The 56,511-nt window shown below is 58.5% G+C and carries 52 protein-coding genes (1 of these 52 only partly in view); 30 read left to right on the top strand and 22 right to left on the bottom strand.

Annotated elements, in window-relative coordinates; all coding sequences use genetic code 11:
• Positions 1-481, bottom strand: partial view of an ATP-dependent chaperone ClpB gene (gene clpB, locus EPD60_RS14310; RefSeq protein ID WP_131450204.1) — the 5' end (the start) only. Its footprint begins 2,141 nt before the window's first position; the window shows 481 of its 2,622 coding nt (coding positions 1-481); its start codon is at positions 479-481; its stop codon lies beyond the left edge, outside the window.
• 79 nt (positions 482-560) lie between these two features.
• Here clpB and EPD60_RS14315 point away from each other — a divergent pair, with 79 nt between their 5' ends.
• On the top strand, positions 561-1,610 hold the full coding sequence (locus EPD60_RS14315; protein ID WP_131450205.1) for a serine hydrolase domain-containing protein: 1,050 nt from the start codon (positions 561-563) through the stop codon (positions 1,608-1,610).
• 158 nt (positions 1,611-1,768) lie between these two features.
• On the opposite strand, the gene EPD60_RS14320 is transcribed toward EPD60_RS14315, so the two are convergent.
• Together EPD60_RS14320 and EPD60_RS14325 are read right to left on the bottom strand one after the other, a co-directional pair.
• A complete protein-coding gene (locus EPD60_RS14320; RefSeq protein ID WP_131450206.1) occupies positions 1,769-3,676 on the bottom strand; it encodes a DUF3857 domain-containing transglutaminase family protein in 1,908 nt (635 codons plus the stop codon).
• Positions 3,673-5,673, bottom strand: coding sequence for a transglutaminase family protein (locus EPD60_RS14325; protein ID WP_131450207.1), 2,001 nt, complete (start codon positions 5,671-5,673; stop codon positions 3,673-3,675). The genes EPD60_RS14320 and EPD60_RS14325 overlap by 4 nt, the downstream gene beginning before the upstream one ends.
• A 126-nt stretch (positions 5,674-5,799) precedes the next feature.
• Here EPD60_RS14325 and queG point away from each other — a divergent pair, with 126 nt between their 5' ends.
• Positions 5,800-6,735: a tRNA epoxyqueuosine(34) reductase QueG gene (gene queG, locus EPD60_RS14330; protein WP_131450208.1), complete on the top strand. Its 936-nt coding sequence runs from the start codon at positions 5,800-5,802 to the stop codon at positions 6,733-6,735.
• Between the two features lie 64 nt (positions 6,736-6,799).
• On the opposite strand, the gene EPD60_RS14335 is transcribed toward queG, so the two are convergent.
• From EPD60_RS14335 to sppA, 5 genes are all read right to left on the bottom strand, one after another.
• Entirely contained in the window at positions 6,800-8,254 is a 1,455-nt protein-coding gene (locus EPD60_RS14335) for an outer membrane beta-barrel protein (protein ID WP_165871556.1), read from the bottom strand.
• On the bottom strand, positions 8,241-8,801 hold the full coding sequence (locus EPD60_RS14340) for an RNA polymerase sigma factor (RefSeq protein WP_131450210.1): 561 nt from the start codon (positions 8,799-8,801) through the stop codon (positions 8,241-8,243). Before EPD60_RS14340 ends, EPD60_RS14335 begins: the two co-directional genes overlap by 14 nt.
• Positions 8,802-8,865: 64 nt before the next feature.
• Positions 8,866-9,336: an SRPBCC family protein gene (locus EPD60_RS14345; RefSeq protein ID WP_165871557.1), complete on the bottom strand. Its 471-nt coding sequence runs from the start codon at positions 9,334-9,336 to the stop codon at positions 8,866-8,868.
• A gap of 302 nt (positions 9,337-9,638) precedes the next feature.
• Positions 9,639-10,748: an ABC transporter permease gene (locus tag EPD60_RS14350; protein ID WP_131450212.1), complete on the bottom strand. Its 1,110-nt coding sequence runs from the start codon at positions 10,746-10,748 to the stop codon at positions 9,639-9,641.
• Positions 10,749-10,904: 156 nt separating this feature from the next.
• Complete coding sequence (gene sppA / locus EPD60_RS14355; RefSeq protein ID WP_131450213.1) at positions 10,905-12,653, bottom strand: signal peptide peptidase SppA; 1,749 nt, start codon at positions 12,651-12,653, stop codon at positions 10,905-10,907.
• A 46-nt stretch (positions 12,654-12,699) separates the two neighbouring features.
• Here sppA and folK point away from each other — a divergent pair, with 46 nt between their 5' ends.
• The 4 genes from folK to EPD60_RS14375 all read left to right on the top strand — a co-directional run bounded on the left by folK (position 12,700) and on the right by EPD60_RS14375 (position 16,412).
• On the top strand, positions 12,700-13,200 hold the full coding sequence (gene folK / locus EPD60_RS14360) for a 2-amino-4-hydroxy-6-hydroxymethyldihydropteridine diphosphokinase (RefSeq protein WP_131450214.1): 501 nt from the start codon (positions 12,700-12,702) through the stop codon (positions 13,198-13,200).
• A 48-nt stretch (positions 13,201-13,248) separates the two neighbouring features.
• Positions 13,249-13,881 carry a deoxynucleoside kinase gene (locus EPD60_RS14365; RefSeq protein ID WP_131450215.1) on the top strand — a complete coding sequence of 211 codons (633 nt, stop codon included), beginning with the start codon at positions 13,249-13,251 and terminating at the stop codon, positions 13,879-13,881.
• 160 nt (positions 13,882-14,041) lie between these two features.
• Positions 14,042-15,292 (top strand): MFS transporter, encoded by a 1,251-nt coding sequence (locus tag EPD60_RS14370; protein ID WP_131450216.1) that lies wholly within the window; start codon positions 14,042-14,044, stop codon positions 15,290-15,292.
• 205 nt (positions 15,293-15,497) lie between these two features.
• The gene (locus EPD60_RS14375; RefSeq protein ID WP_131450217.1) at positions 15,498-16,412 is read left to right on the top strand and encodes an MBL fold metallo-hydrolase; all 915 of its coding nucleotides are present in this window, start codon (positions 15,498-15,500) and stop codon (positions 16,410-16,412) included.
• On the opposite strand, the gene EPD60_RS14380 is transcribed toward EPD60_RS14375, so the two are convergent.
• The gene (locus EPD60_RS14380; protein WP_243647840.1) at positions 16,393-16,926 is read right to left on the bottom strand and encodes a YkgJ family cysteine cluster protein; all 534 of its coding nucleotides are present in this window, start codon (positions 16,924-16,926) and stop codon (positions 16,393-16,395) included. The two genes, EPD60_RS14375 and EPD60_RS14380, sit on opposite strands and share 20 nt — an antisense overlap.
• 32 nt (positions 16,927-16,958) lie before the next feature.
• Between EPD60_RS14380 and EPD60_RS14385 the strand changes: the two genes are divergently transcribed.
• The 3 genes from EPD60_RS14385 to EPD60_RS14395 all read left to right on the top strand — a co-directional run bounded on the left by EPD60_RS14385 (position 16,959) and on the right by EPD60_RS14395 (position 19,037).
• Positions 16,959-17,231: a hypothetical protein gene (locus EPD60_RS14385; protein WP_131450218.1), complete on the top strand. Its 273-nt coding sequence runs from the start codon at positions 16,959-16,961 to the stop codon at positions 17,229-17,231.
• A gap of 155 nt (positions 17,232-17,386) precedes the next feature.
• Positions 17,387-18,157, top strand: a complete 771-nt coding sequence (locus EPD60_RS14390; protein ID WP_131450219.1) for a TerB family tellurite resistance protein — start codon at positions 17,387-17,389, stop codon at positions 18,155-18,157.
• Between the two features lie 142 nt (positions 18,158-18,299).
• The gene (locus tag EPD60_RS14395) at positions 18,300-19,037 is read left to right on the top strand and encodes an EcsC family protein (protein ID WP_131450220.1); all 738 of its coding nucleotides are present in this window, start codon (positions 18,300-18,302) and stop codon (positions 19,035-19,037) included.
• Between the two features lie 223 nt (positions 19,038-19,260).
• On the opposite strand, the gene EPD60_RS14400 is transcribed toward EPD60_RS14395, so the two are convergent.
• Positions 19,261-19,716: a CBS domain-containing protein gene (locus EPD60_RS14400; RefSeq protein ID WP_131450221.1), complete on the bottom strand. Its 456-nt coding sequence runs from the start codon at positions 19,714-19,716 to the stop codon at positions 19,261-19,263.
• A 135-nt stretch (positions 19,717-19,851) separates the two neighbouring features.
• Here EPD60_RS14400 and EPD60_RS14405 point away from each other — a divergent pair, with 135 nt between their 5' ends.
• Positions 19,852-20,988 carry a YciE/YciF ferroxidase family protein gene (locus EPD60_RS14405; protein WP_131450222.1) on the top strand — a complete coding sequence of 379 codons (1,137 nt, stop codon included), beginning with the start codon at positions 19,852-19,854 and terminating at the stop codon, positions 20,986-20,988.
• Between the two features lie 99 nt (positions 20,989-21,087).
• Here EPD60_RS14405 and EPD60_RS14410 read toward each other — a convergent pair whose 3' ends face one another.
• Positions 21,088-21,732, bottom strand: coding sequence for a DUF1579 domain-containing protein (locus tag EPD60_RS14410; RefSeq protein ID WP_165871558.1), 645 nt, complete (start codon positions 21,730-21,732; stop codon positions 21,088-21,090).
• Positions 21,733-22,049: 317 nt separating this feature from the next.
• The gene (gene gcvP, locus EPD60_RS14415) at positions 22,050-24,938 is read right to left on the bottom strand and encodes an aminomethyl-transferring glycine dehydrogenase (protein WP_131450224.1); all 2,889 of its coding nucleotides are present in this window, start codon (positions 24,936-24,938) and stop codon (positions 22,050-22,052) included.
• A gap of 177 nt (positions 24,939-25,115) precedes the next feature.
• Between gcvP and EPD60_RS14420 the strand changes: the two genes are divergently transcribed.
• A complete protein-coding gene (locus EPD60_RS14420; RefSeq protein ID WP_131450225.1) occupies positions 25,116-25,589 on the top strand; it encodes a hemerythrin domain-containing protein in 474 nt (157 codons plus the stop codon).
• A 24-nt stretch (positions 25,590-25,613) separates the two neighbouring features.
• Here the strand turns inward: EPD60_RS14420 and EPD60_RS14425 are convergent, their stop codons facing one another.
• The 4 genes from EPD60_RS14425 to EPD60_RS14440 form a co-directional block, all read right to left on the bottom strand.
• A complete protein-coding gene (locus EPD60_RS14425; RefSeq protein WP_243647841.1) occupies positions 25,614-28,097 on the bottom strand; it encodes a TonB-dependent receptor in 2,484 nt (827 codons plus the stop codon).
• Between the two features lie 42 nt (positions 28,098-28,139).
• Positions 28,140-28,883, bottom strand: a complete 744-nt coding sequence (locus tag EPD60_RS14430; RefSeq protein WP_131450227.1) for a class I SAM-dependent methyltransferase — start codon at positions 28,881-28,883, stop codon at positions 28,140-28,142.
• A gap of 97 nt (positions 28,884-28,980) precedes the next feature.
• Positions 28,981-29,631: a ribulose-phosphate 3-epimerase gene (gene rpe / locus EPD60_RS14435; RefSeq protein ID WP_131450228.1), complete on the bottom strand. Its 651-nt coding sequence runs from the start codon at positions 29,629-29,631 to the stop codon at positions 28,981-28,983.
• A 143-nt stretch (positions 29,632-29,774) separates the two neighbouring features.
• On the bottom strand, positions 29,775-30,752 hold the full coding sequence (locus tag EPD60_RS14440) for a tetratricopeptide repeat protein (RefSeq protein WP_131450229.1): 978 nt from the start codon (positions 30,750-30,752) through the stop codon (positions 29,775-29,777).
• A 73-nt stretch (positions 30,753-30,825) separates the two neighbouring features.
• On the opposite strand from EPD60_RS14440, the gene EPD60_RS14445 reads away from it, so the two are divergent.
• The 3 genes from EPD60_RS14445 (at position 30,826) to EPD60_RS14455 (ending at position 33,238) form a co-directional block, all read left to right on the top strand.
• Positions 30,826-31,902: a TolB family protein gene (locus EPD60_RS14445; protein ID WP_131450230.1), complete on the top strand. Its 1,077-nt coding sequence runs from the start codon at positions 30,826-30,828 to the stop codon at positions 31,900-31,902.
• 57 nt (positions 31,903-31,959) lie between these two features.
• Positions 31,960-32,697 (top strand): M12 family metallo-peptidase, encoded by a 738-nt coding sequence (locus EPD60_RS14450; RefSeq protein ID WP_131450231.1) that lies wholly within the window; start codon positions 31,960-31,962, stop codon positions 32,695-32,697.
• A 91-nt stretch (positions 32,698-32,788) separates the two neighbouring features.
• Positions 32,789-33,238: a hypothetical protein gene (locus EPD60_RS14455; RefSeq protein ID WP_131450232.1), complete on the top strand. Its 450-nt coding sequence runs from the start codon at positions 32,789-32,791 to the stop codon at positions 33,236-33,238.
• A gap of 174 nt (positions 33,239-33,412) precedes the next feature.
• On the opposite strand, the gene EPD60_RS14460 is transcribed toward EPD60_RS14455, so the two are convergent.
• Positions 33,413-33,907: a metallophosphoesterase family protein gene (locus EPD60_RS14460; RefSeq protein ID WP_131450233.1), complete on the bottom strand. Its 495-nt coding sequence runs from the start codon at positions 33,905-33,907 to the stop codon at positions 33,413-33,415.
• A 187-nt stretch (positions 33,908-34,094) separates the two neighbouring features.
• Here EPD60_RS14460 and EPD60_RS14465 point away from each other — a divergent pair, with 187 nt between their 5' ends.
• Complete coding sequence (locus EPD60_RS14465; protein ID WP_131450234.1) at positions 34,095-35,252, top strand: homogentisate 1,2-dioxygenase; 1,158 nt, start codon at positions 34,095-34,097, stop codon at positions 35,250-35,252.
• A 116-nt stretch (positions 35,253-35,368) separates the two neighbouring features.
• The gene (locus EPD60_RS14470) at positions 35,369-36,139 is read left to right on the top strand and encodes a hypothetical protein (protein WP_131450235.1); all 771 of its coding nucleotides are present in this window, start codon (positions 35,369-35,371) and stop codon (positions 36,137-36,139) included.
• 66 nt (positions 36,140-36,205) lie between these two features.
• On the opposite strand, the gene EPD60_RS14475 is transcribed toward EPD60_RS14470, so the two are convergent.
• Positions 36,206-36,850: a hypothetical protein gene (locus tag EPD60_RS14475; RefSeq protein WP_131450236.1), complete on the bottom strand. Its 645-nt coding sequence runs from the start codon at positions 36,848-36,850 to the stop codon at positions 36,206-36,208.
• A 160-nt stretch (positions 36,851-37,010) separates the two neighbouring features.
• Here EPD60_RS14475 and EPD60_RS14480 point away from each other — a divergent pair, with 160 nt between their 5' ends.
• From EPD60_RS14480 to EPD60_RS14535, 12 genes are all read left to right on the top strand, one after another.
• Positions 37,011-37,421 carry a hypothetical protein gene (locus EPD60_RS14480; RefSeq protein ID WP_243647842.1) on the top strand — a complete coding sequence of 137 codons (411 nt, stop codon included), beginning with the start codon at positions 37,011-37,013 and terminating at the stop codon, positions 37,419-37,421.
• Positions 37,422-37,526: 105 nt separating this feature from the next.
• The gene (infA, locus tag EPD60_RS14485; protein ID WP_026752042.1) at positions 37,527-37,745 is read left to right on the top strand and encodes a translation initiation factor IF-1; all 219 of its coding nucleotides are present in this window, start codon (positions 37,527-37,529) and stop codon (positions 37,743-37,745) included.
• A 43-nt stretch (positions 37,746-37,788) separates the two neighbouring features.
• Positions 37,789-37,905: a type B 50S ribosomal protein L36 gene (gene ykgO / locus EPD60_RS14490; protein WP_014220631.1), complete on the top strand. Its 117-nt coding sequence runs from the start codon at positions 37,789-37,791 to the stop codon at positions 37,903-37,905.
• Between the two features lie 47 nt (positions 37,906-37,952).
• Positions 37,953-38,333 (top strand): 30S ribosomal protein S13, encoded by a 381-nt coding sequence (gene rpsM / locus EPD60_RS14495; protein ID WP_131450237.1) that lies wholly within the window; start codon positions 37,953-37,955, stop codon positions 38,331-38,333.
• Between the two features lie 213 nt (positions 38,334-38,546).
• Positions 38,547-38,957 carry a 30S ribosomal protein S11 gene (rpsK, locus tag EPD60_RS14500; protein WP_131450238.1) on the top strand — a complete coding sequence of 137 codons (411 nt, stop codon included), beginning with the start codon at positions 38,547-38,549 and terminating at the stop codon, positions 38,955-38,957.
• 193 nt (positions 38,958-39,150) lie between these two features.
• Positions 39,151-39,756: a 30S ribosomal protein S4 gene (gene rpsD / locus EPD60_RS14505; protein WP_131450239.1), complete on the top strand. Its 606-nt coding sequence runs from the start codon at positions 39,151-39,153 to the stop codon at positions 39,754-39,756.
• A gap of 170 nt (positions 39,757-39,926) precedes the next feature.
• Positions 39,927-40,928, top strand: a complete 1,002-nt coding sequence (locus EPD60_RS14510; protein WP_131450240.1) for a DNA-directed RNA polymerase subunit alpha — start codon at positions 39,927-39,929, stop codon at positions 40,926-40,928.
• 156 nt (positions 40,929-41,084) lie between these two features.
• A complete protein-coding gene (gene rplQ / locus EPD60_RS14515) occupies positions 41,085-41,612 on the top strand; it encodes a 50S ribosomal protein L17 (RefSeq protein ID WP_131450241.1) in 528 nt (175 codons plus the stop codon).
• A 142-nt stretch (positions 41,613-41,754) separates the two neighbouring features.
• Complete coding sequence (carA, locus tag EPD60_RS14520) at positions 41,755-42,864, top strand: glutamine-hydrolyzing carbamoyl-phosphate synthase small subunit (protein WP_131450242.1); 1,110 nt, start codon at positions 41,755-41,757, stop codon at positions 42,862-42,864.
• Between the two features lie 90 nt (positions 42,865-42,954).
• Positions 42,955-43,518 carry a GNAT family N-acetyltransferase gene (locus tag EPD60_RS14525; protein WP_131450243.1) on the top strand — a complete coding sequence of 188 codons (564 nt, stop codon included), beginning with the start codon at positions 42,955-42,957 and terminating at the stop codon, positions 43,516-43,518.
• Positions 43,515-43,943 carry a type II 3-dehydroquinate dehydratase gene (aroQ, locus tag EPD60_RS14530; RefSeq protein WP_131450244.1) on the top strand — a complete coding sequence of 143 codons (429 nt, stop codon included), beginning with the start codon at positions 43,515-43,517 and terminating at the stop codon, positions 43,941-43,943. The genes EPD60_RS14525 and aroQ overlap by 4 nt, the downstream gene beginning before the upstream one ends.
• Positions 43,944-44,447: 504 nt before the next feature.
• Positions 44,448-46,889 carry a beta strand repeat-containing protein gene (locus EPD60_RS14535; RefSeq protein WP_131450245.1) on the top strand — a complete coding sequence of 814 codons (2,442 nt, stop codon included), beginning with the start codon at positions 44,448-44,450 and terminating at the stop codon, positions 46,887-46,889.
• A 52-nt stretch (positions 46,890-46,941) separates the two neighbouring features.
• Here the strand turns inward: EPD60_RS14535 and EPD60_RS14540 are convergent, their stop codons facing one another.
• Positions 46,942-49,068 carry an FUSC family membrane protein gene (locus EPD60_RS14540; RefSeq protein WP_131450246.1) on the bottom strand — a complete coding sequence of 709 codons (2,127 nt, stop codon included), beginning with the start codon at positions 49,066-49,068 and terminating at the stop codon, positions 46,942-46,944.
• Positions 49,069-49,189: 121 nt separating this feature from the next.
• On the opposite strand from EPD60_RS14540, the gene EPD60_RS14545 reads away from it, so the two are divergent.
• Positions 49,190-50,476: an acetyl-CoA hydrolase/transferase family protein gene (locus EPD60_RS14545; RefSeq protein WP_131450247.1), complete on the top strand. Its 1,287-nt coding sequence runs from the start codon at positions 49,190-49,192 to the stop codon at positions 50,474-50,476.
• Positions 50,477-50,766: 290 nt separating this feature from the next.
• Here the strand turns inward: EPD60_RS14545 and EPD60_RS14550 are convergent, their stop codons facing one another.
• A complete protein-coding gene (locus EPD60_RS14550) occupies positions 50,767-51,912 on the bottom strand; it encodes a mechanosensitive ion channel family protein (protein WP_165871559.1) in 1,146 nt (381 codons plus the stop codon).
• 252 nt (positions 51,913-52,164) lie between these two features.
• Positions 52,165-54,750, bottom strand: coding sequence for a WD40/YVTN/BNR-like repeat-containing protein (locus EPD60_RS14555; protein ID WP_131450249.1), 2,586 nt, complete (start codon positions 54,748-54,750; stop codon positions 52,165-52,167).
• A gap of 12 nt (positions 54,751-54,762) precedes the next feature.
• On the opposite strand from EPD60_RS14555, the gene EPD60_RS14560 reads away from it, so the two are divergent.
• Entirely contained in the window at positions 54,763-55,488 is a 726-nt protein-coding gene (locus EPD60_RS14560) for a toxin-antitoxin system YwqK family antitoxin (protein WP_131450250.1), read from the top strand.
• Between the two features lie 149 nt (positions 55,489-55,637).
• Here EPD60_RS14560 and EPD60_RS14565 read toward each other — a convergent pair whose 3' ends face one another.
• Positions 55,638-56,465, bottom strand: coding sequence for an alpha/beta hydrolase (locus EPD60_RS14565; RefSeq protein WP_131450251.1), 828 nt, complete (start codon positions 56,463-56,465; stop codon positions 55,638-55,640).
• Positions 56,466-56,511: the final 46 nt, after the last annotated feature.

Raw genomic sequence — 56,511 nt, forward strand, 5'->3', positions numbered from 1 at the left:
GCGTGTTGTATTGCGTTTCCTGTGTTTGCGAGGTCACGGTGCTGCCCTTACGCAATTCCTTAATGGCAGCGGTGAGGCCTTTTTCGGTGAGGCCAAAATCCTTGAGCAGCTTGGCCGTGCTGTCGTTGCCTTGCACGAGGGCAAGGAGGATGTGTTCGGGGGTAACGAATTCGTCACCGAAGGATTGAATGACCGATCCGGCGCGCAGCAGGGCATTATTGGCCTCCCGGCTGATGTTTTGCGCCGGCTCGCCGCCCTGCACCCGCGGCAGCTTTTCGGCGGCAGCGTTGAGGCGCGTTTCAAGCTGGCCGATGTTCACGGCGTTCTTCTTCAGCAGAAACTCCACGGGCGATTCCTTCTGCTCCAGCAGTGCCAGCAGGAGGTGCTCGGTTTCGATATTCGCATGCTGGCGGTTGAAAGCAGCCTGCTGGGCCGACTGCACCACTTCAGCTGCTTTGATGGTATAATTGGATAAGTTCATAGCTGATCTTTTAGCGTTTTGCTTTGCCTGTTTTTACCTATGTTCACAAATTAAATTCCAAGCCCTTTAATCGGAAATTATGACGCTTTCCATTCAGTCGAACTGCCTGAAAGTCAGTATCCTTGCGGGTTCCCTGCTATTTCTGCAGCCTGTCTTGGCTCAGCAAATGGATACCGCTTCGCTCAGCGCTTTTATGGAGCAAAAGGTACGATCCCTCAAAAACAATAACCAGACCCTTGCGGTGGCCAGCAAGGACACGATCATCTATAAGAACGATATCAAGACCTTCAACGTGGTCCGCGGCCAGGGTGAAGCCGGTTACATATCCGAATTTTTCACGACGGTGCTGGCACTGATGATGGCCGATGAGGGCAAGTTCTCTCTCGATGATAAGGTAGCGCAGTACCTGCCTGAGTTCGCCAAATACGGCAAGAATTACATCACTATCCGCCACTGCCTCACGCATATGTCGGGTATCCAGGTGCCGTCGAAACCCGAGCTTTTCGAGCGCGGCAAGTTTGAGTCGCTGGAGCAGGAAGCGAATAAGTATGCTTCTTACGAGATCCAGACCAACCCCGGAACGGAAACCCGTTTTTCGGAGCGCGGCTATGCCATCGTGGCCCGGCTGATAGAGGCTACCAATAAAGGCAAGAAGTTCGACAACCTGATGCAGCAACGGATCTTCCGCCCGCTGGGGATGCGCGGTACCACCTTCCAGACGCTCGACGGCTCGCTGCCGAGCCCGGTGTTCGGCGCCCGCAGCACATCCGGCGACCTGGTGCAGTTTGGCCGCATGCTGCTCAACGGAGGCACGCTTAACGGTGTCACCTGCCTGAAGCCGGAGTCGGTGGATGAGTTGCGCAAAATCAGCACGGAAGCTGCTTCATTCAAGGGTGCGCCGAAAGGCATGGAGCGTTACGACTATGCCATGGGTGCCTGGGCAACCGAAAGCACCGGCGGCAAGGCCTCCGCGCTCGTGGTGCCCAGCTTCGGCGGCACGGCCCTGCTTATCGACTTCTGCCGGGGCTACACGGCGGCTTACCTGCTCAAAACCCGCGAACCCAAAGCAGAGGCGATCGCCGAAATCAAAGCTTATCTTGAGGGGGGTGTCGAGATCCACTGCAAGTAGAAGTGGATAGTCTGTTGGTCTATTAGTATTTGGAAACTGCGCTCCGCACCGTTCTAACACTGACATGATTCGTCGGAAGCGGTTGGAAAATCAAGCGCGTTACCAATAGATCAATATACCAATAGACAAGAAAGCCGCCCCTGGGGGCGGCTTTCTTGTTATTGCTTAACCAGCACGGCGCCGGAGCGGTCGGCTTTGTAAACCGCGTTGTAGAAGGCTTTGACCTTGTCCCAATCGGTAGCGGGGAAGGTGCCGGCCCAGCTTTCGCGTTGCCGCACGTACAGCAATTTGTTACCGGTAAAGGTGCAGGTCACCGAGTAGTTGCCGTAAGGGGTGCGCAGCTGCACGGGTTTGGGCAGTGTTTCTACGGTATAGCCCTCGGGCACGGTGAGTTCGACGGAATCGGTATCGCTGTAGTTGTCGCGCAGGCAGATCGGGAGGTTTCGCTTTTCCTCCGAAAGCTGCAACTGTGTTTTGTTGGCAAAGTTGGGCGTGATGAATAGGCGTTTGCCCGACACCGTGGCATAATTCGCAACAAACAGTGTCAGCTGCTCGGTGAGCTCGGGAAGCTCCGCGGCGCGCGGCTCGTAGCGGAAGTCGAGCACCTCGTAGGTCGACGAGAGCCCGAGGTGCTCATCGAGGTATTTCTTTACCCGCTCGCGCGATACGGTTTGCACGAATCCCGCGAGGTCGTCCTGCTGCTCGGCGCGGAAAAGCGTGCGGGTCTTTGCTTCGAGGTGGCCTTCGGCGTTGATGCTGCCGCTGACGTGGCGCTGCTGCACGTTGTCGCGATAGGTATAACGCGGCGTTGCGGCCAGGCGTCCCCCCTCGGGCGTAACCAGCAATGCCTTGCGGTTGCCGGTAAAGGAACCCATATACCCGGGCGGTGTGATCTGGCTCGTGCATTCCAGCCAGAGTGAATCTTTGGGAAAGGGCACGCAGACCACCACATGGTCGAATTGCGAGAAGGGCAGTTCCTCGATGAGGTCGCGGTCGGAAGCGCGTTCGCCCGAATTGATCACCGCGTAGTGCGCGGGCACACCGGCTTCCTTCAGGATGCTGTACATATAGTTGCTGAGTGCCTTACAGTCGCCGTAGCCTTTTTCAGCCACGAAGCGCGCCTCGAAGGTCTGCAGGCCGCCTACGCCCATCTGGATACTGATATAGCGGGTGTTCTGCTGCAGGAAGCGGTACAGCTGCCGCACCTTTTCGCGCGGGTCGGCAATGCCGTCGGCGATTGCATGCACCTTTTGCTGCAACGCCGGCGGAAGCTCGTCGCGTCCCTTGTTCAGTGAGGCGATGAAGCTTCCGAAGCTCGCCCAACTCTCACCGCTGCCGGAATAATCTCCATAGATAAAGCGGTCGGCCGAAAACACCACCATCGGTGTCAGCTCGCGCCAGAGTGGGGCGGCGAAAGGAAGCTCCATAGCCGGCAGGTTCTGAGCCGTCCAGGTGCGTTCCAGCATGCTGCCGTTCTTTTCCACCGGCGCGCCGGAATATTTGAATGCCTTGAACCGGTAGTTGAAGCCCGGTGGCGTTGCGATGGTGATACTGCTCTTTTCCACCGACAGCTGCTCGTCATCCTGCGGCATCCAGTTGGGCAGGAAAAGCGTCGCCCGCGAACTGGTTTCCACGGTGTATTCCACCGTATACGGGTAGGAGGGGTAGTCGAAGTCGTGGAAGCGCACGCGGGTGTCGGTCATAAGGCTGCCGTCGCTGACAGCGCTCTGGTCGCCCACCTCTTTCGGTTTGAGCCGGCGCAGCACCTTGCCCTGGGCGTCATAGAGGGCTCCCTCCACCGATTCAAACCGGAACAGTTTGCCGTAGAATTCGCGGAAGGACGCAGCCGGTTTGCCGGCTTCGTTCAACACGGTCACCACCCAGTGGTGGGTCATGCGCGCGCCGCCCATGGGGACGATCTCGTACCGTATTTCTTCGGTACGCTTGACCGCGTTGGCGTTTTCGACAAGCGGGGCGGGAATAAGCGAAGCCGCAAAGGGCTCACCTGCAAAAGCAACCGGGGCCAGCGATGCCAGCAGACCGGTAAGGAGGATGCGGGTCATCATTTTTTCTTTTTCAGTACGATCTGTTCATTGTGTTTGGCGGCGATGCGGCTGAAGAACTCGCGCAGCATTTCGTATTCGTCGGGCAGGTAGTTGGCGCGGTTCAGGCGGATCCGTGACCGCATCGAGATCACCCCGTCGGAGTTGGAGATCAGGAATTCAAAAGCGCCGTCATTGTTGTCGTTGAGCTTCATGCGGATCGACTTGGGCAGCTCGTCCACCACGTAGCCGTCGGGTACATAGAACGTGAAGTTGTACAGGTCGTCCATGCAGTAAGGCATCTCCACAGGGTAGGAGCGCTCCGGCGAAATAAAGGGGTTCGACCTGAGCCCGAAACCCATCATCGGGTTGACGTAAATGATATCGTCGCCGCTCAGCTCCATGGAAAGGTCGGCGCGCAGCGCGAGGCTGCCGTCCAGGCGATCCATGGAGTCCACCACCACCTTTTCCACCGTTACGGAGCTGCCAAGCGTTTTTTTCAGGTCGGCGCCCAGGGTGTTGCTACCCTTTTCAGCCGCTTCCTGGCGGAGGCGGTACGATTCGTAATAGCCGGCCACCTGCTGGAAGGTGCCGGTCCAGCCCTTCTTGTCGGGGTTGCCGAGGAACACGTTGATCATCTGGGTTTCGCGCAGCGAATCGGTGGCAAACACCACGGGCGTCGCCTCGTTGTTGATGGCGCGGGCCATGCCGTTGTAGCATTCGGTGGAGAGGCGGTTGAAGCCGAGGCGCGGCTTGCTCGCATCGAGATACACCTTCTGGCCATCGATCTCGGCGGTAGCGATGATGTAATTGAAGCGGCTCAGCATCGGGTAGGTGGTGAACACGGTGCCGTTGGAGCGCGTGCTGAGCATGAGCGGGTCGGCGTCGATATCGGCATAGCGCAGCATCGTCACCAGCAGCAGGTTCAGTTCGGCAACGGAGCCCTTGCGGTTTTTGAATACGTCTTTCACCGAGCTGTGCAGGTAAAGGCCCTGCTGCCCGTCGCAGGTGAAGTTGTCGCGCACATAGGTAAACACGGCACGGGCAGTGGCTTCCTTGGTGCTGCGCGTCAGGGTGCGCATCACGTCGGAAAGGTAGCCGTTGTTTTTATCCAGCTTTTGGCCGAAGCTCTCACTTTGCAGCAGTTCCCGGGCCTGCTGCGGCCAGGTGGGCACGAGGTCCTTGATCGTCAGCGGCTCCCGGTAGCCCGAAAGCTGGAAGTCGATATGGCTCATGAAATTCTGCGGGGAGGAAATATAAGCTTCCGGCTTAAAGCCGGGAACGTTTTTGGTCACCCACCGGTAGTCGGTGATGCCTGCGGTGAACTTATAGTAGTCGGAGCGCTCAAACTGGTTGGGCTGGATGACGGAAAACTGCTGCTGGCGGTCTTTTTTCTCGTTGATATAAAAAGGCACATAGCCTTTGTAGATGAACATGTAGTCGAGAAACTGCGGCAAAGAAAGCCGGTACTCGCTCCACAGGCGGGGCGTGCTTCCCTGGAAGTCCCAGGGCTGCAGCGTATAGAGGTAATCCGACGCGATCTTGTACTCAATGTCGATGATGGTGCCTTCCTTTACCGAGGGCAGCGTGAACTTCTTGATGTCTACGTTCTTGCTGAATTTTTCGGTGAAGATGTTGTCTTTCGACAGCCTGGTTTCCACAACCTGGCCGTTTTCGAGGTTGTAGGAAGTGGCCCGGATGGATTCGAGCTTTTCCTCCGCGTCGTGAACCTGGTGATACAGCGGCAGCGCGAAAGTGGCCTCGTCGTAGCCGCCTTTGCCCAGGATGTGGACGCGCTTGTGGCGGGTGAATACGAAAGAGAAAAATCCTTTGGCATTGCCCTCGATCTCGGTTTCGCCCACATCCGCCAGGATCACGGCGGTGGCGCCGCTGTCGACGGGGTAGAGGCGCTGCCGGAGCATTTCCGGATTGATCTTTTCAAACTTGTAGACTTCTTTGCTTTGCCCGTAGGCGGAAAGGGCGCCGGCGCCCAGGGTAATGGCTAACAGTACGGTACGCATAGGTACAGTTGGTTTTGATTGTATATATGAAAATAGAAACTCTGCCGCATGTGGCAAAATCGGGCGTCCGCAATTTTAACGTCCCGTATTTCTCCGGTTGCGCTTCGTTCGGGAACTTTGCGCCCGATGTCTGCCGCCGCACATACCCGCTGGATTAAGGACGCCGCCCGGCGCTTTGGCTTCGACCATTGCGGTATTGCCCGCGCCGAAGCCCTCGACGACGATGCGCGCCGCCTCGAGCAATGGCTGTCGAAGGGCTACCACGGCAGCATGCAGTACATGGCCAATCACTTCGACCTGCGCGTCGACCCGCGCCGCCTTGTACCCGGCGCCCGCTCGGTCATTACCTTCCTGAAGAATTATTATCCGGCGGAAGAATCCCGCAGCGACATAAAGGTGGCCCGCTACGCCTGGGGCGCCGACTACCACGAGGTGATCCGCGCTCAACTCAACGCCTTCCTGGCGGAGGCGCGCGCCGCCATCGGGAATATTGAAGGCCGAGGCTTTGTCGACTCGGCGCCGGTGCTGGAGCGCAGCTGGGCGGGCCGCTCCGGGCTCGGATGGGTGGGCAAAAACGGCAATCTAATAAACAAGGGCGCCGGCTCCTTTTTCTTTATTGCAACCCTCATTACCGACCTGGAGCTGGAATACGATGCGCCCTATGCGCGCGACTACTGCGGGTCGTGCACGCGCTGCATCGATGCCTGTCCCACCGATGCGATCCTGCCGGGCAAGACCGTCGATGGCAGCCGCTGCATTTCTTATTTCACGATTGAATTAAAAGACCTGCTCATCCCGCAGGAGCACCAGGGGAAGTTCGGCAACTGGATGTTCGGCTGCGACATCTGCCAGGAGGTTTGCCCCTGGAACCGCTTCAGTACACCGAATAGGGAGCCTGCCTTTACGCCGGTTCCGGAGGTGCTCAACCTCTCCAGCAGCGAGTGGGAAGCACTCAGCGAGGAAGCGTTCCGCACCATCTTCCGCCGTTCGCCGCTGAGCCGCGCCAAGCACCGGGGCATCCAGCGCAACCTGCGTTTTCTTAAAGGAGATCAAGGCGCTTAGCGCGCCGGGTGCAACAGGCTTCGGACGCCGGCTTGTTGATATTCACAAAGTTTTCGCGGGACGATCAGAACCGGAAGCGGGCCTGCAGGCCCGGCGCCGACAGTTGGTAGCCTCCATCGGGGCCGGTGCGGCTGAAGCCGCGCTGGTAGCCGGGGCCGACAAACAGGGCGCGGCTGCCTTTCTCCCAGAGGCGGAATTCAACACCGGCCTGCCAGAACAATTGCATTTTGGTGTCACGCTCCGCGGGCACGAACGAGCGGTCGTCGTAGCGGTACACCCAGGCCTTGCCGCCTACCGGCACGCCCAGGTTCAGGCCCGCGCTGAGCTGCAGGCGCTCTAGTGGCTTCCACCGCAAACCGGCTCCCGCCGTGATATAATGCCAGGTGAAGCGGGCGCTGCTTTTCCAGTAAACGGGGCCCGGTGCAGCCGAGGGCAGCAAGCCGGCTCCCATTGCGTTGCCCGGGTCGAAATCCGATACACTTCCGTAAACGCTGTAATAGGCATAACCGAGGCTTGCCGTGAGGGCGAGCCTGCGCTGCAGGGGCAGGGCGATACCGGCCTGCACACCGGCGCCCAGGCTGGCTGCATACGTCGGCGTGGCAGGAACAAAGGCCGGGTAAGTTTGTGTTTCGATATGATCGCTGCTTGCCGGGGCCGTAGCCAGGCGGCTGGCACCTGCCCAGGCACCAAGGTTCCATTCCATGCGCTTCCGGCCGGTTTTCTTCGGTATTGCCGGCTGTGCAGCCATATTGCTGTCTGCGGGGGGCGTGACCACAGCGGCAAGTGCAGGAGCGGCTGCCGGGCTCGTCCGGGCCATCGTATCCGCCGGAGTAATTGCCGCTACCGGGAACTGGTTCGTGGGTTCTGCCGGCTTTTGTAGTAGTTCGGGCCGCTGAGACTGCTCCGGGGCTTCCGCCAGTGTTTGGGAGCGCTTCCCAGTAATATTTGCGGCGAACTTTTTCGCGCCGCTGCCGGCTGCTGCAAGGCTTGCCCGGCGCGCTTTATTAGCAAAAATGTTGGCGGTTTGCCCGGAAGTGCGGGCAGAGATGCTGCGAACAGCAATTGAATTGCGTGCGTCTTGTTTTCCACCGGTTGCTGCCGGCGCTTCGGTAAGGTGCGATGTTCCAGCCGGTACATTGTCGGTTTGTATTGTACCTGCTGTAGCCGTGCCGACTTCGTTGTGCGCGTTATCTTCTGTGCGGACGGGTTGATCTGAGCCGGAACGTTTTGGTGTGGAACCGGTTTCGGGTGTGTTGCCGTTGCCGGTAGTAGCGGGTGTGGCTGGCATGTTGCGTCCGGTATGGGCAACCGGGTTTTCGCCGCGCTGGCCGTTCCGGAGGAGGAGGCCGCCACCGCCGAGAAGCAGGAGCCCGAAGAAGAACCAGATCAGCAGGGCGCGCCGGCGGCGGCGCTTTTGGTTGATCTGTCGGGAGACGGCCTCCCACACGGGCGCCGACGGCTCGAAGCGCAGCTCGCCCATCTTTTTCTGTACGTCCCGTTCAAAATTATTTTCCAGCATAACGCACGTTTTGGGCTTGCGCCTCTTTGTTTTGAATCCAGGTAATGAGCAGGGCCCGCGACCGCGCATACTGCGAGCGCGAGGTGCCTTCGCTGATGCCGAGCAGCTTGCCGATCTCCACATGGCTGTAGCCTTCCACCGCGTAGAGGTTGAAGATGGTCTGGTAGCCCGTGGGCAGCTGCCGGATGAGTGCCGCGAGCTCCTTGGCGCCGAGCGTCACGGCCGGGTCTTCGGTCGACACGGGGTGCAGGTGGTCGGAATCGAAGGCCAGGTCGTAATTGTAGGGCGAGCGCCGCTTCAGGTAGTTGAGCGCGGTGTTGACCATGATCCGGCGGATCCAGGCGCCCAGCTCGCCCTCGGCGCGGTATTGTTTCAGGTTGAGAAATGCCTTGACGAAACCCTCCTGCAGCACGTCCTCTGCATCTTCCATCGATTTGGTGTACCGGTAGCAAACGGCCAGCATATCGCCCGCATAGCGGTCGTACAGCGCTTTCTGCGCTGCCGGATCGCCCCTGAGGGCCCCTCTGACAAGTTCACGATCTTCCATGACGGTGGGATATGCTGCGGTACTGACAATGCCCGGAACCGAAGCGTTGCAGCAGCACGGAAATTTATTTCGCGGCCTCGGCCTGCTGTTTCAGGTTGCGGATGCCGGCCTCCATCATAGCGCCATAAGATTGCTCGAAAAACAGGGAGCTGAATTTCTCCCAGGGATACCAGCGCAGGTGAATGTCCGAATACCACTGTACCGTGACCGTGTTGGCGCCGCCAAGCTGGTAGTAGCGGAAGGCCTGCTCGAGGTCGCGCACGCCGGGATGCTGCAACAGGGCCACGGTGAGCGTATCGGAGCGTTCGCGGAAGGTAAAGCGGATATTGCGGGCCGAGCTGTTGCTGTCGGCCAGCCAGGGATGCCAGGTCCGCCACTGGCTGCTGTCATTCACCAAGGCCTGCACCCGTTCTTTCGGCGCCGAAATGTTCGCTGCCCGCGAAATGCGTACCCGCGAAGGAATCAGGAGCGAAATGAGCGTCCAGAGCAGGAAAATAAAAAAGGCGGACAGGAGGGCGAGCTTGACGATGCGCAAGGGGAGGAGGATTGGTGGACGGCAAAATTACGGCAATCGGGGGCGTGAGCCGTCAATCGTTAGCCGTGAGTCCCTGCTGCCGGCGAAGCGACGGGCACTAGCCCGTCATTGCGAGCGCAGCGAAGCAAACTCCATGTTTACACGGGGTGGTCGGGGCTTAATGACTTTCTGAGTTGAAGTGTTTTCTAACCACGATCTGTCTTTAGGTCGGGGAGTTTGCTTCGCTGCGCTCGCAATGACGCCAAAGGCGTCGCGCAAGCGACGCCTTTGGCACATTAGCACATCAGCACATCAGCACATTATTACTCCCACCGGAACACCCGGACCGTTGCCGCATAAATGGCAAGCCCCCAGGCCGCGAGGATGGCGATCTCGGGCCAGCAGGCACCAAGGCCGGCGCCTTCGAAGGAAACGCGGCGCAGGGCGTCGTTGTAGGCCGTCAGCGGGAGAAAACGCACGATGCCCTGCAGGAATTCGGGAAGGGCCTCCTTTGGAAAGAAGGTGCCCGACAAAAAGTATTGCGGGAAGATGAACAGGTTGGCGTAGATGGGGATAACGTTCTGGTTTTTGGCGATGCTTGAGATGAAGAAGCCGAAGCCCATGAACACCAGCAGGGCCAGGAGGCTCAGCACCAGGATCGACAAAAAGGTGAGCGGGCCGTGTGCCAGCGTAAAGCCATAGGCAAACCGGCCGAAAACCAGCAGTAATGCAACCACCAGCAGCTGGAAGATGACACGGGCCAGGCTTTCGCCGAGGATGATATAGGAGCGGCGCACCGGCGTGGCGTAAAGCCGCTTCAGCACCAGCGTTTCGCGGAGCGAGAAAAAAAGAAAAGCAACGGTGAAGACGGCCGAGCCCACCAGCGAAAAGCCGATCATACCCGGGAGCAGGAAGTCGATCGATTTGTATTCGCGCCCCGGCATCAGCTCCTGGCGGATCACGGCAAAACGCGGCCGGTTGGGGAAGAGCCGCTCCTCGATGTCGTGGATACCGTTGCGCAGGATCGGGTAGAGCAGCTGCAGGTCGGAGAGGCTCGCCCGCGAGGTGCGCATATTAATCACGTATTGGGTGTTGCCGCTGCCCGCGGCAGGCTGAATGCCCAGGATGGCGGCGAGCCGTCCTTTCTGCAGCAGCTCCTCCGGGTCGCGGTGGCTGTCGTTATTCGGCAGGATCCGCAGACCCTGGGTGTGCGACAGCATCCGGTACACATCGCTGGTGGTGTCGGTCCCTTTTTCAAAAGCCACCCGCACTGAAGAACCGCCGCCCCGCCCGCCCAGCGAGCCAAAAATGACGATGAGCACGATCGGGAAAAAGAGCCCGAAAAAAACCGACTGAGGGCTCTTGGCCAGCGCACGCAGGCTCGCGGTAGTGATGGCCAGCATCGCCCGGACCTGGCTATAGGGTTGTGACATACGTACGCAAAAGTAGTGGTGACGGGGTAAAGAGAAAGGCCGCAGATCTTTTATGATCCTTATGATTTGCGCAGATATCGTTACCGGCGTAAGCCAATCATAATGAATCCTAACCAATCTGCGTATTCCGCTTGCGGAATCAGGGTTCTTTCTCTCTTACCGGATCATGAACTGGAACGGCATCCGCATCTGCGGCGTGTTGCACATCTGCCTGATGCCCACGAGCTGCTGGTATACGGCGAACTGCTCGGTGCCGAGCTCGCGCTCCAGTTGCGCTGCCGGTTCTTCTTTTTTGCGGTTCAGCAGGTCGTTGAGCCAGCCTTCGCGCTCCGGAAACTCGCGGAGGCGGTAGGAGTCCACCTTGGCCATGCGGGCCGCGCAGCGCACGGCCTCCTCAAGCGAGCCGATGCGGTCAACGAGGCCGATCTTCTGGCCCTGGATACCGCTCCACACACGGCCCTGGGCGATGGAGCCGATATAGGCCGTGTCTTTGCGGCGCCCGTCGGCAACGCGTTGCTTGAAAAGGGCATAGATACGCTCCACCTCGCGCTGCTGGAAGCCTTGCTCGGCGCTGTTCATGGGGCGGTATATATTCAGCTGGTCGGCGTGCTCGGCGGTCTTTACCCCGTCGAACGTAACGCCCAGCTTGTCATTGAAGAAGCCCTTCAGGTTCGGGATCACGGTGAAAACACCAATGGAGCCGGTGATGGTATTGGGCAACGCAAAGATGCTGTCGGCCGGCGTCGCGATATAATAACCACCCGAGGCGGCCACATCGCCAAACGACACTACCAGCGGCTTTTCCTTGCGGGCCAGCGAAAGCTCGCGCCAGATGTTTTCACTGGCAAGCGCCGAGCCGCCACCCGAGTTGATGCGGAACACGATCGCCTTGATTGACTTGTCGAGCCGCATCTTGCGGATCATCTTCACATATTCTTTGTCGCCGATGGAGCCGGTGCCGCCGTCGCCGTCAACGATATTGCCTTCGGCATAAAGCAGCCCGATGCGCGAAGAGCCGGTTTGCTTGTAGGAGGCCGCTTCGGCATAGGTGTCGAGGTCCACGATATGCAGCTTGGCATCGCTGGCGGCACCGATGCGCTTCTTGAGCTCGCTGCGGATCTCATCGTCGTAGCGCAGGCCATCCACGAGGCCTTCGCGCAGGGCGTCGCCCGCGTTCTGCACCCGGCCTTCATTGGCAAGGCGGTGCAGGGTCACCGTGTCGATGCCGCGCGCCGCGCTCACGCGCTGCAGCAGCACGCGGTACAGGTCGCCGAGCCATTCGGTGGTTTGCAGGCGGTTTTCGGGCGTCATCCGGTCGGTACGAAAAGGCTCGGTGGCGCTTTTGAATTTGCCGGCATAAAAGATCTGCGGCTGGATGCCGAGGCGGTCGAGGGTATTCTTGAAAAAGGTAAGTTCAACAGCAAGTCCTTTCCACTCCAGCATGCCCGCGGGGCCGAGGTATATGCGCTCGGCGGCCGTGGCAACATAATAGGCCTTCTGCGACATGCGGTTGCCATAGGCCACCACGTACTTGCCCTTGCTGCGGAAATGCACCAGCGCCTGCCGCAGCTCCTCGCTCGCCGCGTAGCCATTGCCGTTGTCTTCGGCCTCGAGCAGGATGGCGTCGATGTGCTTGTCGGCAGCCGCTTCGCGGATAAGGCGCACGGCATCGTAAAGCCCCGGCGCATCGGCTTCGCCGCCGCTCAGGCGGTTCAGCGGATTGCGCCGCTCCGTTTCTGAAAAATGACGGCCCAGGTCGATGCGCAGCACCGACCGGTTGACGATGAGCGGCTTTTCGCCGCTGGCAAGAGAGGCGACCACTGCGACGAAAAAGAAAAAGGCCAGGATCCAGAAAACGAAAAAGGCCAGGAGGGAGGCGAAGAAGGTCCGGAAGAAGGGGTTCATATGCAGTATGCTGTTCCATTCAAAAATAGAAGATATTTGACGCCCATTGGAAAATCACACGCATCGGGCTTACCTGCTGCTTGGCGGCAATCTCGGCGACCGGCCGGCGCTGCTGGCGGCCGCGCGCGCCGCCGTCGGCCAGGATGCCGGCACCGTCGTTGCCGCATCCGGGCTTTATGAAACCGCCGCCTGGGGCCTCGAAGACCAGCCCGCCTTTCTCAACCAGGCGCTTGCCCTCGACACCAGGCTTTCGCCCGAAGGCCTGCTGGAGACCCTGCTGGCCGTGGAGGCTACCCTGGGCCGTGAGCGCCGTGAGCGCTATGGACCGCGGCCCATCGACATCGACATTCTTTTTTACGACAACCTCGTGCACGATGCGCCGCACCTGCACCTGCCGCATCCCCGCCTGCCGGAACGCCGCTTTGCGCTGGTGCCGCTACACGAGATCGCGCCCGGCCTCCGTCACCCCGTGCTGGGCCGGACCGTGGCCGAATTGCTGGCCGCCTGCACCGACCCACTCGCCGTGAATAACTTCCCGGGAGCGTGACCGCTGAATTCCTTTATTTTGCCCGTTCCGCAACGAAAGAGAGATCCTGTGAAGTATAATTTCATCACCATCGAGGGCAATATCGGCGCCGGCAAGACCACCCTTGCCAATATGCTGGCGAAGCATTTCGATGCGCGCCTCGTGCTGGAACAATTTGCCGACAACCCCTTCCTGCCGAAGTTCTACGAGAACCCGGGCCAGTATGCCTTCCCGCTCGAGCTGTTTTTTATGGCCGAGCGCTTCAAGCAGCTCAAAGACCTCGTAGGGCAGAAGGACCTCTTTCAAAGCGTTACCATCACCGACTACCTTTTTACGAAGTGTCTTCTCTTTGCACGCGTAAACCTTCCCGAAGACGAATACCGCCTTTACCAGCGGCTTTTCGACATCATCCTGCAACAACTCGTACAGCCCGAGCTGCTCATCTACCTGCATGCACCGGTTAGCAAGCTGCAGTCGAACATCGCCAAGCGCGGCCGCCCCTACGAGCTCAACATCCCCGACGACTACCTGTTCAGCATCCAGGAAACCTATACCAACTACATCAGGCAGCACAACACCAAAACGCTGATCGTCGACGTTTCCAACGCCGACTTCCTCTACAACGAAAAGCATTTTCAAACCATTCTCGATGCCCTCGACCGCGATTATGCGGAGGGACAGCACTACCTCACGTTGCCGTAGGTGAGAAAGAACGCTGATCCTGCTGAAGCAGGATGCGCAGATTGGTTTTGATTAACACAGATGTTGGTACCGTTACCCACGTACATCATAACAGATCATAATAAATCTGCGTTCTTTCTCTCGAACCCGCCGTCGGCGGCAGGGGTGTACATTCGCGCCGATGTCCACAGAGCTAGTCACCCAACCCGGCGCACTGGAGCCGCTTCGCCATAAAGAATACCGGATCTTCATCATCGCGCGCTTTTTCTATACCATGTCGCTGCGCATGGTGGGCACCGTGGTTGCCTATCAACTCTTCCAGCTGACAAAAAGCTCGTTTACGATCGGCATCGCGGGACTCTCCGAATTCGTGCCGGTATTCCTGCTGGCGCTTTACGCGGGTTACCTCATCGACCGTTCCGACAAGCGTACGCTGCTGCTGCGGGGGATACTTTCGTATGGACTTTGCGTGGCTGCCCTGGTGGTGCTCACGATGCCGCATATGGCCGCGGTGCTGTCGCGGGGCAGCCTGCCGCTGTTCTTTTACCTCGTCATCTTTTTTACCGGCGTCATCCGGGCCTTTGCAGGGCCCACGTCGAGCGCCATCATCGCACAGCTGGTGCCGCGCAATATCCTGCATCTCGCCTCGGCCATCAGTTCCACTACTTTCCTGATATCATCGATACTCGGGCACGCCTCGGCGGGCTTCTTCATTGCCTGGTTCGGGGTGCACGCTACTTTCTGTATCGTGCTGGGCTATGTGCTGCTGGCGGCGCTGATGATCTCGTTCATCGGCAAAAAGCCCGTGCTGCATACCGGCGTCGGCATCCGGGCCTGGGATAGTGTAAAGGAAGGACTGCGATTTGTGTGGACCAACAAGATCATGCTTGGCGCCATTTCGCTCGACCTGTTCGCGGTGCTCTTTGGAGGTGCGGTAGCCCTCATTCCCGAGATCGCCGACCGGGTGCTGCGCGTGGGCCCGCAGGGCTTCGGCCTGCTCAATGCCGCCATCGATATCGGCTCGGCCACCACGCTGCTGTTCAACACCTTCTTCCCGCTGCGGCGCAAGCAGGGCACCATCCTGCTCTTCGCGGTGCTGGGTTTCGGCATCTGCATCATCGCCTTCGGGCTCAGCAATATCTTCTGGATGGCCTTCGGTGCCCTGCTCATCGCCGGCATGCTCGACGGCATCTCGGTGGTGATCCGCGGCACCATCCTCCAGCTCACTACCCCCGACCAGATGCGCGGCCGCGTGTCGGCGGTGAACTCGATGTTCATCAACTCGAGCAACGAGCTCGGGCAGTTCGAGAGCGGCTTTACTGCCCGCCTCTTCGGCACCGTGCCCGCGGTGCTCTTCGGCGGCTCCATGACCGTGCTGGTGGCCCTCATCGCCTGGTGGCGCGCGCCGGGACTACGGAAGTTTGAGTATTGAATCGTGAGCCGTCAACCGTGAACCGCTGTCGCCTGCGGCGCACATGCACGTGTAACACGACCATCGACACGCTTCATATAGGCTCCAACGCGGATTACCGGTTCCGGGCAACCAACTGACACGGCCAATCGTTATCTTGGTTGTCGTCCTTAACCTCAGAACCTTAAAGCCTCAGAACCCCAGAACCCGAAACTCCTTCTCCAATATGAACCGCAGTGCCTTCCTTCGCTCCGCCGCCCTCATCGCCGGCGGCTCCCTCTTCTTCCGCAACAGCGCCCTGGCCGCCTTCCTGCCACGGCCTGCGGGCAATATCAAAATGCTCCGCGGCGACGTAGGCATCTTTACCGAAAAGGGCGGCACCATCGGCTTTCACCTCGATGCAGCCGGTATATCAGTCATAGACGCACAGTTTCCCGACACGGCACCGCATTTTATTGAAGAAGTGAAAAACATGCAGGCTCATGGCACCTTCCCCTTCCATATCCTGCTCAATACCCACCACCACGGCGACCATACGGCCGGAAATATCGCGTTCAAAGGACTTGTGCCCCACGTGTTGGCCCATGCCAACGCGGCGGCCAATATGAAAGCGGTGGCCGAAAAAGCCGGCAGGCTCGACCAGCAGATGCTGCCCGATACCACCTTCGACAAAGAAGCTAAAGTGAAGCGCGACAAGGAAACGATTCGGGGGTACTATTTTGGCGCCGGCCACACCAACGGCGACGCCGTGTATCATTTCGAAAAAGCCAATATCGCGCACGTGGGCGACCTCGTGTTCAACCGCCGCCATCCTTTTGTCGACCGCGCTTACGGGGCTTCAATGCTTCATTGGGTGGACGTGCTGGAGGCCATTGGGAAGAAATTCGACAAGGATACGCTCTTCATCTTCGGGCATGCCGGCGATGGCTACGAGGTGACGGGCTCCCGCGCCGACGTGGACGCGTTTCGCAACTACCTGCAGCGCGTCATCGAATTTGCGCAGGGCGAGCTCAGGGCGGGTAAAACGAAGGAGGAATTCATTAAAAACACGGCCGTGCCGGGTGTAACCGAGTGGAAGGGCAGTGGCCTCGAGCGTCCGCTTACTGCTGTGTGGGACGAGCTTACGGAAGCGAAGCGCTGAGTTTGTCGAGCACCTGGTGTACGATGGGGCAGAAGGTGGCATTCTTCAGTGTAATGCGTGGACGCTTCAGCAGCACATCCTCATCGGTGTACGGAAAACGGGCGCAATCCGAGGGGCGCGCATCGTAGATGCTGCAGTAATTGTCGGCACCCAGGAAAGGGCAGGGGCTCGACTTGACCACGAAGTCGCCATCGCTGTCTACGTTGAGGTACGTGTCGATAAAAACACTTTCGCGGAGCCCCAGGTATTTGCTGATGCGACGGACGTCGGGCGTTTTAAACCGGGGTGAATAGTTTTTGCAGCAGGCGGCGCACTGGAGGCAGTCGTTTTGCGCAATGGCTTCCTCGTGGAGACCGGGCAGCTGGCGCAGCACTTTGCGCTGGTCGGCCCGCTCGAGAAAGCGGCCGAATTTCTTCTGCTTTTCCTTGTTGTTTAAGTCGACCGGGCGCGCCATGGCGCAAAGTAAGCGCATCCGGGCGAGGCGGCTGCTTTGCTTCCTGTTAAATAGCGGCATAAAACTGGTGGTACCGTACAGAAACGGATCCTATGAGCACATATTTCTTTCGCACTAATATCCACGGGCTCGGCAATATCGCCGCCGTCAAGCTACAGCTCGACCGCATGGAGCAAAGCGGCGAGATCGAGAAATGGCACCTGGATATCAACAACCCCGAAGCACCGCTGGAGATCGTCACCAACCAGCTGACACCCGAGCTGGTGAAGCACCGCATCCGCGAAATGGGCGTCGATGCCGACTTCAGCACCCCGCCCGAGAGCCGCGGCGAGCGCACCCAGGAGCGGGCGCCGGGGAAACCGTAGGGAGATGTCCGATGTCGGATGTCTGATGTCTGATTTTGGGCGAAGCGATAGCAGTCGTTGCCGGCGTCAGCATTCACGATTCACCGTTGACGGCTCACGGCTCACGACTGCCCGTGGCCCTGTTTTTTAGCACCCTTTTCCAAACAAGAACTACTATGGCGGAACACATTCTGGAAGGCTACAGCCCCATGGAAAAAGCATGTTATCTCGGCGCCATCGCGTCGATTGCCACGGCCGACCGTACCGCATCGGCCGAGGAGCTTGAACATTTAGACACACTTTCGGAAGCGGCCGGCCTCAGCGACGAGCAGGCGGCCATGATCCGCCGAGCGGCCACGGAGCTGAGCTCGGAAGAACTCAACCGCTGCCTCGACCAGCTGAAAGGCAGCGACCTGCGTTTTTCGCTGGTCACCGACTGCATCGCCTTTGCGCAGTCGGATGGCGACTACGGCGTGGAAGAAAAAGCGGCTATTGAAAAGATGGCCGCCTACCTCGGTGTAGACAAAAAGCAGTTCTCCCTGCTCGACGAATTTGCCCACGAAGCAAAGGCGCGCGCCACGACGCCCGAAGAGGCGGCGAGCCCGCAGTTCCTGGAGTCTTCCGGCCTCGGCGACCGCATGCAAAAGGCGGGTATCAACACCTCGGGCCTGCTCAAGGGCCTGCTGGGCGTGATGGGGCCCATCGTGCTTGCCGGCATGCTGTCGGGCGGCCGCCGTCGGGGCGGGCTCTTCGGGGGTATGCTGGGCGGCGGCGGCCTGGGTGGTGGCCTGCTCGGCGGTCTTGGCGGCGGCCTCCTCGGTGGCGGCATGGGCGGCCTTGGCGGCGGTCTTGGATCGCTTACCGGCATGTTCGGCGGTGGCGGTGGCTTCCGCAACAGCGGCTTTGGTCGCCGGGGCGGCGTGCTGGGCGGACTTTTCGGGTTTTAAAATATTCAATAATCAATGTTCAATGCGCAATCCGCAAGGTGAGTGGGCAACCACTTGAACATTGATTATTAACATTGAATGTTGATTAACTGATGCGCGAAGCCCGCCGGAAGGCGGGCTTCGTTTTTGCACGATGCTCCTCATGCGTTACGAGCTTTGGGCGGTAAAGGAATGTGCCAAATGGCAACGGGAGATGCAAAAGGGGCCGTCGCCCCTCGGTCGGCTGTCGCAGCAGATGCAGGGCAAGATCAACGGGTATATCCCGGAGAAGGTGCATCGTGCCATCACCGGTGCTATCCGCGGGATGGTGCAGGGCGTGCTTTTCGGGGCACGCTATTTTGCCCGCACCCGGCCGGTGCGCGGGCCGCTGCACCATGTGGAAGCGGCCGCCCTGGAGCGGATCCGCTACTACAAGCACGCCGCCGCAGCCGAAGGCGGTATTACGGGCGCGGGCGGCTTCCTCGCCGGCCTTGCCGATTTTCCGCTGCTGTTGGGCCTCAAGCTCAAAATGCTCTTCGACCTGGCCACCATTTATGGGTACCCGGTAACCGATTACCGCGAGCGGATCTACCTGCTCTATGTGTTCCAGCTGGCCTTCAGCAGCCAGGAGCGGCGGCGCGCGGTCTATGCGCAGATGCGCGACTGGAACAGCAAGACGCAGGAACTGCCGGAAGACGTGAATGATTTCGACTGGCGCCGGATGCAGCAGGAGTACCGCGATTACATTGACCTCTCCAAGATGGCGCAGCTCATTCCGGGTATCGGCGCCGTGGTGGGCTTCGTAGTCAATTACCAGCTTGTTGACCGCCTCGGCAACACGGCCATGAATGCGTTTCGGATGAGGCTGATGGAAGACGGAAAGCTTGTGAATAACGATTAAAGAATATCGAATATCGAATATCGAATATCGAATAACGAATGTTGTAGCTGGGGAAATGTTCAATAATCAATGTTCAATGCTCAGGGCTGGGGAGCTTCCACTTGGAAATTGAATATCGGGTATTGAAAATTGTTTGCGCGAAGCCCCGACCACAGGTCGGGGCTTCGCCTTTTCGATATTCGATATTCCCGGTTCGATATTCGATATTCTGTAACGCTTCGCGTTACAGAATCCCTTCTTCATCCTGGTTCAGCAATGCGGTGGTGATGCTCTTGTCGAATACCAGCTCGCGGTTGTTGATCACCTCGCGCAGCAGGTCGTGGATGGTAACGACGCCGGCGAACTGTTCCGCGTCGTTGTAAGCGAGGAGGTAGCGGGTTTTGTGCGCGATCATGAGCTGCATACAACGCTCCACCGTGTCGCCGGTATCAACCATGGGCAGGTCAACGGTCATTACCTCCGACACCCGGGTGCTGTTGCTGGAGTTGCCCTTGAGAATAACATTGCGGGCGTAGTCGCGCTCGGAGAAAATACCGCGGTAGACATCGCCTTCCTTTACGACGATATAACTCAGGTTGAGGGAGTTCATCAGGTTGAGCGCGTTGATGACGAGGGCGCCGGGCTCGATGACGTTAAAGTGGGGGGCCTTGGTGGCGAGCAGTTGGGCAACAGTGCGCATGGCTTGATTTTTTTTACGATGATGTTCGTCCAAAGATAGGGCGCTTCGCTGCGTAATCATTGCCGGTATTGAGTTTACGGCCGCCGGCGGCATAGTTTTTTTACACGAGATCCTTTCAAATAATAAATAACCGTTATGGAAAAAATGAACGATCTCCGTGACCTGCTCCGCATGGAACTGCAGGATCTCTACTCCGTAGAAGATCAGATCATCGAAGCCCTCCCGAAAATGATCGAGAAGGCGTCCAACCGCGACCTCAAGACCGCGCTGAAGGAGCACCTGCGCGTCACCGAGCAGCAAAAGGCCCGGCTCGACCAGCTGCAGCAGCAGATGGGCGGTGAGCAGCAGGGCGAGCAGGGGGGACTGTTCAGCCGTCTTTTCCGATCGCGTTTTGTTTGCGAAGGCATGCAGGGCATCATCAAGGAGAGCAACAAAGTGCTCCAGGCCGATATGAACGCCGACGTGATGGATGCCGCCATCCTGGCCTGCTGCCAGAAGATCGAGCACTACGAGATCTGCGGTTACGGCACTGCCCGTGCCTATGCCGAGGAGCTCGGTCTTGATGAAGTAGCCTCCACGCTCCAGCAAACTCTTGACGAGGAATACGAGGCCGACCAGCGCCTGACGGCGCTTGCCGAAACCCGCCTCAACCGCCAGGCACAGGTTGCCGGCTCCAATGGCTCTTCGCGCAGCAAAAGCACCACTTCCGGCAGCAGCCAGTCGGGCGGCCGTAGCGGCAGCGCCACGCGTGTGGCACAGCCCGAAGCCGAACTTGAAATGGCGTCGGCACGCCGCGGCAGCACGGGTCGCAGCAGCACCGGCAGTAATTCTTCGGGCAGCGCCCGCAGCGCTTCCGGCTCCTCGGGCGGCGCGCGCTCCGCGTCTGCAGGGGCAGGCACCAGCGGCCGCAGCGGCAGCACCGGGCAAACGCTCGGTTCGGCCCGCAGCACCGCCAACGCTTCTTCGGCTACGGGCGGCACCCGCAAGGCCTCCGGCGCTCCCGCGTCGTCGGGCACTTCCAAGACGCCCGCCAGCCGTAATGCAGCCAGCAGTGGCAGCACGGGCCGTGGCAGCTCCGGCAGCACCGGTCGTAGTATCTCTGGCAGCGGCACCACGCGTGGTGCTTCTGGTGGCACCGCTAGCGCCAATACGCGTGGCGCCGGCAACGGCAGCGCCGGCACGAGCCGTCAAAGCGGCAACTCCGGCGGCACCAGTGGTACGGGCCGCGCCACCGGCACCCCCCGTGGCAACGGCAGCTCACGCACACGCTAAGAACCATTCATTATAAAGAAGGCCCCGACGGTAACGTCGGGGCCTTTCATTTTATCCAGGGTCGCGTTGACAGCGGTCAGCTATCCATGCGTTTTCCGATCAGCGTTTACGGGTGTAATGGATCTGCATCGTACGGAATTCTTTTCCTTCGGGGCCTTTTCCATACATCTGCATCAGCTGGTGGTCTTTGTCGATGATGGTGAAGGTCTCGCGCACATCCTCTTCCATTTTAGTACCCGGGTTCATCATTTTGCCGGCGAAGTTGATGGTCTTGGTAGCCTCGTCCCAGGTGCCGGTCATGACCGTGATACCTGTTCCCATATTATCGATCCAGGTGCTCTGGTACTGCTTTTTGTGATTGTCGTAGCCAACGGTGGAGATGCCCTCGAAGTCCATCCCCATCATTTTGCCTTTGTGGGTCGACATCTGGTAGCGCCCGCCGAGCACCATTTTGTTTTCCACCACCGTGCTCGTTTTCTGTTCGGGGGTGCCGGGCGCCATGCACATGGTTATCTCGGCGTCCCAGCGACCATTGGCTTCGGCAAGGGCTTTCTGTTCGGCGCCGGGTTCGCTGTAGGCCATCCAGTTCTTAGCCTGGGTAGCCGAATCGGGCATCGCGGTGGCAGCGGTTTCAGCCGGCTTCCCGCTGGTGGCTGCGGCTACTACGGGCTGTCCGGAAGGTTTGTTTTGGCTGTTGCAGGCTACGAGCGCCAGGGCAGCAAGCGCAGGGATCCATTTTTTCATAAGCATGAGTTTGTCTAAAAGTAAGAAAAAAGGCCAATGAAGCCTATCCGAAGCTCTGCTGCATTTTAATGGTATTTTAAGAATGCATGCCGGCCGGGATGCATACCTTTGAAGCTCAATACAAATACCAAGGCAATTAACTCCGCTTTACGCGGGGTTTTTTGTGTCCTCACCCCCCGGCCCTTCTGCAAGGGGAGAGGGGAGAAGCTGAATCGCATAACAACTATTGCCTCGTAATACGGATAAAAGAAAAGCCCGGACGCTGTAGTCCGGGCTTTTTTATCAACTCTCCCTTCGGGGAAATTTGGAGGAGCTTTCTATTCCGCGTACATCTCCGTGGGCAGGCATACGCAAATGAGGTTGCGGTCGCCGTAGGTGTTGTTGACGCGGGCTACAGAGGGCCAGAACTTATTGGCGCGCACTGCCGGCAGCGGGAAGGCAGCAGCTTCACGGCTGTACGGACGGTCCCACTCGTTGGCGCAGATCACCGCCTGTGTATGCGGGGCGGCCTTCAGCAGGTTGTCCTTCTTGTCGACGGCACCAGCCTCGATTGCCGCGATTTCCTTGCGGATCTGCAGCATCGCGTCGCAGAAGCGATCGAGCTCGGCCTTGTCCTCGCTTTCCGTGGGCTCCACCATGATGGTGCCGGCAACCGGGAACGAAAGGGTCGGCGCATGGAAGCCATAGTCCATCAGGCGCTTGGCGATGTCCTCAGCCTCCACCTCGGCGCTCTTCTTGAAAGGGCGCAGGTCCACGATGAACTCGTGCGCGCACTGGCCGTTGTGGTTGGTATAAAGAATATCGTACTGGCCTTTGAGACGCGCCAGCATATAGTTGGCGTTGAGGATCGCGTACTCCGTTGCCTTGCGCACGCCATCGCGGCCCAGCATCCGGATATAACCGTAGGAGATGAGCAGGATGGAAGCGGAGCCGAAGGGTGCCGCCGAAACCGCGTTCTGGCCGTTATGGTTTTGTTGCCGGTGACCGATACCCGAAACGTGGCCCGGCAGGAAGGGCGCGAGGTGCGCCTTTACGCAGATGGGGCCCATGCCAGGACCGCCGCCGCCGTGCGGAATGGCGAAGGTCTTGTGCAGGTTGAGGTGGCAGACGTCTGCGCCAATGAGACCCGGTGCGGTGAGGCCAACCTGGGCGTTCATATTGGCGCCATCCATATACACCTGGCCGCCGTGGCTGTGTACGATCTCGTTGATCTCCATCACGGTCTCCTCGTATACGCCGTAGGTCGACGGGTAGGTGATCATGATGCCGGCCAGCTTGTCGGCATACTGAGTGGCTTTCGCCTTGAGGTCTTCTACATCGATATAGCCGTTCTCGAGGGCTTTCACCACCACCACCTGCATGCCGCACATAACTGCGGAAGCGGGGTTGGTGCCGTGTGCGGAGATCGGGATCAGCATCACGTTGCGGTGATGGTCGCCGCGGCTCTCATGGTAGCCCTTGATGGCCAGCAGGCCGGCGTATTCGCCCTGGGCCCCCGAGTTGGGCTGCAGGCTGCAGGCATCGAACCTGGTGATCTCGCAGAGGTACTCGCTGAGCTCACGCACGATCTGGTGGTAGCCTTCGGCCTGGGTTTCCGGCACAAAGGGATGGATCTTGCTCCAGTGCGCCCAGCTGAGGGGCATCATTTCCGAAGCGGCGTTGAGCTTCATGGTGCAGGAGCCCAGCGGGATCATACCATGCACCAGCGAGTAGTCTTTCGCTTCCAGCTGGCGCATGTAGCGCATCATCTTCGTTTCGCTGTGATGCGTGTTGAAGACGGGGTGCGTCAGGAATTCCGAGGTACGCGTCAGCGCCGTCGGGATTATATCGAGCTGGCCCTCATGTTCCACCTCGAACGACACGGGGTCAACATCATTTTCAAACGAGTTGATCAGGTCGAGGAGGTCGGAAGGAGAGGTGGCTTCGTCGAGCGAGATGCCGATGAGGTTTTGTCCTTCGAAATAGCGGAAGTTGATCTGCTGGCGCTCGGCCTTTTCGCGGATGGCGGCTACATTGTCCGTCTTCACCACGATGGTATCGAAGAAGTATTCGTGCAGCAACTCAAAGCCGCGCTCTTCGAGGGCGTTGGCCAGCGTCTGCGTGAGCACCGCCACGCGCTTGGCGATGGCCTGCAGGCCGTCGGGGCCGTGGTATACCGCGTACATCGCCGCCATATTGGCCAGCAGTGCCTGTGCGGTGCAGATGTTGGAGGTTGCTTTTTCGCGCTTGATGTGCTGCTCGCGGGTTTGCAGGGCCATGCGCAGGGCGCGGTTGCCCTGGGCGTCCACGCTCACGCCGATGATGCGGCCGGGGATATTGCGCTTGAATTCGTCTTTCGTGGCAAAGAAGGCCGCGTGCGGGCCGCCGAAGCCGAGGGGAACGCCGAAGCGTTGCGCCGAGCCCAGGGCCACATCAGCACCCAGCTCGCCGGGAGGCGTCAGCAGGGTGAGGGCCAGCAGGTCGGTGGCCATGGCTACGTAGCCGCCGGCCGTGTGCACGTTTTCGATAAAGCCGCGGTAGTCTTCCACCGAGCCTTTGTCGTTGGGGTATTGTACCAGCGCGCCGAAGTACGTATTGTCGATCCGGGCCGACTTATAGTCGCCGAACACCACTTCCACACCAAAGGGGATGGCGCGGGTGAGTACCACGTCTTTTGTTTGCGGGAAGATTTCGTTATCGACAAAAAAACGCGGGCGCGCCACGGTGTGGATGTCTTTGTTCAGCATGCTGAAGAACATGCTCATGGCCTCGGCGGCGGCGGTGCCTTCGTCGAGCAGCGAAGCGTTGGCAAGGGGCAGCGCGGTGAGGTCGCTCACCATCGTCTGGAAGTTGAGCAGGCTCTCGAGGCGGCCCTGGGCGATCTCGGCCTGGTAGGGTGTGTACTGCGTATACCAGGCAGGATTTTCAAAAAGGTTGCGGCCGACAACCGAGGGCGTGATGGTGTCGTAATAACCCTGGCCGATATAGCTTTTGAAAACCTTGTTCTTCAGCGACACTTCTTTGAGGTGCTGGAGGTATTCGTGCTCGCTCAGGGCGGCCGGCAGGTTCAGCTCCTCCTTCATGCGGATGTTGGCGGGCACGGTCCGGTCAACCAGTTCCTCGATGCTGGTGGCGCCAATGACTTTCAGCATCTCGGCGGTTTCGCGGGCGTCGGGACCCATATGCCGTTGATGAAATTCATTTGCTTGTGCTTCAAAAAGGCTCATGGAATAGATTTAGAAGTCGCAAAGGTACAGGGAATTGGGAGCAATTAGCCCGGCCCTACCCGTTTTAGCACTTTGTGCGTTGCGGGGCCGAAGCTCCTAATTTTGCGGTAGTTGATCCTTGTTTTGATTGCGCCGGCAAACCTTTAAACAAGGCATACGTCACTACTAAAATTCCCTATGGCTCCGATCAAGCGCTCCGCACAGCTGGCACCTCTTTCCCGCGAACACCACGAAGGATTACTGCTGTCCTGGAAGATCCGGCAGGGACTCGCCCGGGCGATCGATGCGAAGCGCATTTCCGCCTATTTGCAATGGTTCTGGGAGACAGAGCTCGCCGACCATTTTCGCCGCGAGGAAGCCGCTTTTCATCCCGTTCTCCCCGGCGCGCCGCTGCTGGCCCGCATGCAGGAAGAGCACGAAGAGATCGAGGGACTGATCCACGTGGACGCGCAGATTCCCGACGCTGACCTGCTCGGGGAGATTGCGCAAAAGGTCACTGATCATATCCGCTTCGAGGAGCGGGAGCTGTTTCCGTGGATCGAGGCGCAGCTGGGCGATGAAAAGCTGACGGCGCTGCAGGCGATCGTCGACCGGGCAAAAGGCGCGGACTGCCCTGCGTGGACGGACGATTTTTGGACGAATTCCCGGTAGCCGTCCCTGCTTCGAGGAAAGCGTTTACCACCTGGCCACGATCTTGAAATTCAGCAGCCGCGGCGTCAGCCGGTTGGGCATCGTGTAGGTGTTGTCGGCAAAGTCTTTTACCAGTAAATACGAGATCGTGTTCGGCCGGTCGATGAGGTTGAACACTTCAAGCGTTGCCCAGATATTGTCGAAGTTGCGGAAGGGGCTGCGGCTGCCGCGTTTTGCCTTGTCGCCGTCCAGCAGGCGGGCGCTGAAGCCGATATCGACGCGGATATAGGGCGGGATGCGCAGGGCATTGCGGTATTTCACCGAGCCCGGGATATTGTAGGGGAGATTGGTGCCGTAGATCGTATTCAGGTAAACCCGGAAATTCTTGTTTGTTGCCAGGTAATCCTGGAAGAACAGCCCCACGGTCAGCAGCCGGTCGGTGGGACGGCGCAGCCAGCCGCCTTCCACCGTAACGCTGTCGATGGGCCGCTTCTGCTCGTCGAGCGTGTAGTTCTTGAAAAAGTCACCCTCGATGTTTTCGCGCGTGCGCAGCAGGCCTACGCTGAGCCAGCTCTCGGCGTCTTTCACCAGCTCGCCGAAGAGGCGCGCCTCAAGTCCCATCGCGTAGGCTTTCGCCTGGTTTTCTCCGAAGTAGCGCACGCGCACGTTGTCGATGTCGTAGGGCACTACGTTGGTCATGTACTTGTAATAGCCTTCCACCGTAAGGCGCAACGGACGGTTAAGACCGACGAAGTTGTAGTCGAGGCCGGCAACACCCTGCCAGCTGCGCTGTGCTTTGAGTGCGGTGTTGAGCGTTCCGTCGAAGCGGCGCAGCTCGCGGAAGAAGGGCGGCTGGTGGTAGGCGCCGGCGGCGAGGCGGAAGACGATGTCTTTTTTCCAGGCCGGCTTCCACGAAGCGCCGACCCGCGGGCTGATGAGGAGCTCGCCGTTCAGGTCGTTGTAGTTGGCGCGTACGCCGGCCTGCAGTGTGTAGGTAGTGCTGCCGCTGCGCAGCAGGATATTGTCCTGCACGTAGCCATTCACCCGGTTCACATCCAGTTGTGCGGCATTGCGAACCGAGCTGCTCAGGCTGAGCGCGCCGGGCACATAGGGCAGCGAGTAGCCCGCCGAATCCTGGTATTGCCACTCGCGGAGCCGGTCGTCGATGCGGGTGCGTTCATAGCCGATTCCCCATTGAAAGCCATGCCGGCCGCGGTCGAGCCAGCCCTTGTGCGAAAAATTGTGGTTGGTAATCGTGAGGCGGTTGCGCGCGAAGTCCTGGCTGATGCCGGCACCGAGCGGGTTCACGATGAGGCCATAAGAAGCGCTGTTGGGATCGAAGTCGCGGTCGCCGAAAAGGTAGGCGCCGGTAATGTCGCGCTCTTCCCATTCTTCGTTCTGGAAGCGCGATGCAAGAAATTTAAGGCGCAGGTTTTTTCGCGGCTGAAATGTTGTAGAAAGACCCGCCATCCGCGTAAAATACTGGTCGCGCTCGCGGCCTTCGAAGAAAATGTCGACACCCAGGTTTTGCGTAAAGAGCGGTGAAAACACCGACGAAGTCAGCTGGCTGAATTCAGGTATGAGCGTGAACCTGGTCTGCGAATAATTAGCGAGCAACTCTGCGCTCCATTTAGCATTGAGTTGCCAGGTGATTAGTCCCTGCAGGTCTGAACTTGATGGTGTATAGGAGCCTTGCGTCTCCTGCTTGGACAGCAGGTTGCGGTTGCTACGGTTGCGCAGTCCCAGCAGGTAAGTAAGCTTTCCCCTGGCGCCGCTGCCTTCCACATGCACGCCCTGTTCCAGCAGGCCCAAGTAAGCCGATCCGCCGAAAGCCTTCGGCTTCGTATACTGGATATCGAGCACGGAGCTCATTTTGTCGCCGTAGCGTGCCTGGAAGCCGCCGTTGTAAAAGTTGATATTGCGCACCAGCGCCGGGTTGATAAACGAGAGACCTTCCTGCTGCCCGCTCCGTACGAGGTAGGGGCGGAAGATCTCGAAGTCGTTGACATAAATGAGGTTCTCATCATAGGAGCCGCCGCGCACATTGTATTGCGAGGTGAGCTCGTTGTTGGAGCCGACGATCACTTTGATGAGGCTTTCCACGCCGGTTACCGGCGCCGGCAGGTTGATGACATTCTTCGGGTTGGGCCGGATGAGCCCGGCCTCGTTACGGTCGCGTGCATCCTGCACCACCACTTCGGTCAGCGTGGTGTTGCCCGGCTCGAGGCGCACCGTCACGTTCTCCGATTCGCCTTCATTGAGCAGGAAGTTTTGCTGGTAGGATTTATAGCCGGCATAGCTGAATACGATAGCGAAGGCCCTTCCGGCCGGAACGCGCAGGCGAAAGCTGCCGGAGTCGTTGGTGACGATGCCCTTTTGCTGGCCCAGGATCACCACGGAGACCTGCGGGAGGCGCCGCTCCTGCTCATCGAGCACGGTGCCGTCGACGGTGGCCCACTTGCGTTGGGCAAGGCCGGTGAGTGTGAACAGACAGAAGAGCAGGAAGAGCGCGGCCGCACGGAAATTCACGTAGGTCAATTTGGGCTAAAATAGCGAATGACCGCCAATGGCTCATTTCCGCACGCGCCCGGCCTTCAGGAAGAGCGGGAAGCGCACCTCTACCGGTACGTCGGCGGGCAGCACTTCCGACAGCGGACCTTCCACATGCACCAGCGGCGAATGGCCGTTGAGGCGGATGTATTTCTGGGTGGCCGACCAGGAAGCGAAATAGCCAAGCAGCTCCTCCCTTTTCCAGTGCAGCACCGATTCAAAGCGTGCCGTTTCAATGTCATCGAAGTCAAATGCGAGCTCCGCGTAGTCGTTGTCTACATGGCGTCGCTCGGGTTCCCAATACGGGCCGGTGACGCCGTCGTAAAAATCGCGGATCACTTTGTTCACCACGGAATCAGCGGCAAGCGGGAATTTGTACGACCAGCAGGCCACGATGGCGCCGGGGCGACCGACGCGGTTCATCTCGGCACAGTAGCGCGGCGCATCCATCCAGTGAAAGGCCTGTGCCATCGTCATCAGGTCGAAATGATTGTCGGGAAACGGTGTTTCCTCGGAGCGGGAAACGCGGTAGTGAATATTATCACGCTGCACCGCCTGGGCCAGTTGCCCTTCGCTGAGATCGGTTGCTTCCACTTCGGTGAAATAATCAGCCAGCGCGGCGGCCGCCTGCCCGTTGCCCGTGGCGCTGTCGAGCGCCCGCTCCCGCCCCGGAACGCGCTCCAGCAGCCATTCATACAGCTCTTGGGGGTAGGTAGGGCGATAGCGGGCGTAGGTCGCGGCCTGGTTGGAGAAGAGGTCTTTCATTGAATAACGAATATCAATTAATGAATATCGAATGTCGACGTAAAGTTAGTTAACGCACTGCCCGACGCATCTGTCGGTATTCGATATTCAATATTCGTTATGCGATATTTTTAAGCGCGGCGATTGTTGCCACCGGATCGGCCGAACGGAACACCGTGTTGCCCGCCACCAGTACATCCGCGCCGGCATCTATGATGCTCTTTGCGTTTTGGAGGGTCACGCCGCCGTCGATCTCGATCTGCACGTTCAGCTTATTGTCGTCGATCATGCGGCGCAGCTCGCGGATTTTGTCGAGGGTCCGCGGGATAAAAGTCTGCCCGCCGAAGCCGGGGTTGACGCTCATGAGGCACACGAGATCGATATCGCCGAGGATGTCGTAGAGGGCCGCCACGGGAGTGTGCGGGTTTACGGCCACGCCGGCTTTCATACCCAGGCTTTTGATCTGCTGGATGTTGCGGTGCAGGTGTGTGCAGGCTTCGATGTGTACGCTCAGGATGTCGGCACCCGCCTTGGCGAATGCTTCAGCATAGCGCTCGGGCTCGAGGATCATCAGGTGAACATCGCACACCTTGGTGGTGGCTTTGCGGATATGCTCGATCACTGGGATGCCAAAGGAGATATTCGGCACAAACCGGCCGTCCATCACATCGAGGTGAAACCAGTCGGCCGCGCTTTCATTGAGCATGCGGCAGTCGGCTTCAAGGTTGAGGAAGTTGGCGGAAAGGAAGGAAGGGGCTATGAGTGGCATGGCGCAAAGTTAATGTGCTGATGGAAGAACGGGAGAACAAGAGAACGAGAATACGGTACAAGGAACAGGGAACCGAAGAAAGCCAACCTTAAAACCACAGAACCCCAGAACCTCTTCTTCTTTCCCTGTTCCTCAATTGTTCCTCAAAGCTTGTCTGCCGCGGCCTTCGCTTCGGTATTGCTCTTATCGAGCCCGAAGGCTTTCTGGTAATTGGCTTTTGCTTCGGCCTTTTTTCCCTGTGCTTCCTGCGCTTTCGCGAGCCAGTGCCAGGCATCGGCGAAGGTGGGCGTGATGCGGAGGGCGAGGGTATAGGTTTGCTCGGCGGCAGCGTATTGTTTTGCGTTATACTGGAGCTGCCCTTTTTCCATATAGGCATCAATGAAGGTGTAGTCGTGCTCGATGGCCTCGTTGAGCTGGCGCAGGGCTTCCTTGTTATTGCCTTTCTGGGAGAAATAAATGCCTTTGAAATAATAGGGCTCCGCATGAATGGCTTCCTTGTCGGCGGCGATGAGTGAGTCGGCGAGCGCAAGGGTTTTGTTGTTGCCGCTCTGCGCGTAGGCAAAGGCCAGGCGGTGCGCCAGCTCGCCATCGGAAGGAGCAAAGGCATGCGCCGTTTCCAGGGTATGCAGTGCACCGGCTTCGTCGCCGGCCTCCTGTTGCAGTTCCGCTTTCAGCGAGCGGGCGTCGAGCTGGTTGGGAAAAACCTTCAGGATATTGTCGCACAACTCGAGGGCGGCGGCGGCCTGCCCTTTTTTCTGGTAGGCACGTGCGAGCCCGATGGCCAACGGGAGGCTTTGCGGGAGCTGCTTGCGTGCGCCCTGCAGGAATACAAATGCCGAATCGTCGGAAATCCGGCGCAGGGCTGTGGCAAGACTCAGGCCGATGTCTTCGCGGGGTGCGAGGCGCCAGGCCTGTCGCAGGTCGGCACGCGCGCGGTCGAACTCGTCATTCTGAAAAAGCAGCTGGCCGCGGCGGTACCAGAGATCGGCGTTGCGCGGCGCCTGCCCGATGCTGTCGGTGAGCGCTGAATAGGGTGGCTTGCTGAGCATGGGGTCACTTTCGGTGTTGTTGCAGGCTACGAAGAGGGCCAGCACAAAGAAGGAGAGGAGACGGCGAAACATGTCCAAAGCTAAAGAAGAGTGTACCTTCCCCTTCCAAGCTTTGCTTCTTTAATGAATAATTAGCGCCACTTCCATGAAGAACAGACAACTGCTGCCGGTGCTCGCCGGCCTTCTTTTTTCCGCCGCCGCCGCTGCCCAGCCGCCGGCCTCCGACTCGCTGCACTATGCAGCGGAAAGCCATTTTCGCAATGTGCGGCAGCTTACGTTCGGTGCCGACAATGCGGAAGCTTACTGGAGCCCCGACGGCAAGTGGATCGTGTTCCAGCGCACTGCACCTAAGGACGGCGTTCCCTGCGACCAGATCTACCTCGGCGCTGTGCCCGCCCCCGGAAAGCCGTTTACGTACAAGCGGGTGAGCACCGGGAAGGGCCGCAGTACCTGCGCTTTTTTCATGAACGACAAACGGCACATCGTTTACGCGAGCACCCACCTCGCCGCCGACAGCTGCCCGCCGGTACCCGACCGAAGCAAGTACGGCAACCGCTACATCTGGCCTGTATATAAGTCGTACGACATTTTTATGGCCGACCGCAACGGCAGGATCGTGAAGCAGCTTACCAACACTCCCGGCTACGATGCCGAAGCCACGCTTTCGCCCGACGGCCGGCGGATGATCTTTACCTCGATGCGCGACGGCGACCTGGACCTCTATGTAATGGACCTGAAAACAGGCAAGACCACCCGCATTACCCGCGAGCTGGGCTACGACGGCGGCGCCTGGTTCAGCCGCAACGGGAAGCAGATTGTGTGGCGGGCCAGCCGGCCCAAAACCGGGGCGGAGATCAGCGAGTACAAGAGCCTGCTGGCGGAGGGCCTCGTGGCACCCACCCGTATGGAGGTGTTCGTAGCCAATGCCGACGGTACCGGCGCCCGACAGGTAACCAGCCTCGGGCAGGCCAACTGGGCACCCAACTTCACACCCGACGGCCGCATTATTTTCTGCAGCAATGCGGAATACCCGCGCGGCTTCCCGTTCAACATGTACCTGCTCGACCCGGTAAGCGGCCGCCGCGAAAAGATCTCGCGCGACAAGGGCTTCGACGCCTTCCCGATGTTCAGCCCCGATGGAAAAAAGATCCTGTTCTGCAGCAACCGCAACAACGGCGGAACGCACGACACCAATATCTTTATCGCCGACTGGGTGGACTGATGGCTGCCAACCAAAAGCAACCGTTTTCCGTCTGATGACCAAGAACCCTTACCGTATATGAAATATTCGTTTCCCCTGTTGCTCCTGGTGTTGCTGCTGGGCGCCTGTAAGAAGGACAGCAAGCAGTCGCGTACCAATATCGATGAGCGTAGTACCGGGCAGGCCGCCGGCGAGCTGCTGGCCGCCGATCCCTACTCCGCGCTGCGTGTCGAAATCTCCTACATGCCCGGCTATGCGCCCGACAATGCGGCCGTGGCCCAGCTGATTAACTTTCTTGGCGACCGGCTGAACAAGCCCCTTGGCATCAGCGCGCAAAACCAGGCCATCGGTGCCTCGGGCCGCACCAGCCTCGCGGCCGCCGACCTGGCCGCCATCGAGCGCGGCGCCCGCACCTTGCATTCCGACGGCAACACGGCTACGATCCACATCCTGTATACCGATGGCAACTATACCGACAACAATGTGCTGGGCGTAGCCTATGGCGGTACCTCGGTGGCCCTGTTCGGAAAAAAGATCCACGACAACTCCGGTGGCATCGGGCAGGCGAGCCGCACCAAGCTGGAGGCTACCGTGCTGGAGCACGAGATCGGCCACCTGCTTGGCCTCGTGGATATCGGCACCCCGATGCGCACGGCACACAAAGACCCCAATGGCACCGCGCATTGCAACAACAGCAACTGCCTGATGTATTATGCTGCCGAAACCACCGACGTGCTCGGCTTCCTGATCTCCGGGCCGGTGCCGCCCCTCGACGCCGCCTGCCTGCAGGACCTGCAGGGCAACGGCGGGCGCTGATGCATGAAACCAGATCGAAGATCCCGATCGCAGGTCTGCGCGCTAACGTCTTTTGCGCTAGCTTTGGCCCCGAACCGAAAACAGGCTCCTTATGTATGATTTCATGGTAAAAGCGCACAGCGGCCTTCGCTGGATCCTCCTCATCTTTTTACTGATCGCGATTGTGCGTCATGCGACGGCCGGCGGCAAGGTGTACCATCGCAAGAACGGCCTGCTGCTGATGATCGTTTCCGATATCCAGCTGCTGATCGGCATTTATCTCTGGGCGGCCGGCAACTGGGGTCTTCAGCAGATCCGGAACCGTGGCTTCGGCGAGGTGATGAAAGACCCCGTAGCGCGCTTCTTCGCCGTAGAGCACCTGCTGGGCATGATCATTGCCATCGCGCTGATCCATATCGGCAAGGCCCAGGGCAAAAAGAATATTCCCGATGCCACCAAGCACCGGAAGGCATTTATCTTCTACCTGCTGGCGCTGATCGTCATCCTCATTTCCATTCCCTGGCCCTTCCGCGCTGCAGGCGCCGGCCGCGGCTGGTTCTAAGGCGGAGCAGGGAAAAGAAGGTTTTTAACCGCGAAGAAAAGAAGTTGAATAAGCGTTTCGCCAAGGAATGCAATTGAAAAGGTCCCGCCGCAGGCGGGACCTTTTACATAACACCTTAGCGTAACAACTTCTTTTCTTATTCTCTTCGCGGTTCCGAACCTTATTTTCCTTGGCCTACTTTAACCCGAGTTCGATCACCTCGCAATTCCGGATGTCGTTGCCTTCGATCTCGAAGCGGATAATCGTCCGCACCTTATGCCAGCCCTGCTTTCCCGCGGCTCCGGGGTTCATGTGCAGGCAGTTGATCTTCGGGTCGTAAATAACCTTCAGGATGTGCGAATGCCCGCTGATGAAAAGGTGCGCGCCTTCCTGCTGCAGGGTCGCTTTTACCCCGGGTGCGTAGCGGTCGGGATAGCCGCCGATATGTTTCATGTAAACCTTCACGCCTTCGCATTTCCAGCTGAGCACCTCGGGAAAGCGATGCCGGACCGCTGCATCATCGATATTGCCGTAAACGCCGCGCAGCGGCTTCCCGCTTGCAGCCAGCTGTTCCGCCACACCCGGGCCGAAGTCGCCGCCATGCCAGATCTCATCGCAGTTTTGGAAATGCTGCAGCACGGCTTCGTCGAGCCAGCCATGGGTGTCGGAAATAAGGCCGATGCGGGTCATGGGGCAAAGCTAACAGGCGCCGGGAGAGAAAGAACGCTGATTTTTTATGATCTTTTATGATGAGCGCAGATATTGGTACCAACAACCGCGTGAATCATAACCAATCTGCGTATCCCGCCTGCGGGATCAGCGTTCTTTCTCTCTCCAGCATTAACTTTGTTGATCGGCCCTAAAGCCGCACGATTGTATGCCGCATTACCATAAACTGGGAGAGATACCGCACAAGCGCCACACGCAGTTCCGCAAGTCCGACGGCGGCCTGTACTCGGAACAGCTCTTTTCCACCGAAGGCTTTTCCAACGACTATTCGCTGCTCTACCATGTGCACCCGCCCACCCGGATCATCAAGACCGAGAAGCCGGTGGACGTGTCGCCACAGATCGCGGAGGAAAAGATGCTGCAGCACCGCTCGTTTGAAGGCTTTCACATCAAGCCGGCCAGCGACTACCTGGAAAGCCGCGTGCCGGTGCTGGTGAACAGCGACCTGCACATTGTGCTGGCCGCGCCGAAGCAGGGCAACAAAACCTATTTCTATAAGAATACGGACGCCGATGAAATGATCTTCGTACACGAAGGATCCGGTGTGCTGCACACCATGTACGGCAAGCTTGATTTTGCCTACGGCGACTACCTCGTGATCCCGCGCGGCACCATCTACCAGATCGAGTTCAAGACCGAAGACAACCGGCTCTTTATCGTCGAGTCGTTCAGCCCCATCCGCTACCCGAAGCGCTACATGAGCAAGAACGGGCAGCTGCTGGAGCATTCGCCGTATTGCGAGCGCGATATCCGCACACCCTACGGGCTGGAGACGCATGACGAGACCGGCGATTTCATCATCCGCGCCAAGAAGCGCGGCGTGCTGTACAACCTCCACTACGGCACCCATCCTTTCGACGTGGTGGGCTGGGACGGCTGCTGCTATCCCTTCGCGTTTTCGATCCACGACTTCGAGCCCATCACCGGGCGCGTGCACCAGCCGCCTCCGGTGCACCAGACCTTCGAAGCGCACAACTTCGTGGTGTGCTCCTTTGTGCCGCGCATGTACGACTACCACCCGCAGTCGATCCCTGCCCCTTATAACCACAGCAACATCGATTCCGACGAGGTGCTCTATTACGTCGACGGCGATTTCATGAGCCGCAAGAACGTAACCCGCGGCATGATCACGCTGCACCCGGCGGGTATCCCGCACGGGCCGCACCCGGGTGCCGTAGAAAAAAGCATCGGTAAGACGGAAACGAAGGAGCTGGCCGTGATGGTCGATACCTTCCACCCCCTAATGCTCACGAAGCAGGCGCTCCAGATCGAGAACGAAGGCTACATCATGAGCTGGGCGGAATAAGGTCAACCGGATCGAAAAAAGTGAAGGCGGCACACGCGCTGCGGGATGCAATTTACCGGGGCGCATGCAACATTGTGCGCTGCCGGGTTGTCTGAAGAAGAAACTATCTGCCTGCTATGTTCACTTCACACCGTCTGCTGCCCTGCCTGCTCCTGCCCGGCGTTTTGTTTTTTGCCTCCTGCGGGCAGCAATACTACCGCCCGCGCCCCAACGATGCCCCGATGCTCACAGGAAAGGGCCAGCTGCATGTCAACGGCCTGCTGGCGGCCACCGGCACTACGGTCAGCGCGGCCTGGTCGCCGGCGCAGCGCTTCGGTCTGCAGGGCGGCTATACGGTGCACGGCAACACCAGGACCATGTCGGACAATGGTACTACCACGCTTCGCGCCACCGAGCGGCGCAGCCAGTTGTGTTTCGGGGTGGGCTATTACACCCTTCTGCGCAACGGCTTTTCGTTTGAAACCTATGGGGGCGGCGGCATCGTTGCCTATAACTACACGGGCCCCGAAGCGGTGAAGCAGCTGCGCTTCGCCGATTTTTACATACAACCGGCGCTTGTATACACCAAGGGCGCCTTCCAGGCGGGGTTGTCGCTGCGCTACGATCACCTGCGGCGCCATTCCGTTACGCCCGAAGTGTCGCCCGAGTACGATTACAACTTCAAGCACGCCTTTCTGAACGACAACAACTACAGCTTCCTGCAGCCCGGATTCACCATCCGCGTGGGTGGCGAGGTGGTGCGTGGCCAGTTGGACGGCTGGTACTCCAAGCCCCTGAGCAACCGCTACGAAAGCATTTACGGCGATGCTCCTGAAAACGGCCTGCCGCACCTGGCCGTCGGGCTCTCCTTCAATCTTGACAAACTCATAAAGCCGGCGCGCCCCTGATCCCGGGCAAAAAGAAAGGCTTCCGCGGGGGAAGCCTTTCTTTTTATCGGTACGTGGACCGGGTTATTACTTTTCGTAAGGGAAGTTACGACCCACCTTGCGCATCATCCGCTCCATCACCTGGTTGGCGGAAGAGGTCCAGTTTTCGTTCATCTGCTTGTAAAAGCGCCAAACGAGTTCGCCCTTCCGGCCGTCATATACCTGCATCACCAGCTCGCCGCTGGCTACGTTACCGCCAACGCCGAAAGCGATCGAGGTAACGATTGCCGCACCCTGGTCGTTTGTTTTTTCGTAGGCGTAAGCGCATTTGATCACGGCATCAACGCCGAGGATTTTCGCTACGGAGTCCATGGTAAGGCCATCCAGGTTGTCGAAAACGCCGGCCTGCTTCAGCAGTGCGTTGGTGCGGTCAACGTCCTGGAAGGTTACGGAGAAATCTTTCGCCTTGCGGAGCAGGTAAGTGTACATGCCGGCCTGCATGTTGCCGGCGAGTTTCTTTTCTTCCGCCTCGTTCACCGCGGCATCGAAGTTCTTCGGCATCCGCTTGTAGGAGATGGTTGCTTTGTAGGGAAGAATCGCGATGCTCTTGTGCGCTGCGATCGTTTCCTTAAAGGAGGGCGACTTGTAGATCTGCTTGGCTGCTTCGCCAAACTGGGCGAAACCCATGACGGCGGTCAGGACGAGCGCCAGGGTAAAAAGTGACTTTCTCATTGCAATTTTGGTTTGAAGATGCAAATTAGGCATTCTGGCCCAAACGGGGCTCAATAACCGGGGCAGACGCACGGAGGGCGCGCGGTTGCCGGCCGGCAGGGGGGGGCGGGGAGGCACGGACTGGCTCGATTTTTCATATATTCGGAAAAACAATGGCTATATGATCAAAATCTCAGACCTGAAGCCGGGCGATGTCGTCCGCGTACTCCACGACGGCGGAGAAAGAGAAGGCGTGGTGACCGATACAAGCCGAGACGAGAACATGGCCTGCATCAACAACGGGGTGCAGGAGTTCTGGTACCCGCCCGAGGAGATCGTGCCCATCCCGATGTCCGATCAGGCGATGACCGGCATCCTGGGCTTTGAAAAGGAAATGCTGGAAGACGGTTCCGTCAAGTACAAAAAAGGACCCTTCCGGGTGCTGCTCCGCGAGCCGGGCAATTACACCAATATGGAAGTTTGGTACCGCGAGGACCGGCGTCATTTTCATCACCCGCTTTACCTCCATGAACTGCAGAATCACCACCTCCAGATGACCAAAATGACCTTGGAACGGGGGGTGGCACAGTAATTTTCCCCGTTTTTTGTGAAAAAGTTGCACCTTTGAGCCGCAAAAAGCGGCTCTTTTTCTTTTTTTCCGGGGAAAGTTCCTTATCTTTGCGCTCCCAAAATCAGTATGTCGAAGCAGCCATTAATCAAACAGGACGGAGTAATTCTGGAAGCTCTCTCGAACGCAATGTTCCGGGTAAAGCTGGAAAACGGACACGAAATCCTGGCCACGATCTCGGGCAAGATGCGGATGCACTACATACGGATCCTTCCTGGGGATAAAGTGGGCGTGGAGATGAGTCCTTACGATCTTTCGAGAGGACGGATCATCTTCCGCTATAAATAAAACGATAGCGGCGGCGATGAGCCCACGCGCAAACTTAAAAACCATGAAAGTAAGAGCATCTATCAAAAAACGTAGCGCCGACTGCAAGATCGTGCGCCGCAAGGGCAGACTGTACGTGATTAACAAGAAGAACCCCCGCTATAAGCAGCGCCAGGGTTAATCCGGCTTGTCCCACTAATTCGTAAAAGTAAAAACTGAACATACATTATGGCTCGTATTGCCGGTGTTGACTTACCCAAAAACAAAAGAGGCGAAATCGGCCTGACCTATATCTACGGAATCGGTCCCGCCACTGCCCGCTACATCCTCGACAAGGGGAACATCGACCGCTCCAAGCGTGTGAACGAATGGAACGACGATGAGCTGAACCACATCCGTACAGCGATCACCGAGGAGTTCAAGGTGGAAGGTCAGCTGCGCTCCGAAACCCAGATGGCTATCAAGCGCCTCCTGGATATCGCCTGCTACCGTGGTCTCCGTCACCGTAAGGGCCTGCCCGTTCGCGGTCAGCGTACCAAGACCAACTCCCGCACCCGTAAGGGCAAGCGTAAGACGGTTGCCGGTAAGAAGAAGGCTCCGAAGAAATAAGATAATGAGCCTTGTGCTCTTGTCACAAACTGCAAGCGTAACCCGCTTGCAGTTTGCTGCTTGATGCCCGGGGCCCTTTATAGCGTCATCAACCACCTCTTTTTCGCTGGATCCCGACGACGCCGGGGGAGGGAGAAGAGGACTTCGGCAAGCTCCGTCTGACAAGGCTGGTTTCCGAAGGATTTTTAAACACATAGATTACCTGTTTCAAACATGGCAAAAGCACAAAAGGCCCAGCAGTCCGCTAAGGCCGCCGCCAAGAAGCGTATCGTAAAGGTTGACTCCTACGGCGACGCGCACATCAACGCAACGTTCAACAACATCATCATCGCCCTGACCAACAAGACCGGTCAGGTGATCTCCTGGTCTTCGGCCGGTAAGATGGGCTTCCGTGGTTCCAAGAAGAACACGCCCTATGCCGCCCAGATGGCTTCCAGCGATGCCGCCAAGGTAGCGATCGACGCCGGCGTAAAGCGCGTTGACGTTTACGTAAAAGGCCCCGGTGCCGGCCGCGAAAGCGCTATCCGCGCCCTCGCCCAGTCGGGTATCGAAGTAGCGATGATCAAGGACGTAACCCCGCTGCCGCACAACGGCTGCCGTCCTCCCAAGAAGCGCCGCGTATAATAGATCTTAAAATCTGGAATCTGGTAATCTGGAATCTTTTGGCCAAGTGCCCACAGATTGGAGATTATAAGATTCCAGATTTTCAAATATCTCTCCCGCCAAGGGCTTTCATTTAACTAAAGGGCGCTGCATTAATTTTTACCGCTTTCAACGATGCATGCGCCGGTTTCTAAAAAGCGGAAATGAAATAATCATGGCACGTTACACAGGTCCTAAGACCAAAATCTCCCGCATTTTCGGCGAGCCCATTCTCGGTAATGGCAAGTGGCTCAGCAAAAACTCCAACCCTCCCGGCCAGCACGGCGCACTGCGCAAGCGCAAGCAGATGGGTGAGTATGCACTCCAGCTCCGCGAAAAGCAAAAGGCCAAGTACACTTACGGTCTTCTCGAAAAGCAGTTCCGCCGCACTTTTGACGAAGCTGCCCGCCGTAAGGGTGTTACAGGTGAAAACCTGATCAAGTTATTGGAAGCCCGTCTGGACAACACCGTTTTCCGCATGGGTATCGCTCCCTCGCGCCCCGCTGCCCGCCAGCTGGTGTCGCACAAGCACGTAACCGTGAACGGTGAAGTGGTAAACGTTCCTTCTTTCCAGCTCAAAGCCGGCGACGTTGTCTCGCTGAAAGAGAAGTCGAAGGACAACCCGACCGTTACCTCGTTCGTACGTGAGAAGAACCCGAAGTTCGGCTGGCTCGATTTCAACGCCGGCACCTTCACAGGTACCTTCATCACCTACCCCGAGCGTGACTCCGTTCCGGAGAACATTAAGGAGCAACTGATCGTAGAACTGTACTCGAAGTAAGATACCGCCGGGGACGATGCTTGCATCGTCTTCGGTTTTTTTACATTCGACGCAGTCCGGGTCAGGCTTCGACAAGCTCAGCCTGACAACACTGTCATCCTGAGCTGCGCGTAGCGCTGCCGAAGGGTGACACGACAGACCAATTTGATCAAACAATTAAACCGTAATACATGGCCATTTTAAATTTTCAGAAGCCCGACAAGATCGTTCTGCAGAAGGTTACGGATTTCGAAGCGCAATTCGAGTTCCGTCCGCTCGAGCCCGGCTACGGTGTTACCATCGGTAACGCTCTGCGCCGCGTGCTCCTGAACTCCCTCGAAGGCTACGCCATCACCGGCGTGCGCATTGAAGGCGTCGACCACGAGTTCGCTACCATCAAAGGTGTTTCTGAAGACGTGGTGGAAATCATCCTCAACCTGAAGCAGGTCCGCTTCAAGAAGGTGGTTGACCACGACGTGCAGACGGAGAAGGTTTCCCTGTCGGTGAAGAACCGCACCGAGCTGACCGCCGGTATGCTGGGCGAGGGCACACAGTCCTTCCAGATCATGAACCCCGAGCTGCTCATCTGCACCCTCGATTCTTCGGCTAAGCTCGACATCGAGCTGACCATCGGCCGCGGCCGCGGCTATGTTCCCGCCGAAGAAAACCGCCCCAAGGATGCCGCCCTCGGCTACATCCCGGTGGACGCGATCTATACGCCCATCAAGAACGTGAAATACGCCATCGAGAACACCCGTGTGGAGCAGCGTACCGACTACGAGAAGCTCGTCATGGAAGTGATCACCGACGGCACCATTCACCCCGAAGAAGCGGTGAAGCAGGCTTCCCGCATCCTCATCCAGCACCTCATGATCATCACCGATGAGAACATCACCTTCGATTCGAAAGAAGAGAAGAAGGAAGACATCGTGGATGAGCAGACACTCCAGCTCCGCAAGGTGCTGAAGACCCCGCTGGAAGACCTGGATCTCTCCGTTCGTGCGTTCAACTGCCTCAAGGCAGCCAAGATCAACTCGCTCAGCGAGCTGGTACAGTACGAGCAGGAAGACCTGATGAAGTTCCGCAACTTCGGCCAGAAGTCCCTCTCCGAAATCGAGCAGGTGCTCAACGAGCGCGGCCTCCACTTCGGTATGGACCTTAGCAAGCTCGGTCTCGACCGCGAAGAATACTAAAAACTATTAGTTAATGCGGTAATGTGATAATGCGGTAATACAGAAACGCAGAAATGTTTTTCCTTTTTACCACAGTACCGAATTACCGCATTACCACATTTTTTATCATGTAGGCTGCAATTCCTGACACGGTGCAGCTGAATAAAACAAACAGTCATGCGTCACGGAGACAAGATCAAAAACCTGGGCAGAACCAAATCGCATCGCGATGCCCTTCTGATGAACCTCACCTGCCAGCTCATCGAGCACAAGCGTATCGTTACCACCCTGGCTAAGGCCAAGGCCCTGCGCGTTTACGCCGAGCCGCTGATCACCAAGGCAAAAGAAAACACCACGCACCAGCGTCGCGTTGTCTTCTCTTACCTGCAGAACAAAGAGGCCATCAAGGAACTGTTCGGAACGATCGCCGAGAAGGTGGCCGGCCGCCCCGGTGGCTACACCCGCATCATCAAGCTGGGCATCCGCCCCGGCGATGCCGCGGAGACCGCCCTCATCGAGCTCGTAGACTTCAACGAGATCTACGGCAAGCAAAGCGCCAAGAAGGAAGAGCCCGCCAAGCGCACCCGCCGCGCCGGTGGTGCCAAGAAGAAAGCTGAAGCCGCTACCGCAGCTGAAGCCCAGACTGAAGCCCCTGAAGCACCCGCAGCCGATGCTACGGAAGCCACGGAGCAGCAGCCTTCCTAAGCGAAGCTTCGCCCAAACGAATAGAGGCAGTGCCATCCGGCGCTGCCTCTTTTTTTGCGTTAACGATCCATTTGCATAAACTTTTTACACAAGGACGCCCGCTAACGTGCAGCGGGTTATTTTTGCGCAATTTGTTTAGCCCATGACCCCTCAACGTGAAGCCCTCCTTGTTCTGGAAGACGGTACTGTTTGCCGCGGAAAAGCCTTTGGCGCCATCGGAACCACCGGCGGCGAAATCTGCTTCAACACCGGCATGACCGGCTACCAGGAAGTATTTACCGACCCAAGCTATTATGGCCAGGTGCTCATCATGAACAATGCGCACATCGGCAACTACGGCGTTAAGGAAGCCGACGTGGAGAGTGACTCCATCAAAATCAAAGGCCTGATCGGCCGCAACCTCGAGGAGCTCTTTTCGCGCCGCCAGGCCCAGGGCTCGCTCGACCAGTACCTGAAAGATCAGGGCATCGTGGCGATCGAGGGCGTGGACACGCGTGCCCTCGTGGGCGGCATCCGCAACAAGGGCGCCCAGAACTGCATCATATCCTCCGAAATCCTCGACCCCGAGGTGCTGAAGCAAAAGCTGGCGGAGATTCCCAATATGGACGGCCTCGAGCTTGCCTCGATCGTAAGCACGCGCGTGGCTTATGAACTGGGCGATCCCGCTTCGCCGGTACGCATTGCCGTACTTGACTTTGGCGTGAAGCGTAATATCCTCAACTGCATGACCGAGCGCGGCGCCTTCGTGAAGGTGTTCCCGGCCAAGGCTTCGCCCGACGAGATCCGCGCCTTCGGAGCCAACGGTTACTTTATCTCCAACGGTCCCGGTGACCCGGCCGCGATGGATTACGCCATCGGCACGGTGCGCGAATTGCTCAACGACGATAAGCCCACCTTCGGCATCTGCATGGGGCACCAGCTGCTGGCGCTCGCCAACGACATTCCTACGTTTAAAATGCACCACGGCCACCGCGGGCTCAACCACCCGGTAAAGAACCTGCTGACCGGCCGCTGCGAGATCACCACGCAAAACCACGGCTTCGGCGTCGACCCCGAAGCAGTGCGCAAGGCAGAGCACATAGAGATCACGCATGTAAACCTCAACGACGGCTCCATTGAAGGCATCCGTGTCAAAGGCAAGCCGGCCTTCTCGGTGCAATATCACCCGGAAAGCACGCCCGGCCCGCACGACAGCCGCTACCTCTTCGACGATTTCGTGGAGATGGTCCGTAGTTATACGGGACAGCAATAAATTGAAGAGCCCTGGCAGCAAAGCCGGGGCTTTTTGTTTTGGTGATCTTTGGCCGGCCCCCGTATTGATAAAGCTTGCTTTCTTTGCTGTATGACCTTCTATAATACGGTGCAGCCGGTATTTGAAACGGAACGCTTCCGGCTCCGGGGCATGGAGCCTGCGGACCAGGCTAACATTTTCCGTGGGCTCTCGCATCCCCAGGTCATTCCCTACTATGGTGTGCGCTACGACACACTGGAAGACACGGCTACCCAGATGGAATGGTACGCACAGCTCTGGCGCGAAAGCACGGGCGGCTGGTGGAAGATCACCGACCGGGAAACAGGCCGGTTCGCGGGTGCCATCGGCTTCAACGCGCTCAAGCCGACGCAACGGAGTGCCGAGATCGGCTATTGGCTGTTGCCGGAGTGGTGGCACCATGGCGTTGTACGCGAGGTGGGGCCGCAGGTCTTTCGTTACCTGTTCGCCGAACGAGGGCTGCACCGGCTGGAAGCTGTAGTGGAAACTGAAAACACCGCCAGCAGTGCTACGGCAAAGGCGCTCGGGTTTACCTACGAAGGAACACTACGGGAGTGCGAGCGCAAAGACGGACGCTGGATATCGCTGGAGTACTGGAGCCTGCTGGCCCATGAATTTGCTACCTTCGAAGCATGAAGGTCGCCATCATCAACGGTCCCAACCTGAACCTGCTCGGAAAGCGCGAAACCGGTATATACGGCCATGAGTCGTTTGAAACCTTTTTCCAGGGTTTGCAGCAGCGCAACCCGGAGGTGACGCTCACTTATTTCCAGAGCAACGTAGAAGGCGAGCTGATCAACGAGCTGCAACGGGTGGGCTTCGATTATGACGGCATCATTCTAAATCCCGGCGGTTATACGCATACGTCAGTAGCTATTGGTGATGCAATTGCCGCTATTAAGTCACCTGTTGTGGAAGTGCACATTTCAAATGTGCATGCACGTGAAGAATTCCGGCGCATATCGCATGTTTCGGCGAAGGCGGCCGGTACGATCTGCGGCCTCGGACTGCCCGGTTATGAACTTGCACTCAACTGGCTTTCGAGCACCATTGCGCGTTGAAATTTTTCCTTATCTCCCATGCTCTTAATTTGGCCCAACTTGTAGTTATACAATACGTTAGTATCTTGAGCCTCAAGAAGCCCTGCCGCTGAAACGCGCGCCCATAAAGGATTTGGCCCGGCACCCTCAGATGGCTGTGGCGAGCTCTGCCATAAAATATTTTTTAAATATTTGTTCGACTTTCGATTTTATTGCTGTAGTTTAGGACACGGAAACGCTTAGGCGTTTTTTTAAACCAATCGCGCATCTACCCAACATCAATCCAGCCTTCTGGACCTAACTACTCTCGTTAGGAAGCTTCGGATCTATCGCGCTTAATGAAACCCCTCATCGCTATTGCAAAAGTGGCCTGACAAGCCATTGCCCCCCGGCTCTTTCTGCCGATGACGGGACAATAAGGTTTTGATGGCAATCACCCACATCCGATTCGCACGGATGTGCAGACATCTTATTCTTCCAACTCGTTGATATCAACCCTAACCTAAAACCCAAAAAAACACCAGTATGCGAAAAGTAATTTTTACCCTTGGATTTTTGTTATCCATTGCATCCGCTTTTGCACAGACGCTCCTTATCACTGCGCCATCGCCCCTCAAAGATATTTATTGCCCGGGATCGACGTTGAGCATGACAGTGAAGACCACGGGCGGTAATTATGGCAGTTCCTATTATTATGGGGTCCAATTGAGCAACACGTCGGGTTCTTTCTCCAGCGGCACCATGATCCTCGGTTATAACAATGTGGCCGCAAATAATGCCGGCAGCGGCAAGACGTTTACCGCTACTTTTCCGTCGACGACGGGAACACAATACCGTGTGCGGCCGGTAGCCTTGAACACGAGCAATCTAACCGTAGCGCGCTCGGGGTCCGAAAACGGCTCCGACATTACCATCGGGTATCCGTCAGTGGACAATCCAGGTACGAAAACGTTTTGCCCGGGAAGCGCTTCGGTGAATCTAAACGGCGACAACGAAGGATCGCTTACGTGGACCAATTCCAATACGGGCATTGGCCTTGCCGCAAGTGGCACAGGAAACCTGTCCTTCACGGCTACGAACAGCTCGGGAGCCCCCATCAGTTCAACCGTTACGGTTACTCCCTGGTCCGATGTAAACGGTACTGGTTGCTCCGGCACTTCACAAGGCTTCTCGATTGTGATCAATCCAAAGCCGAATGTAAACCCGGTTTCTGATCAGACCCTATGCATGGGCACTTCTACGAGCGCTGTTTCTTTTAGCGGTTCTATTTCCGGAACTACCTTTTCCTGGACCAACAACAACACTTCAATTGGTCTTTCATCCAGCGGTTCGGGGAACATCGGTTCCTTCACAGGAACCAATACATCAGGCGTTGTCGCTACCGGTACGATCAACGTTACGCCAAAGTACACGAACAACAGCGTTACCTGTTCGGGCACGGCAGGGTCCTTTACTATCACGGTCAATCCAAAAGCATGGACGGGTGTCTCCAGTTCCGACTGGAATACATCTCCCAACTGGTCATGCGGCATTCCGACTTCCGCAGACAATGTCGTAATTACCTCCGGTACCCCGTTTGCGCCCACCGTGCTCAGCACTACGTCCGGCTCAGTCAAAAACCTGACGCTAAACAGCGGCGTTAATCTGACGGTTAACGGAACGATGAACATCGGCGGATCCTATACCAATAACGGCGTGCTCACCTGCGGCAACGGTGCGGTAATCAACGCTCCCAATGCAAGCATCACCTTCCCGACACCTGGCCCGCTTCCCACTCTTATTGTCCAGACTTTGATCCTGAGTGGCCTGGGCACTTATTCAACGGGAGGCAACATCGACGCGACCACGCTGAACCTTTCAAGTAAGGCCAAGCTGAACCTGGCCGATAATAATCTCACTTTTAACAGCGTTTCCAATGTAACGAATTCGGCCTATGTTATCGCTGAGGGGGCCGGCCTGATGAAGCACTCCGGTAACGCCACCTTCCCGGTGGGCACCACTGCAGGCTATTCACCCGTAACCATTACCAACGGCACTTCCTATACCTGGGGTGTGAACATGACCACCGGATTTTCCGGGAGCCTCGGTGCCACGGGCAGCGCCAGGTCCCTGCAGCGCATCTGGAAGATCACTCCTTTCACCAGCGGGGTGGCCCAGACAACTACCAACGGCACTACACTCAGCTTCCAATTTCCTACATCCGACACTTCCGGCACCAAAATGAACCTTACCAACGGAGGCTCGGCCAAGGTGTACCATTGGGATGGAAATGGAACAGGTTGGAGTTACGGCTGGCAGTTTGTAGGCAACGGCAACGTATCGCAAAACAGCAGCACCACCACGGTATACAACATTACTGCCTCGTCCTTCTCGCCCTTCGCCATTACCAGCACTTCTAACGTGCTGCCGGTCACCTTACTTTCTTTCAACGGCAAGCGCCAGGGCAGCCGCAATATCCTCAATTGGAGTACGGTAACCGAGCAGAACAACCGGGGCTTTGATATCGAGCGCTCCACCGACGGCCTCACCTACACGTCAATCGGCTTTGTGAAGAGCCTTGCCACCGGTGGTGAGAGTACCTCGGAGCTCGCCTACCGCTTTGAGGACGTCATCTCCGGCGGTCGGTTCTATTACCGCCTGCGCCAGGTGGACATCGACAATAAGTTCACCTACAGTAAGGTCGTGAAGCTTTCGGCTCAGTCGGGTAAGGAGAACGCAGTGAGCGGCCTGTATCCCAACCCCGCAGCAGCGCAGATCACGGCGCTGGTGGAAGCCACAGACAGGGGCTCCATCCTGATGACTGTTGTTGACGCACTCGGCCGCCCGGTGCTTCGCCGGACCGCAACGGTTGTCAACGGTACCAATTCAATTAACCTGGGCATCGGCAACCTCACCCGCGGACGCTACCTGCTGCAGGTTTTGTACCCCGACCAAACGCGCAGCACCACCTCCTTCATCAAACAATGACCGCTGCTTTAAGTGAGAATGTGGCCTCCGCTCGCGGGGGCCTTTTCTTTTGCTACTTTCCAAGCGGCCCGTTCAGCACCTTCTGAATATCGAGACAAACCTCGAGGATGAACCGGAGCTGGCTGGTCATCAGGTTGTCGTTTTCGGTTGCCGCAACCGGAGCTTCGTGCCTGGGCGCAGGCTTTGGCTGGCTGCCGTCGGACGGCACCTCTTCTTTTTCGAGCGCATGCAAGGCACGACGGACGATGCGCACATGTTCTTCGGGATGCTCGCGCGCCGGTTGCTGTTTCAGCTCGGCTGCCACCGTGGCCATATTGGAGAAAAGAATATGCTGCAGCACCACCACCTGGTGGAGCGGTTGGGCGCCGCCCTGCAGTTGCGCCGGCTCGTTGAGCACGCGTTGAAAAAGCGCCGACAGGTTGGCCGTTTGCACGTAGATCTCCTTGCGTGCCAGCTTGTACGCCAGCATCGAGGCCGGACGTCCTTCGAGTGCATCCACGAGGAGGCGCAGGTAGTCGCGGTCGGCACGGAGGAGGCCCGCCAGCTGGTTGCTTACCTGCCGCGACTCCCAGGAGGGAAACAGGAAGATGCTCGCGCCGAACGCGAGCGCGCAGCCGAGCACGGTATCGAAGACCCGCTCGAGGGCCACTTCGCGGAAGGGCATGCCCAGGTAGGTGAACAGCACCAGCACAAAGGGCGTGGTGAACACCACCATCATCAGGTAGTTGATCCGCATGAACGAGTAGGTGAGCAGCATGAACAGCACCATGAAGGCAAATTGAGCCTTGCCTGGAGGTACCAGTAATAATACGGTGATGCCGATGGCGCCGCCGGCGAGTGTGCCGATGATGCGCTGCACGTTGCGCTCGCGTGTAAGACTGAAGGCCGGCTTAAGGATAAAGGCGATGGTGAGCAGCACCCAGTAGCTGTGCTGCCCGTAGCCGATGAGGCGCGTCATGCCGAAACCGGCGAGGCAGGCGACGGCCACGCGGAGGGAATGACGGAACACACCCGAGTCGAGTGTCAGGTTTTCCCAGAAGATATGCGGGTCGAGGGGCTGGTGCGACACGAAGCGGCGGTGGTCGAGGCGGTTGCGGCGCTCGGGCTGCTCCTCGCCGAAGTAGCGTTGGAGTTCGGTATGTCGTAGCGCCAGGCGGCGCAGGTTAACGAGGATCTTGCGGAGCACCAGGTGGCTTTCCGACGGAAGGCGCGGCAGGCGGTCTACCTCGCTTTTGAGCTCCGTCAGGCGGGCCTCGATATCGACGGCGGGACGGTAGCGGCTGTTCATCTGGACGGCGGCACCCATCCGGTCGAGCTCGGCGGCGATGACCCGGATCTCGTCCGAGAAGCGCGCCAGGATGCCCGTAGCCGCGAAGCGTTCGCGCAGCTGCGCATAGTCGTAATAGCTGGCGGTGATGTCTTCGAAAAGATCAACGGCCTCTACAAACAGCAGCACCATGCGCCGTCCTTCGCGGGTCGACTCCGCCACGATCTGCCGCGTTTTGAAAAGGATCTCCCGCGCAGCATCCTGCTTCTCGTTTACCTGCACCTGGCGGGCCACGAGGCGCCGGTAGCCGCCCGCAAGGTCGGTAGCAGGATCATAGAAGTCGGCCTTGATGTACAGGTAACGCGCCATCTCGCGCAGGCATTCGCCCAGCACGCGCTGTGCCGGGCGATAGGGGCTGACAAGAGAAAATACCTGCGACAGGGTGAAGTACCAGAGCCCGCCCGCGGCGATGAGCGCGCTGTGCTCCAGGGCGCTCTTGCCGGGAATCACCTTGTCCATCGTCAGGATCATCATCAGGATGGCGGCATTGCCCACGCCGGTTGCCCGCGCCCCGTACGCGTTGAACATGGAAAAGAAAAAGGCGACACCCGCGAGCTCGAGCGCCATCGTGAACGGGTGGAGGCGGGCGAAGGCCGTAAGGAGGCTTACCCCGAAGATTGCCAGCACGCAGAACAGCATCCCGTTGCGCTTGTTGACGATCGGGCCCGGCGCATCGGTAAGGCTCACGCACAGCGCGCCGAGGGAAAGCGTCATACCGGCTTCGAACTGTCCCTGGTAGTAACCGGCGATGGCGGGCACCAGGATGGCCAGCGTGGTGCGCAGCCCGTCGGCAAAGGCCTGGCTGTAGAGAAAATAGCGGAGCTCGCGAAACTGGTCCTGTATGCGGGGCATGATCCGGACGAAAATACGGTGTGAACGGGGAGCGACCCCGTGTTGTCCTGATGAAGGTCAGCCCGGCGGATAAGGGCGCTCACGGTTATGGCGGTCGGTGCCTCCGAGCTTTGCGGTACTTATGAAGATCCCCATCCGCTACCAGGCCGCGGCAGAAGCGCTTTCCATCATTCAATCGGGCAACCGCGTATTTGTACAGGGCAGCGCGCAGACGCCTACCTGCCTGCTCCGCGCCCTCGCCGCCGAAGCGCCGCGCCTCCGCAACGTGGAGCTGGTGTTCATCACCGTGTATGGGGATATGCATGTAAACCGGCCGGAGCTCGCTGAAAGCTTCCGGCTCAACTCCCTCTTCGTTTCGGCTTCCATCCGCAACGACGTGGCTGAAGGGCGCGCCGATTATGTGCCGGTGTTCCTGAGCGAGATCCCCAATCTGTTCAGCCAGGGCGTGCTGCCCATCGATGTGGCCCTGGTGCAGGTGTCGCCGCCCGACGCGCACGGCTACTGCTCACTGGGTGTGTCGGTGGATGTGGCCCGCTCGGCCGTCGATAATGCCCGCTATGTTATCGCGCAGGTCAACCCAAACGTGCCGCGCACCCACGGTGATGGTGTGGTTCACGCGAGCCGCTTTCATGCGCTGGTGGAATGCAAGGAACCCCTGTACGAGGCGCAGTTTGGCGGCAAGGCTACTGCCGATGACCTGAAGATCGGCGCGCACGTGGCCGGGCTCATCGATGACCGCTCTACGCTCCAGATGGGCATCGGCGCCATTCCCGACGCCGTCCTGCGCTCGCTAACCGGGCATAAGGACCTCGGCATTCATACCGAGATGTGCTCAGACGGTATCGTTGATCTTGTTGAAAAAGATATCGTCACCAACCGCTACAAAAAGATCCATACCGGCAAGTCGGTCACCGGCTTTGCCCTCGGTACGCGCCGCCTGTATGACTACGTAAATGATAACCCGGCTTTCCAGTTTCTCGACATCGACTATGTAAACGACCCGCATATCATCCGCCGCAACCCGCGGGTGGTGGCCATCAACAGCGCCATCGAGATCGATCTTACCGGGCAGGTATGTGCCGACTCCATCGGCACCTGCCAGTATTCGGGCGTGGGCGGTCAGATGGACTTCATGCGCGGCGCGGCGCTCAGCGAGGGCGGCAAGCCCATCATCGCGCTGCCTTCACGTACGGCCAGGGGCGTGCCCCGCATCGTGCCTTTCCTGAAGCCCGGCGCGGGCGTGGTCACCACCCGCGCGCACATGCATTACGTGGTTACGGAATGGGGCGTGGCCTATCTCTATGGAAAAAACCTGCGGCAGCGTGCCAAAGCCCTCATCGCTATTTCCCACCCCGACGACCGCGAGGCGCTGGAGCGGGCCTGCTTTGAGCGATTCAGGATCTTTTAACCGGTCTGCGGGTAAAGAAAAGGGCCAAACATTTGTGTTTGTCCCTTTCCGATCGTTGAAAAAGAAGCAAACATTCAGGATTTGTCCTTTTTTACTGATGAAGCGGGATCAAACAGTTTTGTTTGCTCCCTTCTTTCCCGGGAGTCGGGATAAATCAACTTTGATTGCTCCCGCCTCTTCCCGGAAATGGGACAAACCAGCTTTGTTTGCTCCCGCGTCTTCCTGGAAAAGGGATAAATCAACTTTGTTTGCTCCTTTTGCGGTGGGATGCCGGGTCAAACCTGTTCTGGTTACACCCGTTCATTACCTGTTGACGGCTCATGACCGCCCGGGTTAGCCTGCCCTTCACCAGGAACGGGCTGCCCGGCAACTGTCGGTGTCCATCGCTGTTGCGGCAGGGCGCCCGGGTAATGTTCTTTGATATAATTCAGCAGATGCTCGCGCACGGCACAGCGTAGGTCGAAGACGTTGCCCGAGCTGCTGCCGCTGACGAGCGCGCGTAGCTCCAGCACGTCGCGCTTTGCATCCGACACGATCAGGTTGCCCACGCGCTTGTCCCAGAGCGGGTGCGCGGCCACGAAGCGCAGGAACTCGGCGCGCACCGCTTCCACGGGCACCGAAAAGTCAACATACAGGAATACCGTTCCCATCGTGTTGGCCGTGGTACGCGTCCAGTTCTGAAAGGGCTTTTCGAGGAAATAGGTAATGGGCAGCACGAGGCGGCGCTCGTCCCAGATGCGCACCACCACGTAAGTGAGCGTGATCTCCTCGATCCGGCCGAACTCGCCTTCCACCACCACCTCATCGTCGATGCGTATGGGCTGGGTAAAGGCGATCTGGAAGCCGGCCAGCAGGTTGGCCAGGGAGCGCTGCGCGGCGAAGCCGATGATGATGCCGCCCACACCGACGCCGGTAAGCAGGCCGGTGCCCAGTTTGCGCATCGAGCTGAACGTGAGCAGTACGGCACCGATAGTGAGCAGCACGATGATACTTCCGATCACGCGGCGAACATAAAGCAGCTGCGTCAGCAGGCGGCGCTGCCGCAGGTTGTTGGCCTGGTTGATGTTGATGCGGCGGTGGGCGAAGTCCTGGAATACACGGATAAACCGGATGAGCATCCACGAGAACGTGAGGATGAGGGCGATCTCGAGGAAGTGCGCGGTATTGCGGTGGGCGGCAGCGCTGAGGCGCATATCGGGGCGCAACAGGTTGAGCATGAAAAAGGGCACGAACACATTTACCGGGGCAGCCAGGTGCCGTACCAGCGAATTGAACAGGAAAAGACCCTGGATGTCTTTCTGCTGAAGCCGCGCCAGCAGCCACAGGACGCCCGACAGCAGCAGCCCGGCCACCAGCGCGCTCCCGGTAATGGCGGCGTTCCAGCCCCAGTTGGAGAGGTGGTACCCGCGAAGCCAGTCGGTGAGCAGCTCATTCATGGCGGAGGGTGTTGCAAGATTCTTACCAGCGGGAGCTCGGGCCAAACCACCTGCCTTTGGCAAACATGCAGGGGAGATTACATGATTAACGAGTACATGATTACCTGAGTACATGAGGGAAAAGGCGCTTTTCCCTCTACCTCTAAAATCATGTACTCATGTATTCTGTAATCATTTGCTTACCCCTCACCACATAATCCGCCTGCGGGCTCCCGGTTACAGAAAGCCCCGCTTTTATTGCGGGGCTTTTGCTTAGTCTTCCTCACCCGGCATGCCGGGCTCTTTCTCTTCCGTGGCGGGAGCCTTTTTCTCTTTTGCCCTGGCTTCTTTCTTCTTCAGCCAGTCGGGGTCTTTCTGGAGGCCCTGCACGTCTTCAAGCTTCGCGATGTAAAGACTGCGGCCGTGGGTGCCGAGCACGAGCTCGTTCTCGCGCTCCTGGATGGCGATGTCGTGCACGGGTACCGAGAGGGGGATGCCCGCCGTCCAGGCCATAAAGTTCCTGCCGCGGTTGAAGGAAACGTAGATACCGCCATCGGTGCCCACGTAAAGGATATCGGGGTTCTTCGGGTCTTCGCGCACCACATTCACCGGCTCGTAGGGGAGGTCGGTGCCGATGGCGGTCCAGGTGGCGCCCCTATCTTCGGACACGTATAAATACGGGCGGAAGTCGTCGTTGCGGTAGCCGTTGAGCGCGGCATATACCCGCGGCTCGCTCCAGCGCGAGGCAATGATGCGGCTTACCCAGAGGCCCCTGGGCAGCTGCTGCTTCACCTTGCTCTTTTTGTCGCCCTCGTCGAGCGCCTTCCAGTTGTAGCCGGCGTCGTCGCTGCGATGCAGGCGGCCGTCGTCGGTGCCGGTGTAGAGCAGGCTGAAGCGCAGGGGCGACTCGGCGATGGTGGTGATGGTGCCGTAAGGAACATTGCCGCCTCCATCACCGCGGGTCATGTCGGGGCTTACCGGGATCAGCGTGTCAGCCTTGCTGAAGGAGCGGAACAGCTTGTTGCCACCGAAATAGACGATGTCGGGATTGTGCTTCGAAAGCAGCACCGGCGTTTGCCAGTTGAAGCGGTAGGGCCGCTCGCCCAGCGCGTGCACCGGTGTGATCCGCTTGTAGGTGCCCTGCGGCGCTGCACGGTTAAAGCGGCTGTAAGCGCCGAACTGCGAGCCGGCATAGGTGGTGGTGTTGTCGCGCGGGTCTACCTGCACCTGCATGCCGTCGCCGCCTACGATCTGCTTATAAGGATAGGAGCCGTTGTCGAGCCAGTCCATCGATTCGCGGTTGGTGGAAGGACCGTACCATACACCGTTGTCCTGCAGCCCGCCATACACGTTGTAGGGTTTGGCGTCATCAACCGTAACGGAATAGAACTGGCCTACGGCGGGCGTATTGGCCTTGAACCAGTGCTCGCCGTTGTCATAGGTGATGTTGAGTCCGCCATCGTTGGCGTCGAAGATGTGGCTGTCGCGCGCCGGGTCGATCCAGGCATAGTGATGGTCGGCGTGCACGTGCTCCTTGTCGATGTGTTTGAAAGTAGCGCCGCCGTCGGTGCTCAGGTCGATATTGAAGCCGGTGAGCACTACTTTCTTGTCGTCCGCAGGTGATACGAAGATCTTTCCGAAATAATAGCCGTAAGAGCTGAAGATGGGGAGCGGCTTCTGGTTGGTCTTGCGCCAGCTGGCGCCCGCGTCGTCGCTGCGGTATACCTCGGCGCCGATGGGTGTCGTTTCGAAACCGGTGTTCACGTAGAGGTAATCGTACAGCGCGTTTGGTTTCAGCGTGCCGTTGGAAACCGACTCCAGAATATACTTGGCCGTATACCTGCGGTGCAGGTTGTTGCGCTTGAGGAAGGAGTCGAGCTTGCGGGCGTCGATGCGGGCAAACTCCTCAAGGGTGATGTTCTTGAAATTGCGCAGGTAGTATTTCGTGGTGTCGTTGAGCGTGGTGTCGGGCGATGGCGTCTGGTTGTCGAACACGATGTAGACGATCTTCGGGTTCTTCGGGTATACGGCCACGCCCATGCGGCCTACGTGCTCGCCGGAGGGAAGACCGGGCACACGCTTCCAGGTGTCGCCGCCGTCGGTGCTTTTGAAGAGGCCGCTGCCGGCGCCGGAGGCCACGAAGTTGTTGGCGCGCCGCGTGCGGTACCAGGCCGACGCATAAAGTTCGCGCGGGTCCTGCGGGTTGATGTCGATGTCCACTACGCCGGTATTGTCGTCCACGTAAAGTGTCTGCTTCCAGCTGGCGCCGCCGTCGGTGGTCTTGTACACGCCGCGCTCGCGGTTGGGCGAATATAGATGACCCAGTACGGCTACCCAGGCCGTGTTGTCGTCGGTGGGGTGCAGCTGGATCTTACCGATGTGGTGCGACTCGGGCAGGCCGATATAGCGCCAGCTGCGGCCGCGGTCGGTGCTTTTGAACAGTCCCGTGCCGGCATAGGAGGAGCGGCTGCTGTTGACCTCGCCGGTGCCCACCCAGATGGTGCCGCTGCGCCAGTTGACGGCGATGGCGCCGATGGTGAGCGTGTGGGTGCTGTCGAAAACGGGGGTGAAGCTCTGCGCGTTGTTGTGGCTGTACCAGAGGCCGCCGGTGGCGTAGGCTACATACATTTCCGTCGGGTCGGCGGGGTTGACGGCGAGGTCCACCACGCGGCCGCTCATGATGCTGGGGCCGATATTGCGGAAGCGGACCGAGTCAAGCACGGAGGCGCGCTGGAGCACGGCCTTTCGTTCAAGGCCGCGCAGGCGCTCGGCGGCGGGGGTAGGGGCCTGGGCCTTTGTGAAAACTGTAACGACAAGCAGTGCCGCGGTGAGGGCGGATTGAATTAATTTTAGGGGCATATCATTAACATTATGCGTGCATCAAACATACGATTCCGGCGCTTGTTGCTGGCTGCGCTTTTACTGGTGTCGGTAAATAGCTTCGGGCAGTGGAAAAGCTACATTATTGGTAAGAAGGGGGACACCCTTAACCGCGTAGACCTCAAAGGCCGCCAGCAGGGGCCTTGGGTGATCCGCCAGGAGCCGCTCCGCGGCGAGCGGGGCTACGAGGAAGAAGGCTATTTCGAAGACGGGGCCCGTATGGGCAACTGGCGCCGCTTCAGCCTCGAGGGCGACCTGATGGCGATTGAAAGCTATCGCTGGGGCATGAAAGACGGCAAGCAGGTGTACTTCAACCTTGAAGGCCGGCCCACGCGCGAGGAGATGTGGCGCGCCATCGATCCGAAGAGCCCCTACGACACCGTTCCCGTGCGCGACCTCAACGATCCCTCCAAGATCGTGCGCTACCAGATCGTGAAGGTGGAGCCTTCCTCCTACAAGCACGGCAAGTGGCGCTTTTACAGCGACCGCGACGGCCGCCTCGAAGACACGCAGGAGTGGGTGATGAACAAGCTGAAGACCGCCGACGACGAGCTCCTTCCCATCGAAGTGTCGGAAGGCGTGGAAGGCAAGCGGAACACGGTGAAGAAAGAAGACGCTCCGAAAGAAAAAGTAAAGCCCAAGGAAGTGATGGATTTTGAGAAGAAGCACTCCGGCAAGAAGAAATACGACGTCCGCGACGGCGCCACCGGCGGGTAATTGGTTAATTGGTCTGTTGGTTAATTGGTAAGGGATTGCGGACGCAAATCAAACGAATTGAAAAGGGCTTCCACCAGGAAGCCCTTTTCAATTCAATATTTGGTAGGTCTGTTGGCGAAGAACAAGTTATCAATAGACCGATAGACTTTTTACTTCCTCCGGTCGAAGTAATTCCGGAAATAGAGCAGCTGGTACTGGAGGGCATTATTCCAGTAGGTCCAGTCGTGCTTGCCCGGGCGCTCGGTGTAGTCGTGCGGGATCTTGAGCTCCAGGAGGCGCTTGTGAGCGTTCCGGCTCATTTCTACGATGAAGTCTTCGGTACCGCAGTCGATGATGATGGCCTGCGTGTCGCGGCGCGGCTTTTCAATTTCGGCAAACATGGAATATTCGCGGTAGCGGGCCGTGTTGGTGGTGTCGCCGAGCAGCTTTTGTACGCCGTAGGTCGGTGCCTTGATGTATTCGATGGCCAGGGCGCCGCTCATGGAGCCGATGGCACCGAAGAAGCCGGAATGGCGCAGGCCGAGGTAGAGCCCGCCGTGGCCGCCCATGCTGAGGCCGGTGATGGCGCGGCCGCTGCGTTCCCTGATGACGTTGTATTTGCTTTCGATAAAGGCCGGTATCTCGGTGGCCACATAGGTCTCAAAGCGCATCGTCGGGTCTTCGGGGCTGTCGAGGTACCAGCCGGCATAGGCGCCGTCGGGGCATACCACCACGATGTTGTAGCGGTCGGCGTATTCGGTGAGGCGGGTCTTCTGTACCCAGTTGCTGTAGTTGCCGGTGAGGCCGTGGAGGAGGTACACAGTGGGGAAGGCCTCCTTTGATTTCTTATACGAAGCGGGCTTCACCACCACGCACTTATAGGCGCGTTTCATGGCGGCGGAGGGGATGGAGAGGGTGTCGACTTCGGCGGCTTGGGCGGTCAGTGCTGTTCCGAGCAACACCAACGCTGCCAACAGGAGTTTGAATTTTGAATACATGCGCTAAAGATAGCAGCGGATGGCAAATTTTTCCGGTGGACAAGCG

The organism is Flaviaestuariibacter flavus (assembly GCF_004337505.1).
Classification (GTDB): Bacteria; Bacteroidota; Bacteroidia; order Chitinophagales; family Chitinophagaceae; genus Flavisolibacter; species Flavisolibacter flavus.

Excerpts from the sequence above, each read along its gene's own strand:
- EPD60_RS14315 (WP_131450205.1), top strand. The coding sequence starts at position 561 with ATGACGCTTTCCATTCAGTCGAACTGCCTGAAAGTCAGTATCCTTGCG.
- EPD60_RS14320 (WP_131450206.1), bottom strand. The coding sequence starts at position 3,676 with ATGATGACCCGCATCCTCCTTACCGGTCTGCTGGCATCGCTGGCCCCG.
- EPD60_RS14325 (WP_131450207.1), bottom strand. The coding sequence starts at position 5,673 with ATGCGTACCGTACTGTTAGCCATTACCCTGGGCGCCGGCGCCCTTTCC.
- queG (WP_131450208.1), top strand. The coding sequence starts at position 5,800 with ATGTCTGCCGCCGCACATACCCGCTGGATTAAGGACGCCGCCCGGCGC.
- EPD60_RS14335 (WP_165871556.1), bottom strand. The coding sequence starts at position 8,254 with ATGCTGGAAAATAATTTTGAACGGGACGTACAGAAAAAGATGGGCGAG.
- EPD60_RS14340 (WP_131450210.1), bottom strand. The coding sequence starts at position 8,801 with ATGGAAGATCGTGAACTTGTCAGAGGGGCCCTCAGGGGCGATCCGGCA.
- EPD60_RS14350 (WP_131450212.1), bottom strand. The coding sequence starts at position 10,748 with ATGTCACAACCCTATAGCCAGGTCCGGGCGATGCTGGCCATCACTACC.
- sppA (WP_131450213.1), bottom strand. The coding sequence starts at position 12,653 with ATGAACCCCTTCTTCCGGACCTTCTTCGCCTCCCTCCTGGCCTTTTTC.
- EPD60_RS14370 (WP_131450216.1), top strand. The coding sequence starts at position 14,042 with ATGTCCACAGAGCTAGTCACCCAACCCGGCGCACTGGAGCCGCTTCGC.
- EPD60_RS14375 (WP_131450217.1), top strand. The coding sequence starts at position 15,498 with ATGAACCGCAGTGCCTTCCTTCGCTCCGCCGCCCTCATCGCCGGCGGC.
- EPD60_RS14380 (WP_243647840.1), bottom strand. The coding sequence starts at position 16,926 with ATGCCGCTATTTAACAGGAAGCAAAGCAGCCGCCTCGCCCGGATGCGC.
- EPD60_RS14385 (WP_131450218.1), top strand. The coding sequence starts at position 16,959 with ATGAGCACATATTTCTTTCGCACTAATATCCACGGGCTCGGCAATATC.
- EPD60_RS14390 (WP_131450219.1), top strand. The coding sequence starts at position 17,387 with ATGGCGGAACACATTCTGGAAGGCTACAGCCCCATGGAAAAAGCATGT.
- EPD60_RS14395 (WP_131450220.1), top strand. The coding sequence starts at position 18,300 with ATGCGTTACGAGCTTTGGGCGGTAAAGGAATGTGCCAAATGGCAACGG.
- EPD60_RS14400 (WP_131450221.1), bottom strand. The coding sequence starts at position 19,716 with ATGCGCACTGTTGCCCAACTGCTCGCCACCAAGGCCCCCCACTTTAAC.
- EPD60_RS14405 (WP_131450222.1), top strand. The coding sequence starts at position 19,852 with ATGGAAAAAATGAACGATCTCCGTGACCTGCTCCGCATGGAACTGCAG.
- EPD60_RS14410 (WP_165871558.1), bottom strand. The coding sequence starts at position 21,732 with ATGAAAAAATGGATCCCTGCGCTTGCTGCCCTGGCGCTCGTAGCCTGC.
- gcvP (WP_131450224.1), bottom strand. The coding sequence starts at position 24,938 with ATGAGCCTTTTTGAAGCACAAGCAAATGAATTTCATCAACGGCATATG.
- EPD60_RS14420 (WP_131450225.1), top strand. The coding sequence starts at position 25,116 with ATGGCTCCGATCAAGCGCTCCGCACAGCTGGCACCTCTTTCCCGCGAA.
- EPD60_RS14430 (WP_131450227.1), bottom strand. The coding sequence starts at position 28,883 with ATGAAAGACCTCTTCTCCAACCAGGCCGCGACCTACGCCCGCTATCGC.
- rpe (WP_131450228.1), bottom strand. The coding sequence starts at position 29,631 with ATGCCACTCATAGCCCCTTCCTTCCTTTCCGCCAACTTCCTCAACCTT.
- EPD60_RS14440 (WP_131450229.1), bottom strand. The coding sequence starts at position 30,752 with ATGTTTCGCCGTCTCCTCTCCTTCTTTGTGCTGGCCCTCTTCGTAGCC.
- EPD60_RS14445 (WP_131450230.1), top strand. The coding sequence starts at position 30,826 with ATGAAGAACAGACAACTGCTGCCGGTGCTCGCCGGCCTTCTTTTTTCC.
- EPD60_RS14450 (WP_131450231.1), top strand. The coding sequence starts at position 31,960 with ATGAAATATTCGTTTCCCCTGTTGCTCCTGGTGTTGCTGCTGGGCGCC.
- EPD60_RS14455 (WP_131450232.1), top strand. The coding sequence starts at position 32,789 with ATGTATGATTTCATGGTAAAAGCGCACAGCGGCCTTCGCTGGATCCTC.
- EPD60_RS14460 (WP_131450233.1), bottom strand. The coding sequence starts at position 33,907 with ATGACCCGCATCGGCCTTATTTCCGACACCCATGGCTGGCTCGACGAA.
- EPD60_RS14465 (WP_131450234.1), top strand. The coding sequence starts at position 34,095 with ATGCCGCATTACCATAAACTGGGAGAGATACCGCACAAGCGCCACACG.
- EPD60_RS14470 (WP_131450235.1), top strand. The coding sequence starts at position 35,369 with ATGTTCACTTCACACCGTCTGCTGCCCTGCCTGCTCCTGCCCGGCGTT.
- EPD60_RS14475 (WP_131450236.1), bottom strand. The coding sequence starts at position 36,850 with ATGAGAAAGTCACTTTTTACCCTGGCGCTCGTCCTGACCGCCGTCATG.
- EPD60_RS14480 (WP_243647842.1), top strand. The coding sequence starts at position 37,011 with ATGATCAAAATCTCAGACCTGAAGCCGGGCGATGTCGTCCGCGTACTC.
- infA (WP_026752042.1), top strand. The coding sequence starts at position 37,527 with ATGTCGAAGCAGCCATTAATCAAACAGGACGGAGTAATTCTGGAAGCT.
- ykgO (WP_014220631.1), top strand. The coding sequence starts at position 37,789 with ATGAAAGTAAGAGCATCTATCAAAAAACGTAGCGCCGACTGCAAGATC.
- rpsM (WP_131450237.1), top strand. The coding sequence starts at position 37,953 with ATGGCTCGTATTGCCGGTGTTGACTTACCCAAAAACAAAAGAGGCGAA.
- rpsK (WP_131450238.1), top strand. The coding sequence starts at position 38,547 with ATGGCAAAAGCACAAAAGGCCCAGCAGTCCGCTAAGGCCGCCGCCAAG.
- rpsD (WP_131450239.1), top strand. The coding sequence starts at position 39,151 with ATGGCACGTTACACAGGTCCTAAGACCAAAATCTCCCGCATTTTCGGC.
- EPD60_RS14510 (WP_131450240.1), top strand. The coding sequence starts at position 39,927 with ATGGCCATTTTAAATTTTCAGAAGCCCGACAAGATCGTTCTGCAGAAG.
- rplQ (WP_131450241.1), top strand. The coding sequence starts at position 41,085 with ATGCGTCACGGAGACAAGATCAAAAACCTGGGCAGAACCAAATCGCAT.
- carA (WP_131450242.1), top strand. The coding sequence starts at position 41,755 with ATGACCCCTCAACGTGAAGCCCTCCTTGTTCTGGAAGACGGTACTGTT.
- EPD60_RS14525 (WP_131450243.1), top strand. The coding sequence starts at position 42,955 with ATGACCTTCTATAATACGGTGCAGCCGGTATTTGAAACGGAACGCTTC.
- aroQ (WP_131450244.1), top strand. The coding sequence starts at position 43,515 with ATGAAGGTCGCCATCATCAACGGTCCCAACCTGAACCTGCTCGGAAAG.
- EPD60_RS14535 (WP_131450245.1), top strand. The coding sequence starts at position 44,448 with ATGCGAAAAGTAATTTTTACCCTTGGATTTTTGTTATCCATTGCATCC.
- EPD60_RS14540 (WP_131450246.1), bottom strand. The coding sequence starts at position 49,068 with ATGCCCCGCATACAGGACCAGTTTCGCGAGCTCCGCTATTTTCTCTAC.
- EPD60_RS14545 (WP_131450247.1), top strand. The coding sequence starts at position 49,190 with ATGAAGATCCCCATCCGCTACCAGGCCGCGGCAGAAGCGCTTTCCATC.
- EPD60_RS14550 (WP_165871559.1), bottom strand. The coding sequence starts at position 51,912 with ATGAATGAGCTGCTCACCGACTGGCTTCGCGGGTACCACCTCTCCAAC.
- EPD60_RS14555 (WP_131450249.1), bottom strand. The coding sequence starts at position 54,750 with ATGCCCCTAAAATTAATTCAATCCGCCCTCACCGCGGCACTGCTTGTC.
- EPD60_RS14560 (WP_131450250.1), top strand. The coding sequence starts at position 54,763 with ATGCGTGCATCAAACATACGATTCCGGCGCTTGTTGCTGGCTGCGCTT.
- EPD60_RS14565 (WP_131450251.1), bottom strand. The coding sequence starts at position 56,465 with ATGTATTCAAAATTCAAACTCCTGTTGGCAGCGTTGGTGTTGCTCGGA.